This is a genomic window from Brevibacillus sp. SAFN-007a, from assembly GCF_051967035.1.
Taxonomy (GTDB): domain Bacteria; phylum Bacillota; class Bacilli; order Brevibacillales; family Brevibacillaceae; genus Brevibacillus.
This window is the reverse complement of record NZ_JBQCKK010000024.1, coordinates 1-44,091: the sequence shown is the minus strand read 5'-3', so window position 1 is coordinate 44,091 and position 44,091 is coordinate 1. Positions and strand designations below refer to the sequence as shown.

Genomic DNA, 44,091 nt, shown 5'->3' with positions numbered 1-44,091 from the left:
AATCCCCCTCTGTTCTTCTGATACCAGATTAACAAGATAAGGGGTGATAACTCAAATCCAATTTTGGGGCTTTAGAGGAACCAGAGCGGGACGTTTCTTCATTCCTTCCAAATCGGAAAAAGGAAAGGGAAGTAGGACGATGCTCCCTTGTTCATAGGTCATTATATACATCGTCCTCCTTACTATTCCATTCAGCAAGTGAAGATTCACTCAGCTTCAGGAATCCCATCTCTTCCAATTCAGAGTATAACCGAAAAAATAATTCCCTTTTTTCGGTTTCGGTCAATTCCATAATGGACTTTAAGATGGATTCGATTTTTGTCATACAGACCACCTCAAAGCCATTATACTTTGAAATCTCCACAAGCAACACCTCCTATTGTCGTCCATCCTGATTGGTAAACGGACGATTTACCGCAAGTGTAAAGGTCGTGACGGCTACCCCGTTTTACGTAAAACGCATTTCTGTGTCTCTCGTCAAACGACCAATTCAACTTATTCAACTTACATGATTCATTTTCTCGGCCCGTGCTATTGGTACGCCCGCACGAGAGCAAAAATAAAAAAGACTTCCTTCCTTAAGCGGTAGAAAAGTCTTGGTTTCCTGTGCCCGATAAAAAACTCATGACAGGCTGTATTTCCTTACAAACTCCTCCGGGGTTAAAAACTCAATCTTTTGGATGAGTCTTTTCCCCTCTTCATGAGTGACGTATTCATGCAGGGTGGTTAAACTGTGGTCATTGGAGACGGCCGCTTGTGCACCACCATCAATTGCGCACTCAATAAACATGGAGTCATCCGGATCGTAGCATCAGGAATACACGGTTGCAGTGCGTACCCGATTGGCCCGAAGCAAGTAAGTTGCCGCTACTCTCAATGGTGGTTTCGGGTTTTGCCCTTTCTTTTCTGCGACGATGACAATCGTGGCAGCAAGCTCTTTCGCCATCTCATCCGTCAGTAGTACCTGATGTTCCCGAATGGACAACGAAAGAGCCCTTTGAGCCATCCTATTTTGTTCCAACGTCGCGCGAATGATTGTGCTGGTGTCGATTACCACGTTCATTGTTCCACCACCTTACGGATGGATCTGCGAACGTCTTTAATGATCGCATCCAGTTCCTCATCGCTTAATGGCTTCGTGTTTGCAGCCTCTTTCCAGCACTCTTCCAGTTCTTTTTCAAGAGTGTCCATGTCATCCCTCTCCTTTTGCATGTGTATTCCACCTCCTTAGATACAACGTCTTTCTACCCATTGTATCTCAGAGGAGATGTCCTGAAAACGCAAAAAGGCGTAGTACCTCTTTTTGCACGAAACAATCCTGCAAAAAGCGTACTACGCCTATGCTTCCATCGAGAACATTCTTGTGGCAAGTTCTACAGTCATGCACAACACGTCTGCAGCTTGCGACCGTTACGAGTCCGTGCCTAGCTCTCTCGTAACCACCATATCGCCTTGTCTCTGCCAGGTAACGACAAGCACGATATCTTTTCCGCCCATGTTGTCCAATCTGCTTCCCTTCGCAGGATTGGAAGAGGCGCACCATGGGTCAAAGCCTCACACATTCCATCAAGTTCTGCGCTCAACGCAGATCATTAACCTCATAGGGAACAGGTATTGCCAACTACCCAACGGTATGAGGTATCCCGTTTCTTCGCAATCTCCCATGCTCAACATGGTTGATTGTATACGAACCCCTATCCGCTCCACGGAAAAAGCCTCTGATGATTCGTATATTGGACTTGATTTGCCCATATTTTACCTAAGATTTTATCCCTTCGTCAAGAGGGAGAGAGGTACGGGCGTCCAATTGTGTTCCCACTTCATCACCATTCCCTTTTCCCATACGTCCAGGGTTGCGGCAAAGTGTCCCGGCTGAACAACCGATCGAAACTCGTCCCAATTTCCTCCGAACCATAAGACCCGCTCCCGTTCGGGAGGGTGGACATCCCCATACAAAATCCGAATGTCCACCAGTTCGTCTCCAATCCGGATCGTGCCCCCGCTTGGGTTTGTCTGAATATCAATGGGCTCCACGTAGTCCAGCCAGTGATCCAAGACTCGCTCCAGGATCAGTTTTTTTACGGCCGCGTCTCCGGCAAGAGGTTCGATAGCGTAAACGGTGAGCTTTTGGTTATCCTCGGATTGGGCTTGGCCGCGCATAATGATGCCAGCGGATAAAAGCTGCTTGATCGTTTCCCGTGTTTCCCTCTTGGTGGCATGAAACCAGTCTGCGGAAGTGGCCGTGATGATCCCGATGGTTCTCACCCATTCCAGCAGCGGTGAATGGACCTCAAGAGATGAGGTTTGTGTAGGTTCCCAGTTGAATGTCCATGATTTCCCGAACATGTTTTCTCACCCGATTACGCGGGTAATTTCGCCGCTCAACCGACGCTCTTTGTTGTTGATCCGCTGCAGCTGGATGAACACTACTTGTCCCTCTTTGAGCAAGCCTTTGTGCAGGCTTCGCTTCGGATGCAGGCAATACACATCCAATCCAGGAACCAGTTCGACCCAATACCCAGCGTCGAATTGGCGTTTAATCACGCCTTTGTACACACCACGGAGATTGAACTTTGTGCCAATCAAATCCCATTTATCCTGGAGAACAGGTACCACGACAAGCCGAATGGACGAAGCAGGCACTTTCTCGCCTTGATCTTCCCCGGCTGCCGCTTCACTCTGTTGTAAAGCTTGCCCATCCCTGACGATCTCCTTGACTTCAACGGTGATTGTATGGCCTACCTGATACACGTCTCGCAAATCCTTAAATGGCAATTTCAAGTCGGAATTGGTAAACGTAAATGAAAACCCGGAGGTTTCTGCCACGATACGGTTCTGCGATACTTTTGTCACCGTAGCCGTGTATTGATCCCCTACCTTCACCCGCCGTAAGGCAATTTCCTGCATCAGTTCGATGGCACGGATACGGCTGCACAGCACTTGTTCGGCGTCCTGGTCAATGTGCAGGATCATGACCGGAATGGTCTGCCCCAGGAATTCATTCATCTCGGACGATTTCTCCACGCCTGTTTCCATTCGCGGAACGATGCCTTTCACAGTCCCAGTTGGCTCTACTTCCAATACCCAGCAGCGAACCGATTCTCCGTTCAATTTGTGTGTTTCCAAGCCGACAACATTGGCCTGAATGGCCATGTTGTTTTGTTTGGCGGCGAACAGCTCCGCCCAGAAGTTTTTCTGATCCCCTTTGCGCTCGAAAATGTTTGCCAACATGAGTAATTCCTCCTCTTTTGAATTTGAGAAAATAAAAATAGCCCTCTTCCTTATGGGAGAGTAGCGTATTGATCATATCTTCCAATATCTTTCTTCTCGCTCGTCCAGAATGAATGCTCCCGTTTTTATGTCCACTCGGAGAAATGGAACGAACGGAACCTCCTCGCTGACTTTTGTTGATCTCTGCTTCCGGGTTGTTGTCTTCTTGGTTGCCACCATCCGTTGCTCGTTGACAGCCGCTTGTCTTGCCATGTCATACTCCACCTTTACCAAATATGCTGGAAGCCCCCGCTAGGAGAACGCTTCCCAAAGGGTTAAACCCGATCCTATCGTGATTCCTGCCAAAACCAGGGACCAAAATCGCCATTTCATTCTTTGGACACCCCACTTCACTTAAGGGAAGCCATGTTATCCCGTTTTTCGTTTGGCTTTTCGTAACGTAAACCATTTCACTTCCCCGGAAACATTGGACTGTTCTGGAAACACAATCGTGATCTTCTTTTTCGGCTGATCCCCCCCCTCTTGTGAGACTGCTGCTTTTTCCTCCTCTGATTCACTCGGAACATCTGTCGAGATCATCTCCTCCTTTCGTTTTCTTTTCACTGTTTCTAACCACGCGAATGGCTTCCGTTTTTCTTCTTCCTCCTTCCCTTCTGGTATTCGAACCAGTTCCCCCTTCACGAGTTTGGGTACCTGCAGCTGCCCGTTCTTTACGAGCCTGGCGACAAAGTGATAGGCAGGCAATTCCATGAGCTGTGTCGGAGTAAACCGCGGTACTTCCTTTTCCGTCTGCGTGACTTTGTCCGCCGTAAATGCTTTCATTCCCATATGGGTGTCGTACATTTTCGTCTGATTGACGCGTTTTTCCGTCCCGAATAAGGCGCTGAACTTCTTCGCATCCGCTTCGTGTTCGCAGGCGAAAATCAATTTGTTCCGGCAGTTGGTCATAATGGTATCCTCCAAGCCGGGATATCCGTCTACCTTCAGCTGGGAAATATTCTGGATGGCGATTGTACACGCGTTTCGATATTTCCGCCCCAACGTCAATAGTCGGCGAAAATCGGGATTGAGGTATTCGGGTAGTTCGTCAATGAAGGTGTAATGCGGGCGCCTCGTCCATTGGTTCCCCGGCCGCCGGAACACGGCGTTTTGAAAGGTCATGATGGCAAACTGACCGAAAATGCTGCTGAGATTCCCCAACTCTCCCAACGCGGAGTTAATGAGAACCACCCCTCCGTTTGCCAAATGATCCTCAAACCGGACACTCTCGTCCTTCTTTTTCGTCAGCAGTTTCAACACCCGCTCGTTCCCAACCAAGTCTTCCAGCTGCATCCGAAGGCCCGTAGAGATTTTGGTGAAGTTTTCACTGTCGAAAACCTCAACCTGAAAAAACTCCACAAGGTCATCTCTCCTGTATTTTCGTTCATAATCCGTGATGTGTTCCTTCAGCGTTTTGAGATTTCGGAGCGCGCGGACAATATGCAGCAGATCGGCATCGTCTCCGTACAGACGCTTCAAAAGCAAGACCGCATTTCGTGCAGCCATTTCCTGCACCAATGCAAAAAAGGCTTCTTGTTTGCCAAAAAGCCTTTTCAATACGGTCCTCGTCATTTCCGCGACGACTTGAGGTTCGCCGAGCAGCGGGTTTAAACCATCGCTTCCGTCCCACGTTGGATCGATTCGCCAAACCGGGATACCGTAGGCAAGGCACCCTTGGTAAATATCCTCCACAAAGTCGCCGCTTGGCTCCAAAATCAGCATCCCGACACGGTTTCCACGCTTATACGACTCCAAGATTTGCATGGCCATGGGAGAGAGCAAGTAACTTGTTTTCCCGCTCCCGGTTGGTCCCACAACCAAGGTGTGCAAAAACGCATCCAATCCGCCATAGGTGACGATCATGTGATCCCTCCTTTCCCCATCAAAGTTCCATCGGATCACCGGACTGCCACTGCACATAGCGAATCACCCGGTTTCGTGCCGCTGCTCGGTAAATCTCCGCCTGCTTTTTCCTCTTTTGAGGTGACCGATCTTCCAAGAGCTCATCCGGTTCATCCAACACATCTACATACACAGGAGGACTTCGCTCCGGCAGAACAAAATCCGGCTGATACCCCAACCATTCCTCTGACGGCTCAATCGGACGAAGGATCGTATGCTTTCGTTCCCGCAACAGCATGAGCAATTCCCGCTCAGCGCCACTGTGCAGCCACCAGCCCTCTTCCGTGATATGCCATCCCACAGCTGGAGCAATAGAACGTGGTTCCTGATGGTCGAAATTGACGCGGAGCACTACCAGCTTGCCATCCACTCGGTAGCGGGGGATATGGTTTTCGGGAACAAGAACACGGATCAAACACGACTTCATGCCCTCAATCCCCCACCGCTCTCCCCCGATCACTTCTTCCCGCTCCCGCAGCCAGCCTAGCACCACCTTTCGCCGTTTTGGGAGCCGAAAACGCTCGTTTGGGACGTACCCAAACCAATAAAAATCTTCCGTCCCAATCCAGATCCGGTGATGGGACATGCAATGCCACATGTGGTACAGGACGGAAGCTGGAGTCATCTTCTTGCCCATTCCCTGGAGTTGCTCGACAGCCAGCTTGTACCAGTCGAAGACGAATGAAGGAAACAAGCGATGACGATGCGTTTGTTCTTCCGTTTTAACCCCGGTTCGATTCCCCGTCTCCCGGCTTTTCCCGGTTTGTGTCCCTGTTTCCGGGAACAGCTTGATATGGACGACCAAGCGATCGCCAACCTTTTCGACTGCTCGCCTCTCCCCTGTTCGGGACCGTTCAACCTCCCCGTAGTAAGGACAAGCAAGTGTATGTTTGTCGGAGTGTTCAGGATTGTTGACCAACGTATAGCGGCCGTAGGGCGTTTTTCGCACGTGCATCTCCGCTCGCATGGCATATGCCTGACACGCGCATTGTATCCGCGGCTTTTTTTCATGCCATTGTTTCAAAACGGTTTGATCGTAATCTGTACCGGAGCGATACACATCTTCGGTTATCAACTGACCGTTTACAAAAATCACCTTCCCGACACCGCCTCGTCCAGTCTTTCAGATACGCGCATCAACTGCCCTACTATATCATGGACGCGTTCCCGCACCACGGCGTCCATCAGGTTATCAAAAAACGGGAGGAGATCTTGTTCCAGTCGTTCAATCAGCTTTTCCGCCTTGTCTAGTTTTTTGATCAACAAGCGGCGCCGCAAGTTTCGGGCACTGGATGCTTCCAACGTGGGGGCAACGGCATCAATCGCCGTCTTGGGGATCTCCTTCTCCAGTTCGGTGTGCCATTCCCTGTCCTCTTCCGGCAACTCATTCTTCAGTCCACCATCAGCTGCATCTTGCTCCTCCATTTCTGCCAATACGTCTTCTTTCATGTCCAGCAAATCCAATTGTTCTTCCTGCAGATCCACCTGCTGCGACCGGCGCTCCCGGAGATATTCCAGTTCGCTGCGTATGGCCTGGATTTCTTGGGATCGTACCTCTTTGACATTGGAACGGGTAATGGCCTCGTACAGCTGGCGTTGCTCTTTTTCCGACAAGGCAGCCAGTTCGTTCCCAGCCACCACGCCGATAACGCCACGGGAAACCAGCTCTTGTAGTTCTGGAATCAAATCCAAGAGTCTGAGCAATCGTCTTGCTGTTCTTTCTCCCTCCCCTACTAGATTTGCTACGTCATGTCTTGTTTTTCTCGCATTGTGGTCATCGTGTCCCTTTTTGGGCCTCCCCACCGTGATTCCCCAATAGTCGTACAAGACCTTAATCTTGCGGGCTTTACGCATTGGATCTTTCTCATCCCCGCGGCGTGCATCATTGGCCATGACAAGCAGGTACAGCATTTCTTCTTCCGTGACAGATTCCACGACTCGTACCGGTACCTCTCCCATTCCCTTCTGTTTTGCAATCTTCCACCGCTCATGACCGGAGATTATGACGTTTTCCCCCGTTACCCATAAAGGCTCCTGAATCCCCATTTCGTCGATGCTGTTCTCAAGCAGAGCAGCCTCCATGGAACCCAATGGGGAATTGAGCATCCGATTGAGTGGATGTTCCCTTAACTCTTCCACCCTCCGATACTCCACTTCTTCCCGAATAAGCATGATTCTCCCCCCCTTTATTCCCCACCTGGACGGAATGGTTCGCTTGTAATCTCGCTTGTACGATCGACCCCCAGCTGGAATTCGATGAGCTCCCAATCTTGGCCCATGGCCTTCTTTACCGAGCGGGTCAACGTCCCCATGGACGACGTTACCCATTTGGGAAGGGCAACCGCAAAGCGGTGACACATCTTGATGCCGACCACGGCATATAAGACGGTCACCGCTAACGTAATCAACAACCAGTTCATTGCCCCATCCCCGTTCCAATACCCCAAGGCTACCTGGTACAAGACGTGACGGACTTCATCTCCCTTCCATCCCATGAGAATCCAATAGGCTGCCCCCATCCACCAGCCGGAATACGTCTCCTGTTTCTTCCAAATCCACAGTGTTACCAACAATATCCACATAATCCCAAACCAGAGCAAGAGAGGAATCCAGGTCATGGGGAGGGCATTCGCAAGAATGAAACCCGCTACCACGATGACGAGAAACGACATTCTTCCTTCTCCCATCACAAGGCCCCCTCCGCTTTCCAGACGTTCCCCCCTGCTTTTCTCATGGTTGCTTCCCATCCTGCTCCAAGGCTTAAAATGGCAATTCCTTCATCGTAGGGAAGAACGTACTCCCAATAATCAGGAAGGCCCCACTGTTCCATGCACCACCCATTTCGGCTGAGAACGATTACGCCGTCTACAACGCCTCGCACCCGACGGGATTCTTCTTTCGCCCGGTAGATCGGCAATCTCCCTCCCTGCGGTTCGATCACGAACAAGGCATACTTTTGCTCTTCCCAAATAAGGATGCCGCCAATACGAGATTGCTCTCGATCTTGGCGGCCCCAACCGACAAATTCATACTTCGGTATCCACACCCATCCTGCTTTTTCGCACGCTACCGCGACGTTCATAATCCATAGGCGGTTCCATTGCGCTACTTTGCTGTCATTTCGCCATTCTTCCCATCGGCGAATCTCAATCTCCAATCGTTCCAGGCTCCACCCTTCTACATCAGCCAACACTTCCAGTCCTTTTTTCAGTAGATACCAGCAGTATCCCCTCGGCCACTCCCGGTTGTAGATTGCTCGTTTGGCAATGTATCCGCGCTCTTGTAACGTTGCGATTCGTGTATACCCGTATCTTCGGCCATCGAAAATCCGTTCTCGTAACACATCTGAGGTGCAACCACGATAGGCCCATATCATCCGAAACAGCGCAATGTCATTTGACGTGATCTCTGGTGTTCTCACAAGTGTTCCCCCTTTTTCGTTGCTGTACGGCTCGCAACCGTCGAGTGCTGGGCACTCTCTCACTTGCTCGCCCGTTTCCGTTTACCAATCAACTTTCAGACAACCAACATTCCCTCTATCCACCCCCGTGGAATTGCAGTTCTTCCCCCGGCATTTTGACCTCTCCCGGCTGCTGGTCACATGGCCAGATTAGGGGCTTCAGCCTCCGGCCTTAGCCCCTAATCCCACCGGAATTGCCCTTTGATTGCACAACCCCGACCCCCAATCTCCAAACCCCTTAGACGGACATGGGATAAGATCACTTTTTTCATATGGAATCTGTCTTTTTACTCCTTCCCTGTAGTTAACCCCCGAAAGACAGATATGGAACCAAAGAAACTTCACAACACCCGGCATCTGAATTTTGCTTTCCTAAATAGCACCGTTTAAACATAGGGAATCAAATAAATCTGACGAACCCCTGTTTTCACCCTCTGTATCGTATGGATTCTAATTTGAATCCATACGATAGCCGCTAACGTCATGTGGAAATTTCTGTCGATTTTTTTGATTCAATACGAAAGAGCGCTTTGATTCCATACGTATGCCACCGCTGTTTTTCGGGTTTTACACCGCCAAGAAATCCATTAATTTTCGTCTGGGCAGCACGTACATTTCCGTGTGGGGGTGATCGACGTTTGGTTCATAGTCAAACAAAAGAGACACCCGACTTTTGTTGTCGTCGGGGATGAAATAGGCGTTTACCAACGCATCGATCATCCACTTGTACACGTGGTTGTCCAGGTCAATGAGAAGATTGGCGGGATAATGGTTCCGAATCCAGACCGCCACGGGCTCCTGGAAGTAGTAACTTCCCACTCCATCCCTCGTATTAAAACCATCCCAAGCCTTCCTGCGGTCCGGCTGCCAGTATGCTCGCAAGGCTTCTTCTGTTCCTACCAACCACTCCTGCTTGATCTGCTCTCGCAACCCTGGTGCGTGGTTCTTCAATCGACTGAACACAGGAGCCAATTCCGGATAGACCAACCGAAAACAATGGTCTTCCAATGGTTCCAACACCGGTTGAAAAGAGCATGGATTTTCCACAGGATTCCTTTCTTTCATCCATTCCTTTAGCTGATACTGCGCTTGCAGGAGAAGTTCATAGGCTTGTTCCACCCCTGTACGTTCCCACATAAAACCACCTTCTCAATAAATTGGGCAGAGAATACCGTCACCATCCGTTGGGATACTATCGGCATACATACCGTTCACCCTAAAATGCTGTATTCTCGGCTCTCTGTTGCAATTGGTATAGGATACCGACAGTATCCGTAGGGATACCGTTGAATGCTATTACTGGTTTTCATGCAGACGAATCTTCCGCAGCGCATCGAAACGGTTTCCTGGTCGTTGGCCAAAGCGGTTCGGCTGCTCCTCTTTCTTCTCCTTCTGATTCTCATCGTCTTTGGTGACGGCTGACTGTGATCGACTGAACACTGACTGAAATCCTCCCCCAAAACCACCCCCTCCGAATTTGTTCGTTTTCGGCTGATAGGGGTTGAACGTTGACTGTTTCACATTTTTGATAGCGGCAGACACATCAACATCCAGTTCCGATTCTTGTTGAACCTGCTCTTGTTTTTCCTTGATCTGTTGAAGTTCTGTCGCCAGCTCGGCGAAACGGCTTGGCATCCCCATCCCGGCAAAAAAAGTGTAGATGACCGCGTAATTTTCATTCCAGATCGGGTCGCCAAACTTACCTCTCATTTGCGTAATCGGATTGTAGTCACTGATCACTTTCTTGATCGTCCGTTCCGTGATGACATCCTTGAAAAAGTCCGCATTGGACGGTCGCAAAATAAAACCGCCATACATCGTCGCCGTTTGGTACTGGTGCCCGCAAGCAAAGTATCCCTTCTCGATACTCGATCTCATCTTTGCTTCCAGTTTTTCGATGGTAAAATGCGGTTCCAACCGCGCTTTCGCCATCGTAAGAAGCTTGCCGGAGAGCTGCATCAGCTTGATGAAGTCTGAAGGGTCATAGGTTACGTTGTCGCTCCCAAAGTTGGCAGGGATGAGATTGGCTTCGTGGATGGTACTAATGACCGCATTATTCCCCTCGTCTTTCCAGGACAGGTTCGTATGTTGGAGTGTCCGCGATCCCTTCTTCAATTCAAAATCATGGTAAATCTTTTTGTTGTCGGTTAAAATCACGCTGGCTAACGGCTTTGTGTCAGAGTATTCAAATAACTCTTCCTGTATCTTGAGAAAATCCTGAATCTCCTTTAACAGCAGCAAGGCATTTGCGATTTCATCAGGATCGTCAATCGGCAGCGAAATGAGTAAGGTGATCGGAACAGGAAAGAATCCTTCCTTGATCAAATTGAGGGTTAAAGAGCCCCAACCGGTTCCCACGCCACCCCCGGCGCCAAGTGAAATGATCAGATGCTCCACATTTGCAAATTTCTTTTCCATGGCAGCAGCCAACTGGCTTCTCAATTCATTCGCCTTGGGATTCAACGTCGGATCGAATAACTCGACCACAAGAGAAGGAGTCCGAGCAGCTCCTTTCATTCCGTCAAAGTGAATGCGATCCTTTTCCGGGATGTTTTTCAGGTGAATCATATCCGCCTGGGCAAAGTTGATTGCCAACGTTTGGTAACATTGTGTCCCATCCGCAAAGCGATAACCAGCAAAGATATCCGCATCCTTGTTCCCCTTTTGACCGGCGCCTATCACACCAAATCGCAAGGACACATCTTGGATGAGGCCGTTGCTTGTCATGAACTCCAATTCCTTACTGTTCATCAGGCTCATAGTATCCCCCCTCGTTTGAAGTCAGCAACAAATAATCTACAAACGCTTGTCCTTCCTCGGAGAGTGAGTAGAGCGTTTCTCGTCTTGGTGTCCTCAACTTGAGAAGTCCTGAAAAATACAACGCTTCAACACAAGCATGGACGACTGTTTTGCTGTATCTGCTCGTGTCAATGATCGATTGTTTATTGATCTCTCCACTCTCTCCGATAATGCAAAGAACTTCCTTCATGGGTTCAGTCAAACGGGCAGAGAACAAGGCATAGTGTTTCGACTCGTACAATCGGGTCATAGTTTCACCATTCCTTTATCTGTCCCCATTTCTTTTAGAAGCCAAAATGGTAACTCTCGCTTGTACATAATGTTTAGCTTTCTCAGCACGGTCTGGCTATGTTTTTCCGCTGTATAAGGAGAAACCTCCAAATGAACCGCAACTTGCGGGATGGAGTATCCTTGCAACAGCATGGCCAGCACTTTTGATTCTTGGGGAGTTAGGGCATATTTTTCGGAAACTCCGTTCATCAATTTGTCTAGCAACTGGTTTTCTGTCATCGTCAACACCTCCTTAATCCAGAATGCACATCGGCTTGTAAGAATTGTTCAAACTGATCAGCCGGCAGCGGTTTACTGAACAAAAAGCCCTGCATGACAAAACAATCTTTCTGCATGAGATAATTCTTCTGTTCTTCCGATTCAACTCCCTCGGCTACAAGCTGCAGATTCAATTCGTGAGCGAGACGAATGATGGCTGAAGTAATCGGAACTTCCTGCTGGCTGTTTTCCACATCTTGCACAAATACTTGGTCGATTTTCAATGTGTCAACTGGAAACATGCGCAGGTAATTTAGCGAAGAGTATCCTGTACCAAAATCGTCAATTGCGATCTTTATTCCAATCCCTTTCAACCTGGCGAATGTCGAAAAGATATGTTCTTGTCGAAGCGCAATGTTCTCCGTCAGTTCAATCTCCAAACACTCTGGGGGCAACCGAGTTTCTTGCAAAACATTCAAGATAACCGCAACAAAGTCGGCATGTTGGAAGGAAAGCGGGGAAATGTTGATAGCGATTCGTATTGGCCCATAAGTATTTAGCCACCTCTTCGCCTGTCTGCAAGCAACTGTTAATACGAATCGGTCCAATTCGGCAACCAGACCATTCGATTCAGCTAGGGGAACAAAAATACGTGGCGAAATCTCCCCCAACAATGGGTGTACCCATCGTGTGAGAGCTTCCGCTCCAATAACCTGACCTGTCCCAACGTGAACAAATGGTTGGTAAAAAATCTCAATCCCTCCCTGCTTTCCCGCTGCCAACGCTTTTCGTAATTCTTGTTCGCATATTTCTTTGGCGTGCTGGATTACCGGCAGATCCATCGACACCTCCTCCTTATTACCCCACCGAAATCGTCGGCAGAAGGATCATGAATGAAAACGTGATAAACGGTGCAAACGGTACATGAACTTGATTCATCACTTTAGAAAAAACGAGCCCCGACAAAAAAGACAATAAGATCACCCCATTTACGAGCGGGAACCCAAGTGCAAATCCCAAGAAGGTAAGGAGTTTCATATCCCCTCCCCCTATACCGTCTTGTACGAAAAATGAAAGTCCCAGCAGCATGGATAACACAAAAAGACCACCAAATATGGAATGCCCCAATTGGTCATGAAAGTAATGGAACAGGAGCGAAACCACCATAGACGGATACGTCAACCAATCCGGGATGATCCGCCATTTCCAATCCGTGAAAGTGGCGATCAACAGAACAATGAGAGAGAACCCCATGAGTATCACGTCCTCACCTCATCCAGACTTGTGATGTAAACGTGGCAGATGCCCGTAAGGGAACTTGAGCCGTGATTCCGATGATCTTCAAAGACTGAAATGTGTAGGTGGACGAAACGGCAATCACGCCTTCCTCCCCTTTTGCTAATGGACCAGCTGTAACCGTCAAATCCCATTCAGCAGGGTCCAGTCCGGCATCAGCAAACCGCTGTTGCAAATAGGGGATAGTACCATCCAACAGCCCGCCATGCTCCCCCATCTTTTGAGCCGTGTCATTGATACAAACCTGAGCATTGAGCCATTTTCCTCCCCATTGAACAAAATCACCCATAAGGATGAAGAACGGAAAAATCAGGGAGAAGATAATCAAATACTCAATACTGATAAACCCATTTTGATTTCGTAGTTTTTTCATTGGAGGATCACGCTCCGAAATTCATGTACTTTCCCGGCATGTCGTACACTGGTGGTATAGTCGGAAAAATACGAGTTGATCCAAGGTAAAGCCATGGAGGCCAAACCAAAGATCATCACTGCAGAGACCACCAAAATCACTTTCTTTTCCATCAAGACCGTACCCGATTCATCAAGGCACCACTGGCGAAGAAACCTTCGCATTCGCAAACTCTCCTTTCGGAATTGATTTCATAAATAGAAAAACCGGGCATTTCTGCCCGGCCTCCTTTTACCAGCTTACTTCTTCGTTGATTTGGCTGTTGTTTTTGATGTTGTCGGATGTTTGGCTCCAATAGTCTTTTAAGAACGTATAGCCAAGGGAACTGAATCCAAAAACACCTACGACAATGACGACCAACAGAATTTTCTTTTCCATCAGCACTGTACCACGATCGTTGCGGAGCGGTTTAAACAGGACTTTTCCTTTTTGAATCATTTTTTTCCACATCGTAATCCTCTCCTACATATTTTTTGGCTTGATTTCTTAGAGATTGCATCTACTCCATAGGGGGATCTCTCAAACTGCTCGCCCCCCTTAAAAGGCCGGTCCTTTGGACAGCATACTCACCAAATACAACGCCATCAGGGTGGCAATAAACAGGATACCGTCCAAGGCAATGATCATATTCATCGTTTTTACCTTGGCAGGACGTACTTGCTTTTCGCGCTCCATGAGTTTTTTGTCCAACTCCCGAAACGTCGATTCCATTTGCCCCAAGATTTCCTGACCATCTTTACCGGGCCCTACTGTCATGTATTGAGAAAGAGCTGTACTGAATTCAATCAATTCCGGCACCTTTGTACTTCTGGCAAATTTTTGAACTGCCTCCTGCGGTGACAGAAACTCCAAGTCTTGTTTGAGTACTTCCGCATACGCACTCAGCCCACTACCTGTTCCGTGTTCGCAAGCAATTCGCAGCGCATCTGCTGGGGTCTTTTGCCCCTTGAGCAAGAGTCTGACCGTCAATGCAAAGTTGGGCGTTTCCTTTCGTATCTCTTCCCGCAATTTCTTCGCTTTGTTTTTTAGCTCTCTCCTCGGCTCGAAGAAAAAGTATACGGCTAAAAGGATACCCAGACCGAGTATGAACCAAGATTTCACGAACAAGTGAACAATCAGAAACAGCAACAACACACCGACCATGTACACAAATTGTTCAACGCCAATCTGCTCAGGTGTCTTCCTCGAATCAGCATCCAGTAGTTCTTGCTCAATCGCAGCTCTGGTTCGCAGCAAGTACTTGTTGGTCAGAGGAAAAAGAAACCCGAATGACCGGTGCCATGTTTGATCGGGTTTGACTTCCTCTAAAAGGATTGATGCCCGATAGGTTGACGAGGGCTGAAACAGGTAAAACAGGATTAGAAAAGGGAGGAAGGCCAGTAACCCTCCCCCAAAAACGAGAAAGATCAACGATCACACCTCTTTTCGGATAATGAAATAACTCACGACGGGGACAAAAAGAGCAATCCCCAGATACACGGTTAACAAGCATTGGCCTACCAAACTATTTGTGTACACTGCAAATATTTCTGGCTGAAAGAACCGGAAAAATGCCACTGCAGCAATGAACAAATAGGACAGCCAACGATTCTCTCGAACAGCACTTAGCATAGCATTGGCCAGCTCCATTCTTGCCAATCGCTTGGTTTGAAAGAAGGCACCCGCAACCAATACGCCTTCGGCTGCGCTGTCGCCAACCGATTGACTGATCTCGGCCATCTTCACAAACAAGTTCATTTCGGGTACTTTGAGCCGTTCCATCATCTCCTGTAGGGCTTCCCCAATCAAAACATCGCTGCTGTGGAGCTGGTACACACGCATGAACTCGCTTTTCAACGGCTCGTCCAGGCTCGGAATCGTGGTCTCCAACGCACGTTTCCAGTTTTTTTGAATGCGAAAAGCGGCGCCCAAATTTTGAAGCGCCGGTCCCAACTGCTCTTTCGCCATATCCCGAATATGGCGTTCTTTATTTAAGTAAAACATCTTGATTGAGAAGTAATTGGCGACCAAAACGAGTATTGGAATAAATGGGTTGAGAAAAAGAAAAGACAAGCCAACTCCGATTCCGAAAGCAAGTCCCCACCATATGACTTGTTTCTGAACCGAAACCCCCAGCCTTTCTCCCTCGGCAAAAAAACTATTGCGCTCTCTTTTTGCTGGCTTGTGCAGTTCAATCCACTTGATCGTCTCTCTTTTCCCGGACTCAAACCATAGCAAGAGAAGGAAGCAAAATAACGTGGCTCCTACAGCTAACAAAATCGCCATGCTCATTGTTGCCACCTCATCCAGCGGGTTGGAGATACTTTTCGTATCTCGTTCTTGGAATTTCTGCATGTTGGAACATTTTGACCAGACGTTCAGAAATGGGGTTGCTGCGAACAAACTTTTTATGATCCCAGTCATACTCGAAGATCGGGTTGAGGATCAATTCTCCGTCTTTGTCAACGCCAACAATCTCCACGATTTCAAACACGCGGCGGCGGTCATCTTCAGCAAAATGCTTCTGCATCATGATAATGTTAAGCGACTTGGATAACAGCCGATTGGCGTCCTGTTTGGTCATAAACCGTGCCAAAAGCATACTAATCCGTTCTGCCAATTCTGAAGCACTGAGGCCATGCATGGTAAACCACAACGGGTGCCCAATCAAGGCAGCCTCAATCGCCGCCAAGAGATCCTTCTCTTTGCGAATCTCCCCGATGATCAACCGCTTTGGTGTCTGACGCAAACTGGTAACGACCAACTTTTGGATTACAATGTCCAACGACTCATCTTCCATGATCCGACACTCTTCCGAAATAAAGTGATAGCCTTCCTCATAGGGATACAGCTTTTCCAATCGCATTTCGGCGGTGTCTTCAATGACAACGACTCGTTCGCCTTTTTTGATGAAGCCTGCCATCAGCTTAAAGGTTGTGGTTTTTCCGGACCCGGTACTCCCGCCCATGCAAATGGAGCAGCCCCCTTGAACAATTAGTTTGATAAACTCAAACATCTCGGGCGACGCTGTTCCTTTTTCCAAAAATTCCGTTTCCGTCAACGTGATCGGAGGAAACTTTCGGATGGTCAAGATGGGCCCTTTCATTTGACTGATGGGTTGCCATACCACATTTACCCTGCATTCACCGATCCGTGCATCCACAATCGGATTCTTATCCGATACTGACTTCCCGCATGAATTCAGGATTTTGGTGACAATGATGGTCTCCAGGTGCTTCTGATTGTCAAATTGAATCAGATCCCCTGCTGGGCGGTCTTTTCCGTTTTGCTTTACCCACGGCTGATCGTACCCGTTAATCATGATCTCCGTGATGGAGTTGTCCTCCAACGCATCATCCAGCGGCCCCAATGAAAAAATGTCTTTCCAAATTCGGAGAACGACATCATCGATGCTCATGCCAGCCACAAACTTTCGTTCGATCTGCAGGTAGTTGCGGATAGTCCGCTCTACCTCCGGCTTTCGTTTCTTATTGAACAGCGCATCCTGGACAAGTTTGTTATGTTCGTTCATGAGAAAGTTTCGCACTTCATTTCGCACCAATTCGTAGTCGGAACTGGTGTGTTCCACACTTTGTTCTTCGTCTGGCCGAGAAGACTTCGTAGCAGCCTGCTGGCTTTGCAGTTGTTGCAGGTTTACACGTCCTCTATTTAACAGGATTTTTTCATTTTGCATCGCTGACCCTCCTCACACGGTTTTTTCTCGAAACAGGGAAAATTGTGAAAGAAGGCTGACACGCCCTGTCTTTTTTGAACCGGCTTCCCGTCTTTTCGTTTCCTTCTCTAGCCCCAATAACCCTTCAGCGATTTCACCGATGGCTGACTCAAACGACTTTCCACCAAGCAAGTTTAATTTGTGAACCTCGGTGATCATCTGCGGATCATACGGAACAGTATAGGTGACGCTGCGCTGCAGGAACTCCTCGAATACGTCAATGTCCATCTTTTCAGGAAGCTTGTTGAGAATCACCTGTGCACCGTCCGTTGGAACACCGGTGTTCTCCAGCAGTTTGATTCGTTGCGGGAACAACCGCACAGCAGACGGACTGGTATCCATAACAAAGACACGTTGATCGCAAGCCCTGAGTATAGCCAAGTGTAACGGCTCATCCGGGTCGCTTCCCATGGAAAAAATGATGTTTTCAAAGAATGGTTTGGCACCTTCCACGATTTTTTTCATGTAGTCGGTAATCTCGTTGAGGTCCGTCCCCAAGGTTGGAAAATACTCGAACCCAAGGTCTGCCGACGGAGACAGCACGTACAACAAATCCGGCAGCTTCTTGAAGTGTTCCGCCAGTTGTTTGGAGACTTGCCCCATCTTGGACTTATGCAAAAAGTAGGGTTCCATATTGGGCCGTTCCTTGCTTTGAAGTGCCTCCAACAGTCCTTCCAATGTGTATCGCGAATCTTTATACCCGATCAGATACGGAGCCTTGGGAAATCGGATGTCCATGTCGATGTACAGCGTTTTCTTCCCATTCATGGCCGAATAAAAAGACAAGGCCCGGGCAATCGAACCAGCTCCTACCCCCGGTTGGATGCCAAAAAACCCGACCGTTCGCTTCACGTTCAAATGGGCAATGTGCTGCTTCTGCTCTTGGGTTTGATTGGAAGACTGAATCCAGGCGTCAATTTGCTCCCACCTTACTTCCTCCCCCTTCATAATGGAGATAGAGGGAGACAAATTGACGGGAGGATCGTACGCCAAATAAAGAACAGGAACCCCCTGGCTCGCCAACGTATTCGCCACTTCACCGGTCGGGTCGGTTGTATCTGACAAAATGACAGGTGATTGTGCATCTCCAAGATCATACCGTTCTTCGCACACGATTCCAGAAGAACGCGCGAGCTTCGTAATCTGCTCATAGCTGCTTGCGTTTATAATCATTGGGCATCCCCCTTTGTAGATTCGAGAACTTGAAATGTTTTACTCAATTCTGCCGTCATCCATTCCCGCATCCTCTTGACTGACCAAAGCCCGTTATCCGTAGCTGAAGTTGTTTTGCCATAGTCCTTGTAACTCACTCCCACTACTTGAATGGTTCCGAGTTTTTCAGCCAGTTGGATCAAAGCGATCTGCTCATTATTGACCGCGAGAAGTATCGTTTGTGGCACGACATTTGCCCCGATGGTCACCGGCTGCTGCTCATCGCTGCTGTTTTTGGTAACGGTATCTGTCGTTGGCCGTGACTTTTGAGAACTGGTTGCATATGTCCCGATCACCCTCACTTTGTCCAGGAACGGGCCAATCACTGGCTTTTTATCCTCTTTGGCCACCGCTGACAGCCACAGGTCGATGTAACTCCCTTCCGTAATCTGGGCCGCTAAGGAAGAGCGCAAATTGGTGTTGATCGCAATCATCTTCTCCCCTTCGTTGAGGAGCATTGCCGCGCCATCTTTCATTTCCTCCGCCGTCAATACCTTGCCGACGTACAAATAGCTGTTCGGAGGCACCGTATAGTTGGTGGCTGTAAACTTGTTCAGGACGTCTTCCGGTTTTCGGAACACATTTGGCGGAACAATCTTCGCTGGGTGCATACTCACCTTGATCACCCCATCGTCAAACATCTTTTGGGTAATCATGGTGCGGGGAGGAATCTCTTGTGAGACAGTCAATACCGGAACCAATGCATTTTGTCGTTTTTCATACTCTGTATATCCGAAGTAAACACCCCCTCCAACCAAAGCAGTAAGCATAAGAAGGATGACAATCCTCACTGTTCTTTGCATAAGAAAAAGGCGCTTGTCGCGCGCCCATTCACCACCTTTTATTCGTAATTTTTCATGTCATACTTCGATTCAATGCTCTCCGTCGTCTGAACCGGGACGTTTACCAAAATATTGTTCTCCTTCAGCAGTTTGAGAAGGGAGCTGCTATAGTCAGCATCTATGGCAAGAGAAAGAAGCGCGGGCGACGTTTGTGTACTCATCCGCACATGTAATTCCTTTGTGCCTACGTTCAGGTTGTTTTGGAGTACCCGGCTTATGGTATCCTCCAACCCCTCCTTCATCAGATAAGGAGGATCACCTACTCGAAGAGCGGCCCAGTCCTGATGTTTGATAATGGCCTGCCGTGCCGCCGCAATCGCCGCACTTCGAAAGTCTTCCTTACCGAATACAACGATGGTTACGTCTTGAAAGTACGCAATCACAAAAGCCAAGCAAATAAAAAAGGCTACCATCTTGGGTATCCCTGTCAAAGTGATCACCTCCCGGCCTCTTGTGGATAGACGGAGAATTCCGTAACATCAAGCCCGCTGGAATCGTCCTTTCCATTGCTGTTGTACCAGGGAGCCAGTTCATCAAAGTACCATTCGTATCCTTTCCAATCCCATCCGGGCTGAATATTGTGGGGATATGGATTGTTTGGATCAACTCGTCGATAAATGTAATCATCATGCGGGCTCCCAAGGATATTGTATTGCTCGTCGATGCATGTAGAAAGACGTGGTGAGACAGGCGTTGCCGTCGTATTGCCTTCAATATCCGTATGAGTAGTAAAGGTCACTCCAGCCCCTTCCCCCTTCACCGCAAACGGATACGTGCCATCCTTTTGATAAAAGCTGGTGTAATACTTGTTTTGCCCATCTACGTGCTGACTTTCATCGACTGCCAAAGGATCAAGTGTGTAAACGTATTCGATGGCCTCTATGTCCTTCTGTCCCCGTTCAATCTTGGCCCGTGGAAATTGCCAGATGTTCGATGATTCGGGTGGTGGGTTTTGAGGAACCAACTCGACTGCCGGCAGGATAACCGTATCCCCCTGATGCTCCTCTGAATCGAATTCCGCCATGATCCGAGAGAAATCATGTTTTCTTCCATTGTGCGGATTGGAGTTGTGGTACTCGGTTTTCAGCTTGTAGGCAAAACCCATCCCTGCTTTTACGGTCGCCGTTTGGTACTCCGGTGTCACGACAATGGACTCATAATACTTCCCGATGCAAATGCTGCAACCAACAGGTGTACAATTGCAATAATATTCATAGGTCCCGGAAACCGCTGTCGTCTGGTTTTCTTCCTTCCGACAAACTGCCCCGACCACTTCTTCAGGTAGCAAAACCACATTGGCTGACCTGATATTGTCCTCGTACGTTATTTCGTCAAATTTTCGCGGCTTGGGGTGAATCTCAGCCTCCAGTTTGTATGTTGCTCTTTCAGATTTTCCGGTTACAGGCGTCTTCCACTCGAAAGGAACCTCCCGTTCTTCACCCGGATTTAAATGAACGGATTGTCGGCCAACTTCTTTTCCATCAAAACGCAGAACGAGATCAACGGCTTCAGGCATGACGCTATCGGGTATGTTTCCAACCTGCACGATTGTCGTCACATTTTCACCCTTACGATAAACCCCGCCTTTGACTGATTTGACGTACAGATTCAAACGGCTGGAAAAATCAAACTTACTTTCCTTATAGTTGTTCTTCCATTCGTTTTCTTGAGCAGGAGCATTGCCCTGAGGATTTATATGTCCATACGTTGCTTCATTTCTTGGCATGGTCACCGTAAAGGTTTTTCTTTCACCAACTGCCAATAAAATACCTGTGTGCACACCAATCCTTTGCGCTTCTCCAATTCCGTATTCAAGAGACGTAACCAATGTCTCCGTTCTTCCAGGAAGATCAAGCTGTTCGAACGAATATTCAATCGTCATCTCGTCTTCCGTAAAAGACACTAACCTCGGCCCGTCGATGCTTAAATCCGGAAAATCGTACTGGACTGGGACAGCAATATGATTATTATCATAATTTTGTTCCAAAGGGTCATGATCGGGATTTAGCACAAACTCAATTGTCCTTTTGGTTTGCTCCTGCATATCCAAAGAGATCGGAAAGGTTATTGTGACTTTACCGAGATTCTGGTACATTCCAGGCAAAGTAACACTCTGCTCATCTCGTAAGACCGATTCCCCTTCCCACCGCCAGCCGACCGTTGTTGTTTTGGAACTGGGCGTGTTGTTAGAAAGAGTAACCGTAACGTTCTTCGTTTCTTTGTCTTCTTTTATCAGAATGGGATTGGGGTCAGCACTTCTGATTGCAAGATCCGTATCTGCCCCAACAATTACGGTTACTGAATACGGTTCAGCAGCCTGACCAATTTCATCGACCGCATACAACGTAACTAGATAGGAACCTTTTTGTAATTCCATCGTGCCGGTGTTTGACTTGTTTTCCAACCACTGATCCTTGAAGATTGTTGTCAATTCATTCGTTTCCGTATTTTCGACGGTTAACGTAACCAAAGCCTTTTGATTCGCAGAGTAGCTGGATACGATCAATGCATAGCTTACCTGACCAATATCTGCGTAGACGGTTGGTGCGTTTTGCCCATTAATTGATAACAGGTTAATGATTGGTGGTTGGTTTGAAGAAGATGCCCATTGGATAGGTACCGCTGCAATAGAAAGAACCAGCACCACCAATACATTCAGCCATATTCGTAGTTTTTTCATCACATTCCTCCCCCTATTGACCAGTGTGAAAATTCACCAACATCTGTACTGCTTTTTTCAGATCATCAGGGATTGTATACGTAGCCGGAAATCCGTCCACTTTCTCAGTTACTTTACTCCAAAATCCGTTTTGAACATAGGGAGAAAGGAACCGTAATGTTACGTCGCCACGAACACCCGGCACTTTCACTTGGCTTTTTCCAGGGATCGTATACGTTTTGCCATTCTCTTCAACGTACACCGCAAGTGGATCGCTGGATTGATTTTTTATGTCAACTCCATCCACCCTTTTGTAAACCATAAACTCCCACTCCCTAAGAACAATGGCATACTGACCGTCTGCCTCCTTAATCGGAGTATTCAATGTCCCTGTTTCATCGAATCCAATGTACTCAGCTGCTGTACAATTATTTGCGTTGTACGTTACAACCCAGGAAAGAAATCCTCCCGAACCCACAGCACTTTGTCCATTCGGACCCTCTCCAAAACTAATTGGGTAAACAGCATCTTTTTTCTTCAACAACGGAGGCTGACAACCAGAAACGCCACCGTAGGTAAAATCGATAACTTTTTGGGAATATCGCTCAAAACTATCTGAAACAGAAATAAGCAAGGTATTCTTTCCTTGCTTTAAGTACTGTTTGTAATTGGTCAAATCACGGTAAAAAGAATACTTGAAGCCAAACTCTCCGTCTTTGCCTAGAGATTGAGGTACCGCAAAGGGTATCCTATAGGGATTCGAATCATTTGAGACTGGGATTGGCTGACCATTCAGATACAAATAGGCATTTGCACCGGTTTCCCAGCCGCTGTATGCAACAAATGAAACTTGGACACCAAAAGGGATGTTGCTCATGACATTGCTTGTGGTATTCCCATTTTGCTGGATACTCGTTCCGGTGAATTTAGGGAAATCCGTAATGATCCTCATAGCCCGACCAACGTTTGGTACTTCGGGGGCTGGAAAACCCTTGGCGGTGATTTGCTCAGTGGTCCCACAAGGTTTTCCAATGAATTCGACACAACGATCCCCAAACCTATCTAATGAGTCTGTACCTCCAACCAGATAAGCAAAGTGACCAGCTGACAGCCAATTGTACGTTTTAAACGTCCCACTCTCATCATATCCATATGTTTGGTAAATCGGATCTGGGAGGGTCCCTTTCTGAATTTGCTCGATGTACTCTTCTACTTTTCTTGAAACAAATTCTGGATTTCCTCGATATTTCGTGGCCATCGTCTTGATCTTATTGGTTCGTTCATTTGGATCGTCTGGCAAGTAGATCATGGAGTATCCCGTAAATCCTTTAAAATCCTCCCCGGCATTTTCTTTCAAGTCAAAGGATGTGATCGCAGTTTGTTCGACTGTCTGCTTGGTTTTGTCATCGTAGACGTGATATTCCCACTGTAGTACATCAGCTTTGTGTATCTCTTGACGGGCCGAAGGAGAAGGAGAAAAGTCTCCATAAAATTCCACTTCATCACCGAGCTTGTGTGGAAACGTAACATCAGCAATTGCAGCTCCATAATCAGTTGTAAAACAAAAACAAACAGCCATAATAATGGCTGTAAGAAATTTTACTTTATTCACTTGCAGTCCCTACCTTCCTCCAATGATTTCCATGGAGGGATATTCGATCCCAACCAAGCCAAAGGCAGTTCCATTTTGTCCATGCAATTCAATAACACCTTTGGTGTCATTAATCTTGAGTTCAAAGGGGGTTCCAGGTTTCAAATACTGAGTTTTGACAATTGGAACATTTGGGTTCTCCCCATTAAACTCAATCAGCATGTATCCTTTTATGTCGTTTGGTACAACGCCCTTCAATACCCCATCCTCAACTTTGAATGTCTGGACGGCTCTCTTCATCGCTTCCACATTTTCAGCTTGTCCTTCGCGAATGGGTGGCTTAAAAGGGGTTCCTGATCCGCCTGTACCAGTCGATGGGTTGGTTCCAGTGCTAGGAGTTGGATTGGTGCCTGTACCGATTCCATTCGATGGTTTTGTACCATTTGTAGGATTGGTGAAGTTATTCGTACCTGTCGTGATGTTCACAAGTCGTTCCGAAGCCAACCATTCAACTTTTGCACCATATGTTTCGCTTATGAAACGCAGCGGAACAAACGTACGATTGTTTTGCAGCGTCGCAGCTGCATCAAAAGTGATCTCTTGACCGGCCACGACTGCCTTCTTTTCCCCGATCTTGAGCGAGATTTGCTTTCCGTCCTTGTTCATAATGACGGTTTGTTTTGCTCCATCCCAGTCTACTGAGGCGCCCAGTTTTTCACTGACAAAGCGAACCGGGATCATCGTCCGACTGGTAGATGGATCAATGAAAGGCTTTGCGTCTGGGAAATGGACAGAGACATTGTCCACCTTTACCTGAATGTCCTTACTGTCCGCGCGAACTGTGACCGGACTGATGGCAGCGGTCATAAGAACTGCTCCAAGGAGAAATTTTACAAAACGATTTCCTTTCATAATAAAATCACCTCAATTTTTCTTGTTTTCTCCCGGTTTCTTCCTAGCGTTATATTATTTCATACTTTTCCCTCCTCTGGAAGTTGCGAAAACTCTTTCTATAAAAATGAAAAGCCCCTGGCGTTTTGCCAGAGGCTGGTACTCAAAATCTCAATCCATGGTATAATCTTCATTGTACAATAGCATGGCTCCTCAAGGGTGGTTGGCTCATCCCCTCATGAAAGGGGGTGAGGCTGATGGAGGTTTATCAAGCATTGACGCTGATGTTCATGTTCGGCATGTTCATCCTCGCTTTGCTGACTTACCTCAAAAAGAAATAGACCGCCCTTGAGCCTAGCAAGCTGGGTGATCTATTTCCGATCAAACATATTGCACTGAGCCGCCCCCTTGTGGGGAACGTCTATTGTGCAAGACCGGCAGCGTTGCAGCGCTGTTGGTCTTTTTTAGTGTGTACAATTACTGTTGTAATTAGCATATCATAACTCGTGCACAATTAGAAGGTGTTGCCCTTTGGACCTTGACAAACCGAGTGACCTGCTTATGCGATCAATGCTGTTACTACTGAGAGCATTCCTCATCGAGAATACAAACAAAACTGAAATCATAATTTACGCACTTGCTTATTGTCAATACTTACATTACCATATCCCGCCAAGTTCAGCAACCATTTTTTATTTCATACGGCATTCAAAAAAAGAATGCCCTTGCCGTTTTCTGACAAGGGCCGCTGTCCATTACTTCTTCAGCTCAGAATGGGTGAGAACTTCAATCTGCAAATGATCGCCGCTCTTCGATATGTTTATCACTTCAGGAGCTGTCCGGTTCGGAGTTGCTACTTGTCGCTCACTCCTGTAGGTATACGTGCCGTTGCTTATTTCGAAGTATACCGTATAGGTTGTGTTGTCCTCCAAGTTGTCAAATCGAACCTTTGTGCCAGCGATATTTTTCGATACCCCCTCGACAATTGCTACAACTGTATACGAGCTTTGTGGCGCTTCTATCTCAATCCATGCCTTTCCGGAGTTAATTTCCCCATCGGACGTGAAGATAAATTGCCCCACAAGCTGCTCTGCGGCCCGATTGAATATTTGTTCCTCAGTCATTTCTGTCGAGAATCGGATTTGGGTTTCTTTCGATCTGGTTCCGTCACTAACCGTTATCTGGAGGACGTATTCCTTGCCAATTTTCAGACCATCAAAACGAACGGGTGAAGAACCCAGTGTTTGGGTGATCCCGTTAACATTTCCTGTCACTTGAAGTCCTTCGGCATTCTTCACCCATGCATCCACCCAGGCTTGTTGAGCCACCGTGCCAACCTGGTATTGGATCGCTGCCAACACACTATCGGCTTTCTTGTTGAATTCTTCTTCTGGAGTTGGCCCGGGCGGAACAGCTGGCGGAACAACATAGTCACCCGGGCGGAAAGTTTGGGTGACCCATTCTGAATACTCGTTATTCTGGGACTTCACACGGACTTGATACGTGTATTCCACGTCACCTTCTACTCCACTGTCTTCCACTACCGTACCGGTTACCTTTGGAGTGCCCCCTGCACGAATCACCTCTACCACAACATCTTCGGGGTTCCCGTTCAGGTTGACATCAAACTTCAACGTGCCATCTGCGTATCTTTTGGGCACTAATGACGGATTGGCCGGCTTTGTCCATAAGGTGATCGTGTTCTTTACACTCTTTAACCCGCCGCCTTCGGCCCAGAATTCGTACAGGTATGGACTTGCCGGGTGCACTTCATAGTCAACAAATTCCAAACCAGCAAATGTGCCTTCGTTTGCTAAATCGCTCCGTTGCACCTTATACGTTTGCGCACCATCGACCGGATTGACGGTTATCCGGATACTATTGGTGGTACTGTCTTGAGAAGCCAATGTAGGCATATCCAATCCTAGAACCACCGGATATTTCATTTGGTCAAACCAGAAGGATTCACCCGGTATACGGATTCCCAAAGTAGCCTCGTATTTCGACCCAGTTAATCCAGGCACGTCAATGATGTTTGTGGTGCTGCTCTCGTTCACTTGGAAATCATCATCAACCAGGTTTGTCGTTTTCACGTGATAACGTTGTCCGGTTTTTGCCTCCACGTTAAACGTCACTTTGTATCCGCCCTCGCGGGGTTCAATGCTAAAGTATTGATCATTGAGTGACAGGATTTCATACGGAACTTCCTTGACGTTTCCCACGACATCGGAGATTCGAACAAACCCTTTCTTGAATTTGTTATCACGCGGTAATGCTCCGGTAACTTCATTCCCCGTCAGAGATTGCCACGGTTGTTCGTCCACTTGGTACCAGATGCCGTAGCTGAGATCAAGGTTATCGGAATAGGTCATCCCAAACTTCGGATTGTCTTCCTTTGAAATCTTATCGTAGGCGATACTCAACTGAGGCGCGATCCAGTCAGCCAGATACCACTTAGTTACATTCCCCGCATCATTTCCAAATTGGTTTTTGAAGTTGATGCTTAGTTTGTACAATCCTGGCGTGTCCACAGGGAACTTCTGCTCGATTTTGTTGTCCGAAACAGATTTCCATTCGGACCACGGGCCGTCATTAATGCTATATTTCCACTCCACAATATTTTTGAGGTCATGGAGCGAGAGTGGCAGCTCACTGCCTTTTACAAGAATGACGGTTTTTCCATTATGCGTGATTGTCTTCCCGTCCTGTGTAGTGGGATCAAAGGCTCCGTCCGCTGGTTCGCGAGGAATTTCCACAAACTCACCGAGCGCTTTCAGTGTTTTCATACTTCCCAGCTTGGTAACAACCGTTTCGATGCCATCTCCATTCCTTGCAAGTGCTTCGTACTCGTTTTCCGACTCATTTGTGAGAGGGTTATTGTCCCATGTTACATCCGACGACCAGTCTCTCACTTCCCCTGTCGTCTTGTTGATGATCTTGTACATGGTTCCCGGCGGATTGTTAGCCAACAAGGTTATCTTGATATTGGTATAACCTGGTTCATACTGAGCCGTGATAATCGGATTGGCGAGTGTGTACTTGGCTGGGCTGGTAATGGCAGTCGTTTCTACGCCATCTTTGTTCCGAGCCGTGATCGCATATTGCTGCTGCGTGTTGGGGGTAAGATCAAGAATCTGAGCCTCGCTTCCCGTTATCCAGCCCGAGTCATACGTGTCTCCTTTTACGCTTTGAATCCGAACCTCTGTATCTGCAGGATTGCCATTGAGATCAAAGCTTACTTTTACTTCATTCGGACCCACAACCGTCAGGTCGGGAGAAGATACGGGATTGGCGAGCGAGTAAATTTCTTTTGTTACCGGCTCCGTAACATTCAGCATCTTGTCCTGGGCTCGTATCGTGATGACATGCTTCTCGTTCGGATTTGGTGCGCTCAGTTCGAATGTGGTGTTGGTATCGCTAAAGGCAAGCACTTCACCCGTAGCACTATCGGAAATCTCGTACTTCGTCCCCGCGGCGTTCTTACCGGTTAAAAAGCTACCCTTGATCTTACCTTGTTCAGCAGTCAAAGTAATGTCTTCCGCACGAATCGGATACGCTTTCGTTGTGACCGTTCCAAGTGGAATCGGGGAAGATTCGCTGTTAATTCCGAGTGCTTGACCCACTACCGTGTACGTTCTGTTTCCTTCTGGAAGTCCGGTGAATGTATAAGAAAGCGCCGTACCGTAGGCTGTTTTATCGGTTACACCCTCGATCCAAAAACGGTATTTCGTAGTGGCAGAGTTCCCATTCGGATCAATTGTGACGGTGAATGAGTCTTCGGTAATATCGCTAAAGACTGCACCTGTCGGTGGATCGACTTTTGTGGTAGCTTCTGTTTGGATATATTTCGTTGGCGTTCCATTCGGATCAGTCATGCCGTTAAAGGCTCTCACCCGAATCTCATAAGTGGTATCCTTTTCAACACCATTCTGAATGTATAGTAGACTTGCTCCACTTCCCAACGGGAGCCAAGTTGTCTCGCCTTTCTTTCGATACTCCACTTCATGATAAGTGTACTGGGGGTTCACCTGCTTTAACTTCACAGTAATGGACGTTGCTGTAGTTTCAACCGACTCAAATTCTGGAGTAGCCGCCAGTGTGTATGCAGACTTCGAAGCAGATAGCGGCGATTGGGCAACAGCATTATACGCTCGAACGTTGTAAAATTGCTCCGTGTTGCTTGGGAGCCCCGTATCATCAATCTCCAGTTCTGTTCCATCATGAATTTCCGTTCCGAATCTGTAAAACTTATACCCTGTTGTATCCGGAGTAGGCTTGGTTTTTACATGAAGTGTATCCGTGGAGACAGTAGTGACACTCTCCAATACTGGAATACTGTTTGCTCCAAACGCCTGCCACCCTGTCCAGTCTCCTAATACACCGGTTTCAGATAGAGGTTGAATCCGCCACTCGTAGGTAGTTCCCCATTCAAGCGGACTGCTTGTTGGATGTTGATACTCGTTCGACGTAGAGTCTACGAATCCAGTGTCCAGGCTTAGGGTGGTTTCCCCTACTTTTCTCACTTGCAAGTAAAATCCTTTCTGTCCTTCTCCCTCGTCCTGCGAGTAATTCCACGTGTACTTCGGTGTGACTGTGTTTGCTTGGGAACCACTGATCGGGCTAACCTGCGTAATCTCAGGCTTGTGAGACATCCGGAACATCGTGTCCGGATCTCCATTCACGTAGGAGTAAACAGGTTGGTTATACCCATCTTTTGTTACCAAACGAAGTTTAACCATCCCGTTTACGCCGGCGCCATCCCAATGATAGATCACTTTACTACCGGACAACGTAAAGATTGAATCAGTAATCTTTTTGTCCGTAAACACAGGGTTCCATGTTGAACTTCCTTCTTGCTGCCATTCCAAACTCACGAGTAATTCGTTTTGTGGCGTATAATCGTCTGATGGTTTGCTAAATGTTATTGTCCCTCCGTCAGAAAGATCTTGCGGAGCAGTGAGTGTAGGAGCTTGCGGTGCGTAATCTTTGAAGTCATATTGAATGACAGTATTGTACACATAAGTTGCTGTCCGATAACCAATCGTTGCGGAATAGTCCCATCGACTTTCATAGTTGTATACGTCTGCTGTCTTTGTCGTTGTGATGGGCTTGCTGCATGTTATTGAACCGAAAGTGCCTGTTGCATGACCTGGACCTTGTGTAACGGTGAATGACTCACTCTTTAGATTACAATTGCTATCATACGAGTAAAAAATATAAGTATATGAGCAATTATTTTTTTCATCACATCCGTTCAAGGATGCATAAGTAGCATAATGAGAGTAGTTTTGATACTCCGTTGTCGTAATCGTTTGCGTATATGGTGGCACGCGTACCTGATAGGAACTTCCACCCGACCAGTTTGCTGTCAATGTATCACCAGAGACAGTTGTAGAAACCGTTCCGTTCGTGGATGTCTTCGAAGTAACATCATAAAGACCAGCGATCACTTTACTGGCCGTTCCAGAATTGCTTGTGTTCCCATTGTCCGTCAGGGTAACCGTTCCGTTAGTAAATGACGTTGGATTGCCTCCCGATAACGATAACGTCACCTGATTGTTATTTCTTGAGACAGTGACCGTCCCGTTATCGGTTGTCGCGGTTGCGTTAATTACCTCCACTGCAGGAAGTGTCACGTTTTTGGTTTGCGAAGCGTAAATCCCTGTTGCGTCTACCGTCATGGAATCACTTCGGATCACGAAACCTTCAGCCGCTTTCGCTGGGGCAGGAAAAGTGACTCCTATTTGCGTGAGCAAGATTGCAAGCGCAAGAAGTGTCGGCCAGAAACGTTTTCTTTGCTTACCCACGTGTTTCACTCCTCTCTTCCTTGACCATCCCTTTTAGTTGTAACAGCCTTAAAACCATCGTTGCGGCCTGGGCTCTTGTCGTATTGTTAAAGGGGCGGAAAGTACCGTCCGGATACCCTTTGATCAGCCCAGCTCCCGATACCTTGTTGACTTCCTCTGGGTATAACATTTTCGATACATCAGCAAAGACGGGGAGTTTTTCTCTGGGCGGCTGTTCCACCTCCTTGGCCATCCAGACGGCAACCTCTTCTCGGTAGATCGGGTGATTTGCATATAGCTTTCGTTGAGGATACATTTTTGACGGAACGATGTTGCCGCGCCCCTCCAAGTATTGAACGTAGGAGTAAAACCAATCTCTTGGCGTCACATCTTGAAGGGAAACGGGTTGATCGTACTTGTCCTTTTCGGAGAGCTGAATAGCCCTCGAAAGTAAGGCAGCAAACTCTGCTTTGCTAATCGACTTCTCCGGTTTGAATGTTCCGTCAGGATAACCCTTGAGTAAACCCAGCGCCGCCATAAACTGAATGTCATCCCTCGCCCAATGATCCACAATGTCTTTGAAGACGGGCATAGTGACTTTGATCGAATCTGAACCCAAACCTCCTGTGCTGCCACTGCCTGCTTTATCGCCTCCACTATCCTTCTCACCCCCTTTCTTATTGAGAGGAATCTTGATGACTTCGGGATCTTTTGGCACATCGGGAACCGTTACCACCACGATGATTTCTTCGGGTTGGTACGTAAACTGCAACTTGACACTATTCCCCTCCTTATCCACGATTTCATAACTGCTTGCGTCTCCAGGGATGGTCACCGTCGCCTTTTTTTCCGCAAACGCAAAAGAATGGGCGCTTCCCACTAAGGAAAGCGCCAAAATTACTGCGAAACACTTCTTCATGATTTTTTCCCTCCAAACAACCTTGCAAAAAACCCACGTTTCTCCTTGACCGCAAATCCGGATACGAGCGACTCCATAACTGCGATGAGGGCAACAGAAAAGGGATGAGATTTATCTTCTTGCACCAGCACCTTCCCCTCATTGTGAATCGCCCGCATACCGGCCGCCTCCGGCAGAAACCCGATGATGGACAACCCGTTGAGGTAGGCTTTGCATTTTTCCCTCGTAAGAGTATTCCGGTCTTTCTTCATCGGCTCAAAGTTGACCAACACACTGACTTTTTCCAGGGATAGTTGCCGTCTGCTCCAGAGATCCAGATATTCCTGTGAATCCTTAATGGTTGCCAAATCGTAGTCAACGACCAACAGGGTCCTGTTCGCCATCGACATGGCCACACTGAGAAGATCTTGCCGCTCTGGCCCGATATCAATCACCACGTAGTCAAAAGTGCGGCTAAGTTGAGTCAAAATGTAGCCGACAAGTTCGGGAGAGCAAGATTGGCCCACATTCACACCTGGCAGTACATACAGGCCGTTAGGGTGCTTGACCACCAGTTTGGTGAGAACTACTTGATCCGTTACAAGCGCGTTGTTTTCGAAGTACGGCTCCCACGTTTTCAGATTCACCTCCGTTTTGATCCGCATTCGGGTTGCCACATTACCGTGTGGATGCATCAAGTCAACTAGAATGACCCGACCGTTTGCATGGTCATGCAACAGCCGGGCCACGTTCATGGCGATGGTGGTTTTTCCGATCCCCCCCTTTGTTGAGGTGACCACAAACATTTGTCGTCCTCCGATGGGTCGGATGTGAAGTTCATCCAGACGTGTAAAGTTGACGGATACAGTCTCAGGTTGCTTATCAATGGGAGAATGGAACTCTGGTTTTTCTTCCTTCCTTTGCTGCTCTTCATGGTCAATCGGTTCCGAAAACATTGACAGTTCTCTGCTCCGGGGAACCGAAGAAGATGGTCTTGTTCTTGGTACCAAGCGAATGACGTGTTCAACAGGCTTTGTATCCGTTTCTGTTTTCTTTGTTTCATGTAAAGCGGTGGAAATGTGATCAATACGATCAAGAAAGTCATGGGCACCATTCCGCAATGCTTCCTTCATTTCTTCGACGTATTGTTCGCTCTTAAGATTCCCAAGGACATACACCGTTGCATGATCCCTCAGAAGGGGCAATAGAACCTTATCTTCTGGCCAGAGAAGATACACGATGGCATTTGGAGTTTCTTGCACATGGGCCAGCAGTTGATTGGGTGAAACAACCGTTGCGTCTTGATTCTTCAGGGGAACTGTAGAAAAAATGCGTTGTGCTTGAGTCGCGAGCATAATTACCTTCCTTTCGTTTGTTGTCTCAAGGATTTTCAACACGAACAATTAACGTGCGCCACTCCTCTTTCGCCGGTGCTCGTATCTTTTGATCGCCGCCATACATCTTCCGTAGTACACCTCTCCACTCTCTTTTTGTCATCGGAGCCGATTGGTCATGAATGCTTGGAGCTATCTCATAATCAAGACCTAGTCGTTTGGCTTCCTTCATGGCTATAACCGTTAACGTTGGATGGGTCGTTCCGACGAACACCACCCTTTTTTTCGGATACGTTTTGGCAAAGTCGTACAACCGTTGCAAATCACGGGTGTACTGCCTCAATATCCGAACAGGTGTACTTTTTCGCTTTTCAACTGGTTCCATCAAATGAATTTCAAACCAAATTTCGTCGTCGGACTCGTTGTAGGGGATCACAAATGTTCTCTCCAGGCCCATCCGCTTGGCTTCTCGATAGTATCCTTGCTTGATCACGTTCCGTTTGCCTACCCCGTAAAAAACAAGAACGATGGCTCCAACATACAGAGGTGCAGCCAGGAATAAAAGAAACTTCCCTATATAAAAGTGAGAAAGAAAACAGATGACAGCGGTTGCCATCATCCCGTAGAACAAACGATAGTCCCGTTTCTGCCATACACGCATGTCGTGCATTCTCATCCGATACCACTTCTCATGTACTGATGGAGTGGGTCCATTTGAACGATCTTGACCAATCGATCGCATAGTGCTTCATCTGAAAACGCTCGAGGGATGCCGTTTGCAATGTCCCGATAGGCCTCACGATCATAGGGGAGCGTCAACGCAAGGAGAAGAGGAATCATGTCTTGGGGGTGACAAGCTTCCTCATAGGCCATATTCCAAATCAAGCCGGCAGGTTGGATTCCATCCAGCGACTTACTGATGATCACTTGCCGGGCGTAATCAGAGTCTACGATTACGTACACAACAGCCCCTGGTGGGATATCATCCTTTTTGGCTGTTTCCACAATCAGTACGCCAATCTTGGCAGAAGGTTTAGCATCCCTCCCTGCAACCGTAAGGGGGATGTCGGATAGCGTAAACGGAAACGTTGGCGCGTTAAACCAAAGTTTCGTCTTGCATGTCGTCGTACAATCCTTGTACAGAACGGGAACACGCAATCTTTTGGCTGCGGCAATGGCCGTATTCACGCCAACATACGTTTTTCCAGTCGATTCGGGTGAATACAGCACGATGACCTTTTCTGGAGTCGCTTCCGGTTCTTTCTTGCGAACCTCTATAACCGATTTCTGGACCACAGTTGTTGTTTCGGGAACTGGTTTGTTTTCCATCCCACGGGCTTCCCATTTCTCTCGCAGCTTTTCTCTTACGTCCGTCACGGACTTGGCAATCCGGAATACCCGTTGGCCAATTGGCGGTTGAGAACCCTCCTGCTTTTCCTCTTCAGTTGCTACCAGCTTAATCTCTTTTGCCCGGTAGGTATCCTCTGAGGTAAGCTCCTCTTCCTGACGAAGAAGGTGTTTCACTTGCTTGCGAGTTCCGGGGTGGTGAAGGGCGGCAATCACCTGATCCACCTTGATGGTATCCCCTATGATCAAATCATAGATTCCCAATCCAATCAGTCTTTCCAAAAAGGGATGACCTGGCGGGCGTTCATTAAGGATCATTACAACACGAATCCCTTCCTCGACAATCGACTCCATTATTTTGAGAATGTTTGCCTCCGCCCCCACATGTCCCGCTTTCTGATCAAAACGGGAAGTCGGAATGGTTTCCGAAAACAATACGACGTCCGGTTTCAATGAAGGAACCATGGTGACAAGCTGTTCCGCATACAATGCCCTGCCGACTTCCAAAATGCCATCCTTTTTGCTCACATAATCATCCAGCGCTTCATCCCCTGTGGCAAAAACAATTTTCAAGACCATCACCTCACTGGAGGAATTCAACGAATTTGCGTAATAATGGGACGCCATGGATTGTTAAAAACAACCCTAGTGCGACAAAGGCTAAAAAGGCCCAAATCCATGCCAGTATTTTTTTTAGTCCTAAAAAAAACAGCAGCACCGATCCAAAAATGAGAAACGGTCCCGCCATTAAGAGAAACTTCACCGATAGTTTCAAAGATAGTTCTGTTAGCCATGATCGAATCACTTCCGTTTTTTTCTCCAACCAATCAAGGAACGCATCGTTTTCCAAAGAGGACGACTCCTTAATGATAAACGTCCCTTTTTGACTTTCCTCCAATCCAGATAAAATGCGATTGGCCACGTCGTTTTGGGGTTGTTGCTCTTGTTCGGCATAAGCGACCGAACTAAACAACAACCAAACAATAATGAGACACCATCCCCACTTTTTCATACGTCCCTCCTAGTGTTTAATGATCCAGACCCGACGTTTTTGTCTTCCAAACTGCAAGGCATCTTCTAGCTCGGGCATATAGATATCGATTCGATTTCCTTTGATGTCACTACCCGCATCTTCGACCACGTAATAGGGCGCCAATCCCTCGATCTTCACAATGCTACCCGCTGGCATAACCGTCCAATCGGCAGCGATCGTATGATCGGGACGCACCGGTTTCCCAGAAGCTGTGATCCCATACCCGGGGTCTCCAGGCTCCTTTCCGGTTGATTCTTTGCCGGCCGTGTAAGCAGTGATCTCAAACTCGCCCATATACTCCATCTTTTCTGTATCCGGATTGGAAATCTCGCCCCCCTCGAAACTGGGTTGTTCCCCGTAAACATCCAGAAGACCGTCTGCTTTCATGAAGTCTATCCACTTGAGTGGGTCCCGACGTTTTCCTCCAATGGTGACATCCATATGTAGGTGAGCGCCGGTACTTCTCCCTGTACTGCCAACATACCCAATCACTTCCCCCTGCTGCACTCTCTGCCCAGGAGATACCACGTAATTACTAAGGTGCAGATAACGAACAACAATGTCCTGTGTACGATTATTTTCATGGACTTGTGTATCCAGTTTTAATGCTACATAATTTCCGGCCGAGACCGAGTTTCTCGCAATCTGCACGATCCCTGAGTTAATCGCCAGGACTGGAACATGTTCGGGAACCCCCCAATCAACCCCATCGTGGAATTCTCGTTTGCCATCTAGTTCTCGGTAACAAAAACAGCTGGTAATGGGCCATGTGCTGCCATCCCAAAACGTCTTTCCCTTCACTTCGAAGTTTGGTGTCTCAATTTGAAAGTCTGGGTTGAGAATATAGATGGGGATCGATTGATAATAAACCGTGAATGCACTGCTCAGAGCAGCTTGAGCTTTGACCAACTTCTCCTCGTCTGTATCTTCTCCACCCATGAAGAGATAGACGACTTCCTCTTTTTTGGTTCGATTGGTGATGTCGTCTAACCAGGAAGTGAGGAGATCATAGGACAAGAATAAAAACTTGGCCACCTCATCGACAAAACGATCTGTTAGGATGTCATCATTGATGTTATCTGAGAATTCCTCCACAACGGCGTAACCGTACCTCGGAATATACACTTTCATGCCGAGTTGAAGACCGTAAGGGTTATCTTTGGAAACCGCTATTGTTCCGAACCGTGTTTCGCTTCCTCTTCGGGGCAGTGTACCAAGTGGTGTCCTGCCCTTATTGATACGCCACGAATTGTCGTACACTTGAACCTTCACATTCAAGGATTCAATATAATCCTTTGGCGTTCGTTCCGGCAGGAGAGCGTACAAGTCGATTTCTCCCAACTCATTTCTGGGGGCAGAACCAATCGGCGATCGGGCAATCACTTGTTGCATTTCCGGTGGCAGCAGGTACTTCACGCGGGGATCTTTCAAGTCCCGATCAAACCCATAGGCTTGAAAAATAACGATGTCAACATTCTGGTTATCTTCCAAGCCATAGTGTCGAAGTGCCTGTTTCAGTTTTTCATATGTGAAGTCCGTGTCTACACGTGCCAACACGTCACGACATTTTTGAGTGCCGTCCGGCTGCTTTTCGTAAACGGTTTGGTAATGATACTGATAGGTCCCGATATAGGTATGAGCAAAATCAAGCAGGATTCGGCCTTCGCAAGCCTTTCGAAAACGAAATTCCGGCTTAACCAGTTCGTAGGTTTGGTTCAGATACTTTTCCATTTGCGAAAGATCATCGAAGTTGTAGGCCAGTTTGTCGATCGCAGCCAGAATGCCCCATGAAAGCTGATGGTCATGCTGGTAGATTTGGGCGATCTCTTCTTCTGTCAATCCTTCTTTCCATGTGGCTGCTTTCTTCACGTACGCCGCTTTTATTTCCTGACCGATTTTGGGATCAAAGTCATCTCTTCCGGTGAAGTTCAGCATCCCTCCTGTGAGATTGAACATCGAATCTAGGGTTAACGTCACGAGCAGCACAATGACAATCAGGGGGATCATGCTCAAAATGAGAGAGAACACCATTCGTTTGACATAACGAAAAAGAAGGCGGGCCATGAGCAGGCCCACCTTTTTCAATCGTTCCATCATTCGCTACGGAATCTCCTTTGGAGTTCCAATCCCTCTTCACCTTTTTTGAAACTGCTGATAATCAAGTGTGCCTCCCCCTTGTTCTTTACTGTACTTGCTGGAACCCCCAATTTTTCTAGTGTGTAGGCTTGTTTTTCGGTAACCGGATCAGCGAACCATGCGGGTTCAACGGGTTCAAACGTTTGTTGAAAGGTCGGCCGAAATACCGTACCCGATGAACTTTGGGCTGAACGTTTCCCTTGAGATACGGACCGGAGAGCGGCTTGCTGCGGCGCTGGGGTAAATACCGGTTCAATGCGGTACTTCCTCACAGGAACGGATGGTCCGGAAGACGGCAAAGGAATCACCTTCCCGGTAACTTTTTCAAGATGCATTTTCTGCCCCTCCACGTTCATCCTTCCAGCCAAAGCTTGTTGATAATTTTCCGTTGCGCCTTGATAGGTCCGCTCCAGTTCCTCGTAACGTGCACCTGCATGAGATTCTGCTCGCTGTACTCTCTGTGCAGCCTGGTTCACTTGATAACCTACTTCCAAATATTGCGCAAGGGAAGAACCCGGGCGATATCCCGCTTTTGTGAGTGCTTGAACATCTTGACTACGATACACAGGATTCACGGCCTGTTTCGCTTGCTGTAACTGCTTGTAGGCTTGTTCCACCTGCTGGCGGGCCATGTTCTTTTCCGGTGTATTTGGTTTGATGGCTTGGTAATCAGCCAACGCCCTTTCATACGTTCGCTTGGCATCCTGAACGGTCTGGTTTGCATGAATCAGCTGCGGCCGTGAACGATGATACGCCTCTTCATGCTGCTGTAACAGGTTTCTTGCTTTTACACGTTCTTCCGGCTCCATTTGTTGATACACGGTATCGAGGTTACGTTTGGCCTGCAGGTGATCTTGCTTCGCTGCAAAAACTGGGCTAATCTGGCTGTCCACCTGACGGAGAGCAAATGCCGCTTCTTCTTCACGCTGACGGGCTTCTGCCCACTTTTGTGGTAATTCCACCATCTGCTGGTAGGCTGCTGCCTTTTGGCGATGATGATCATGGTCCAAAAACGGAAGCCGAGATGCTACGCTGTGGAGACCCTTACGTACTTCAGGTGATGACGCTGCCGCGGTGATTTGGTTGGCTGCATACCCGGAAACTCTGGTACCCACTTTTGTACCCGCTAACATACCGGGCGCACCGGCCAATGCCATTCCCGCTAATCCTCCAAAAGCGCCTGCACTAAACTGGAATCCACGCCGCAGGGTATTTCCAATGGATTGCCTTAGACTTTCACCGGGTTGAGCCAAGCCGCTTTGTTGATAAGCGTCACGCATCCCGTGAAAGCTTTGCATGGCTAACTTCCCTGTGTTCATGACACCCGCAATTCCAAGACCCGAAAGCGTCAGATAGGCCATCTTCCGCATCCAGCCTGCTCCCTCTTGAGCAAATCCACCACCTTGAAATACTTCCCGCACAAAAGCCCCAGCTGGAATGATCGCAAGCAATAATACTACTGAATAGGCAATCTTCTCCACATCAGGAGCATCCTGCATGAGGTTGAAGGCAAAACAGTACAGCAAAGCATGAACCGGCTGCGTGAACAGGTTGGTCAGCATTTCCCGATTCCACAAACCAAACAGGTGACGTTTGGAGGGGAAATTTTGCAGCATCGCAATGATCGGGAACAACACCAATAACCCCATGATGACAACCTTCTGCATGAAGTAAATAAAAAAGATCATCCCGTGCTGAGCGAGGGAGATCAATTTCAGCATGGCTTCTGTTAATTTGTCATCAATGGTGTAATTCAGTAACCCCTGCACGACAATTTCCGGATCGACCAAATTGGCGAACAGGGCGACAAATAGCATGGCGATATCGGAATAGATCCCCACGAGAAAGGGGATAAACAGGATCGCCAATGCTGAAAGGATCATGGTGGAGATAATACTTCGGGCAGTAATGCGATCCTGAACCCCGCTTGGGAACATCAGGTAGTTGGCCTGATACCCTACGATAATGACAGCACCCGCCCAAAAGATTCCCATCATGTAATAGTAGATGTACTTAATGGTTTGCCATGTATTTTCATCAAACCGGTAGTAGGCAAACCGGTCTTTGTCCTTAAATCGTACCTCTTCCGCCCCGTCTTCCGACTTCACTATCTCAAAGTTAAAAATTTGCTGCTCTGGCGGCGGAATCAATAGTTCTAACCATGCTGCTACCCTCTGAACCACAAACCCAACACTACTCCCCAGGAAGTTGGCGTCATTAAAGGCAATATCATACGCTGAAACACCAATACCGGTGAGGATCGCTCCCCATTTTGCCTTGTCATAAACCTTCTTCGCTTTTTCCCCCACTTTCGTTGCCTTATCTGAAATTTTTCCAAACCAACCGTCTTTGAAAAGATTTCCGATCCAACTTCCTACCGCCCCACCCTTGCCAGCATCTGCTTGATACACACCGAATGTCGTCAGGCCAACACCGGTAAACATGACGATGGCCACGGTTAGGATTACGACCCGTCTCCACAATGTTTGCTCACCCCCCATGCTCTGGGAAGAAAATCTCTTGTTCCCAGGGAGAAAACTGCGTCACTACGCGAACACTGTATTTGGGCTGCTTAATGATGGCATGATGAGCGAGTCCCATGCTTAAAAACTCCAGTTCTCCTTCGGTGAGCTTGAACAATTCGGCACATTTTTGCAGGTCGCCTTCGTGCTGGGCAAAAATGATTTTGGTATCACTGTTCTGGATCACGGCTCTGCCATGCTCATTCTCATAAAACTTTTGAAAGTTTTGCGTGGCCGCAATCGGGCCGCCTTTTCTCTTGCGGAACCGCCGAAAATACGTTTCAAGCGCCTTGGCAGAGTAAAGGTTTTTGAACAGTTCCTGGCACTCATCCGCATCAACTCGAAACAGGGAACCATCGTCCAAGTCACGCTTTTTTAAGAAACGGTTTTCCAAGTAGGATAGTACAACGATATTGGCAATGGGCAGTAACTCCGAATTATGCAAATCCCTGAGTCCGAATCCGGCACAGGGAGCATCCCCAAGTTCCACATTGGTTTGACAATCAAAGATGCCAAGCGTTCCCTTTTCGGTAAAGCGTTCCAGGGTAAGAACAGTCCCTTGCAAATCATTGATCCCCTCGGCAAGCAAGCAAAACTCATGATAAAAGGTGCTAAACTGCGGTGGTGTCTTTTTTTTCCTTGTTACGAATTGCCCAGATTCCGGGTCAAAATAGGCATCGTGATATAAACTTCTTGGATCTTCGCTAATTCCACATGATTCGTAAGCTTTTCTCCAAGCCCGGTCAATATAGGCCGCAATGACTTTGTGTTCCGCACTGTCTGTCAGTCCCGCCATCGCCGCCGACAGATTGACCATATCCTCGACCTTGCCCTGCAAATCAACAATCAAACCGCGCTCTTTGTGATGTTCCAGTTCAATGTCTGCCGGGTTAAACCGCAAATCGGAGTAACGGCTAATTGGCAAATAAATGCCTCCCAAGGTTTCAATGGTTTTTTTCAGGTCTCCTTCCTGGTCAATCACCGCATGGTAAACGCCATACGGAACCTCTCCGGCAATGATCTTTTGAAGCATGGCGGTTTTCCCTGTTCCCGAAACACCAATTAGTGAGATCCCAAAGTTATTCACGTGCTCTTTGTTAAACCCGTCGAAAAGGACTGGGGAACCAACGTCGTAATTTAGTCCCAGGATCGGGCCATCCTCATGCGGCCAATCCGATACGGTAAAGGGATACAGGTTGGTTCCCGCAGCCAAATTCATCTCCTTCCACGCTTCTTTTCGCTTGATGGCCAGAGGACTGACTGCTTTGAACATCAGGTCATGCTCATGGTCTGCTGGCTTCAGGCAATCCTTGGTCCCGCCAAACTTTGACATGAGGCGGTCTGCCTTTTTTTCGAGGTCCTCCTGGTTGTTGGCCGCCAGAATAATAAAGTTATCGAAGTAGATAATGCGATCTCGATTGTTATCAATATCAGACCGTAATTGCTGGAGCATGGCCAACTCCTCCTGCTTGGAGAGTACACCACGGCTGGACGCTTGCTTGGCACGATCAATGAGTTTAGATTCAATTCCTTCAATACGGGTCGTTAGCCAGGACAAAATCCTGTCTTTGTCAACAGGGGCGATATATTGGATGAAATCAATATCCCCAGGGAAACTCACAAGTGGGTGCAGATATCCAAAGTCAATTTCAGACGGCCACCCGTCTACAAAAAACGATTGGATATACCTCTCTCCTACCTGAATGTACGTAGCAGGTGAGAGATCAGCAAAGTTTGGAGCCAACACTTCAATAAAATCATGGATCGGACGATATTCATCATCCTTCTCCTTCTTGGCCGACCAAGTGAACTTGACTTTTGTTTTAAAGTTAAGCAAACGCGGGCACCCCTCTCACAAACAAGCTGTGAAATCCCTTTTCGTAGAGATCAACACCCGAGATGTACTTGGACTGTTTCTTATTGCACCAGGCATGGAGAATGTCGTATACATCCGGAGTCTCCAGACGTTTGTACCGTCGAACAAATCGTTGGATACGCCCCAAAGACTCCTCGATGCGATCACTGAGAAAGTCATTGGCTTTTTCCGGAGAGCGAGTTGGGTCATCTAACGGAAACACAAGAAAATTACGGCGAACCGGTAGGTTCCTCGATGCAAGTAACTCCCGATTGAATTGTTCTTGCTCCATCAAAAACGCCTCTGTTGTTGTACCGGAAGCGTTATAAGCACGGACAAAATTGATTCGATTTTCCCTTTGTCTTTTCATCACTTCTTCCAGATCAACCTGGCGACTTTGGATATACAAAGCAATCTCAATCTCCAATGTCCGTAAGAAATCCTGCCAACCCAAGTAGACATTCCGCAGTTCTTTTTCCGAGCAATGCGTTAAGGGTATCGGGAAAATCTCCAAATACTTTCGGTAACGGCCGTTTGTAAGAACCGCAAGGCCATCCTGGACATCTTCTAGTTCCAGATACTCCGGCCAACTAATGCTCTTTCTGGAGTCCAATGTATCCTCTCCTTTCCCTTCGAAACACCTTTTTCGGTCTCAACCTGAACAAGAAGCGCCGCCACCACACCGTCCATGGAGATTCCCCTTTGATTTTCCGAAACATGAGATATCCCCCCGCGATGGGAAACAAGGGGGCAATTTCGTAGAATCCAATGGAAACGGAGGCAAGCAATCCGGTAAACGACACAATGCAAATGATCCATTGTGTGTTAGACAAAACAAAGAGGGGGATGTCATTCTTTATCCCTTTCGGTACTCGGGCACGCATGACTCACACCGTCCTTATTATGTCAAAAGCATGTTGTAGATCACCTTGGCTAACGTAACCAGGCTTGCAATCAACAGCAGTCCAATGATAATGCCAAACCCCCATGTTTTGGCCGTCTGTCTGGCGTTTTGCCCGAAGGCAATGAAATTTAGAAAAAACCCCAGCAATGCACCGGAAATGACGGATGCAGACAATGATATCCCAATCACCCAGTTGAAGATTTTGTTGATCAACTGGCTAAAATCATTTTCGGGATTTCCTTCGGCAAGTCCAAATGGGTCAAAATTTGGCTTGCTGTTTACATTTGCGTACGCTACTTGAGACTGTGTAATCGGGACAAACAGTGACGAGAACAAAATGGCAACGAGCATCAGGATCTTAACTGCTCGGATAGTTCGGCTCATCCTAAATCTCCTTTCCTTTTTCAGCAATTGGGAAAACGTCGAGGCCAGCTGCGCAAAATCTCCTCCCTCCCTTCAAGCATGTATTGCTAAGCCTCTCACTAATAGAAAAAGCCCGGTACCGTTTGGATACCAGGCATTCAAAATGTAGCGCTCCTAACCAGGGAGATATGACTGAATAATAATCCACGCTGTGTAGACAGTGGCCCCCCATTGGACAAGCAGCCGTTCAGCGGTTGAACCTGTTTGAAAAAGCGTTACTCCGAAGCGCCTTGAGCTCAACGGAGAAAACAACGCGATCTTCTCAGATATAAAATCCAAGGCAAGATGGGAACCGTACCCAATGAGGGCCGGCATCCACAAGTTCGGTTGATACAACCATGCACATGCTACGACAACTCCGATCCCCACAAAGCCATGTGTAGGGCTTTCCCGGTTTTTTACAAGCACCAGCAAAAGCAGAACAACCCCAATAGCCATGAATAACGGTTCTCGATTCACCCATCCGTAATAGACCAGCATCCCTCCTAAAACCAAAAACACAATCGGACGGAGCCAGGAAGGAATGAAGGGCATCAACATCCCACCCATTCGACTTCTTGGCTCCGTTATATCAGGTAGTAACGACGAAAAAATCGCTGTTCCCAGTCCCATGGCCCACAGCGGCAATTCATCCCATTGACGCGGTAGATTGTACGTACAGTACGCAGCAACCGCAACAGTCATATGTGTGCGTCCTAGCATGGAAGGCTCTCCTTCAGGTTGAGTAACTGTTTATTGATGTCATCTAACTTTTCTCGTAGAATCGCCACTCGTTCGGGAGGACATGTACGCAACTCTCGTTTCAACTTGGCTCGCTCCGAAAGCAATCGTTGCACATGGTTGTTGATTTCAAACAGAACTCCCAACCAATTTAATCCTCCTTTCACAAAACGTGCCCAAAACAAAAAGCCCTTTGCAACAGGGCCTCTTACTTCAATGCTAGTAACCGACCAAATACGGTATCGAACATGTCAATTTTGGATTCTGCCGCTTTTCTTGCTTCCTCAAGTGATGTGAATTCCTTTCCGTCATCCAATGAACGATACTTTTTTGGAGATTCAATCTCAAAAACGTAAGCTTGGGTATCACGGCGAAATGTAACCTTTCCTCGATACCCCTTTTTCTTGAACGTCCACTCCACCGGCTGTAGATACGGAAAGTCACGTAAGGTAACGGGTATTAATTTCAACCACAAAACCCCCAATCATCATACAAAAATGGGTATTTTAAGCGACGAAAGGAATAAAAATATCGCTTTTCCAAGCGATTCGGAATGTGCGTATAATTCAAGCACTTTCATATTGTCAATACATAGCAT

General features: G+C 47.6%; 43 protein-coding genes and 1 pseudogene. 1 reads left to right on the top strand and 43 read right to left on the bottom strand.

Going from position 1 to position 44,091, the window contains the following annotated elements; all coding sequences use genetic code 11:
• Positions 1 to 151: 151 nt before the first annotated feature.
• From ACTHO6_RS18910 to ACTHO6_RS18765, 30 genes and pseudogenes are all read right to left on the bottom strand, one after another.
• A complete protein-coding gene (locus ACTHO6_RS18910) occupies positions 152 to 364 on the bottom strand; it encodes a hypothetical protein (protein ID WP_310769223.1) in 213 nt (70 codons plus the stop codon).
• A gap of 15 nt (positions 365 to 379) precedes the next feature.
• A pseudogene (locus ACTHO6_RS18905) lies at positions 380 to 463 on the bottom strand (single-stranded DNA-binding protein); the annotation flags it as partial.
• A 348-nt stretch (positions 464 to 811) separates the two neighbouring features.
• Positions 812 to 1,063 carry a hypothetical protein gene (locus tag ACTHO6_RS18900; protein ID WP_440243221.1) on the bottom strand — a complete coding sequence of 84 codons (252 nt, stop codon included), beginning with the start codon at positions 1,061 to 1,063 and terminating at the stop codon, positions 812 to 814.
• Positions 1,060 to 1,191 (bottom strand): hypothetical protein, encoded by a 132-nt coding sequence (locus ACTHO6_RS18895; protein ID WP_281274232.1) that lies wholly within the window; start codon positions 1,189 to 1,191, stop codon positions 1,060 to 1,062. The genes ACTHO6_RS18900 and ACTHO6_RS18895 overlap by 4 nt, the downstream gene beginning before the upstream one ends.
• A 576-nt stretch (positions 1,192 to 1,767) precedes the next feature.
• Positions 1,768 to 2,346 carry a hypothetical protein gene (locus ACTHO6_RS18890; protein WP_440243220.1) on the bottom strand — a complete coding sequence of 193 codons (579 nt, stop codon included), beginning with the start codon at positions 2,344 to 2,346 and terminating at the stop codon, positions 1,768 to 1,770.
• 6 nt (positions 2,347 to 2,352) lie between these two features.
• Entirely contained in the window at positions 2,353 to 3,231 is an 879-nt protein-coding gene (locus ACTHO6_RS18885) for a hypothetical protein (protein WP_122905046.1), read from the bottom strand.
• A gap of 72 nt (positions 3,232 to 3,303) precedes the next feature.
• A complete protein-coding gene (locus tag ACTHO6_RS18880; protein WP_440243219.1) occupies positions 3,304 to 3,483 on the bottom strand; it encodes a hypothetical protein in 180 nt (59 codons plus the stop codon).
• A gap of 156 nt (positions 3,484 to 3,639) precedes the next feature.
• Positions 3,640 to 5,133 carry a type IV secretory system conjugative DNA transfer family protein gene (locus tag ACTHO6_RS18875; RefSeq protein WP_440243218.1) on the bottom strand — a complete coding sequence of 498 codons (1,494 nt, stop codon included), beginning with the start codon at positions 5,131 to 5,133 and terminating at the stop codon, positions 3,640 to 3,642.
• 19 nt (positions 5,134 to 5,152) lie between these two features.
• Entirely contained in the window at positions 5,153 to 6,268 is a 1,116-nt protein-coding gene (locus ACTHO6_RS18870) for a hypothetical protein (protein WP_440243217.1), read from the bottom strand.
• Positions 6,265 to 7,344: a ParB/RepB/Spo0J family partition protein gene (locus tag ACTHO6_RS18865; protein WP_440243216.1), complete on the bottom strand. Its 1,080-nt coding sequence runs from the start codon at positions 7,342 to 7,344 to the stop codon at positions 6,265 to 6,267. The genes ACTHO6_RS18870 and ACTHO6_RS18865 overlap by 4 nt, the downstream gene beginning before the upstream one ends.
• Positions 7,345 to 7,358: 14 nt before the next feature.
• Positions 7,359 to 7,859 (bottom strand): hypothetical protein, encoded by a 501-nt coding sequence (locus tag ACTHO6_RS18860; protein WP_440243215.1) that lies wholly within the window; start codon positions 7,857 to 7,859, stop codon positions 7,359 to 7,361.
• A complete protein-coding gene (locus tag ACTHO6_RS18855; protein ID WP_440243214.1) occupies positions 7,859 to 8,593 on the bottom strand; it encodes a hypothetical protein in 735 nt (244 codons plus the stop codon). Before ACTHO6_RS18855 ends, ACTHO6_RS18860 begins: the two co-directional genes overlap by 1 nt.
• 606 nt (positions 8,594 to 9,199) lie before the next feature.
• Entirely contained in the window at positions 9,200 to 9,769 is a 570-nt protein-coding gene (locus tag ACTHO6_RS18850) for a hypothetical protein (protein WP_342405587.1), read from the bottom strand.
• A gap of 159 nt (positions 9,770 to 9,928) precedes the next feature.
• A complete protein-coding gene (locus ACTHO6_RS18845) occupies positions 9,929 to 11,392 on the bottom strand; it encodes a cell division protein FtsZ (protein WP_429787630.1) in 1,464 nt (487 codons plus the stop codon).
• Positions 11,373 to 11,681, bottom strand: a complete 309-nt coding sequence (locus ACTHO6_RS18840) for a winged helix DNA-binding protein (RefSeq protein ID WP_412847291.1) — start codon at positions 11,679 to 11,681, stop codon at positions 11,373 to 11,375. The genes ACTHO6_RS18845 and ACTHO6_RS18840 overlap by 20 nt, the downstream gene beginning before the upstream one ends.
• A complete protein-coding gene (locus tag ACTHO6_RS18835) occupies positions 11,678 to 11,941 on the bottom strand; it encodes a helix-turn-helix transcriptional regulator (protein ID WP_429781808.1) in 264 nt (87 codons plus the stop codon). Before ACTHO6_RS18835 ends, ACTHO6_RS18840 begins: the two co-directional genes overlap by 4 nt.
• 2 nt (positions 11,942 to 11,943) lie before the next feature.
• Entirely contained in the window at positions 11,944 to 12,762 is an 819-nt protein-coding gene (locus tag ACTHO6_RS18830; RefSeq protein WP_429787629.1) for a putative bifunctional diguanylate cyclase/phosphodiesterase, read from the bottom strand.
• 16 nt (positions 12,763 to 12,778) lie between these two features.
• Positions 12,779 to 13,174 (bottom strand): prepilin peptidase, encoded by a 396-nt coding sequence (locus ACTHO6_RS18825; protein ID WP_429787628.1) that lies wholly within the window; start codon positions 13,172 to 13,174, stop codon positions 12,779 to 12,781.
• 13 nt (positions 13,175 to 13,187) lie between these two features.
• A complete protein-coding gene (locus ACTHO6_RS18820; RefSeq protein ID WP_310769189.1) occupies positions 13,188 to 13,589 on the bottom strand; it encodes a hypothetical protein in 402 nt (133 codons plus the stop codon).
• Entirely contained in the window at positions 13,586 to 13,792 is a 207-nt protein-coding gene (locus ACTHO6_RS18815) for a hypothetical protein (RefSeq protein WP_024984542.1), read from the bottom strand. Before ACTHO6_RS18815 ends, ACTHO6_RS18820 begins: the two co-directional genes overlap by 4 nt.
• 67 nt (positions 13,793 to 13,859) lie before the next feature.
• Positions 13,860 to 14,078: a hypothetical protein gene (locus ACTHO6_RS18810; RefSeq protein ID WP_024984543.1), complete on the bottom strand. Its 219-nt coding sequence runs from the start codon at positions 14,076 to 14,078 to the stop codon at positions 13,860 to 13,862.
• 87 nt (positions 14,079 to 14,165) lie between these two features.
• On the bottom strand, positions 14,166 to 15,038 hold the full coding sequence (locus ACTHO6_RS18805; RefSeq protein ID WP_440243210.1) for a hypothetical protein: 873 nt from the start codon (positions 15,036 to 15,038) through the stop codon (positions 14,166 to 14,168).
• A gap of 3 nt (positions 15,039 to 15,041) precedes the next feature.
• Positions 15,042 to 15,899 carry a type II secretion system F family protein gene (locus tag ACTHO6_RS18800; protein ID WP_429781814.1) on the bottom strand — a complete coding sequence of 286 codons (858 nt, stop codon included), beginning with the start codon at positions 15,897 to 15,899 and terminating at the stop codon, positions 15,042 to 15,044.
• A gap of 10 nt (positions 15,900 to 15,909) precedes the next feature.
• Positions 15,910 to 17,301, bottom strand: coding sequence for a CpaF family protein (locus tag ACTHO6_RS18795; RefSeq protein ID WP_310769181.1), 1,392 nt, complete (start codon positions 17,299 to 17,301; stop codon positions 15,910 to 15,912).
• A 12-nt stretch (positions 17,302 to 17,313) separates the two neighbouring features.
• Complete coding sequence (locus tag ACTHO6_RS18790; protein WP_440243208.1) at positions 17,314 to 18,513, bottom strand: AAA family ATPase; 1,200 nt, start codon at positions 18,511 to 18,513, stop codon at positions 17,314 to 17,316.
• Entirely contained in the window at positions 18,510 to 19,322 is an 813-nt protein-coding gene (locus tag ACTHO6_RS18785) for an RcpC/CpaB family pilus assembly protein (RefSeq protein ID WP_310769177.1), read from the bottom strand. The genes ACTHO6_RS18790 and ACTHO6_RS18785 overlap by 4 nt, the downstream gene beginning before the upstream one ends.
• 71 nt (positions 19,323 to 19,393) lie before the next feature.
• A complete protein-coding gene (locus tag ACTHO6_RS18780) occupies positions 19,394 to 19,834 on the bottom strand; it encodes a hypothetical protein (RefSeq protein WP_310769175.1) in 441 nt (146 codons plus the stop codon).
• Entirely contained in the window at positions 19,831 to 22,074 is a 2,244-nt protein-coding gene (locus tag ACTHO6_RS18775) for a hypothetical protein (RefSeq protein WP_310769173.1), read from the bottom strand. The genes ACTHO6_RS18780 and ACTHO6_RS18775 overlap by 4 nt, the downstream gene beginning before the upstream one ends.
• A 13-nt stretch (positions 22,075 to 22,087) precedes the next feature.
• Positions 22,088 to 23,665 (bottom strand): hypothetical protein, encoded by a 1,578-nt coding sequence (locus ACTHO6_RS18770; RefSeq protein ID WP_310769171.1) that lies wholly within the window; start codon positions 23,663 to 23,665, stop codon positions 22,088 to 22,090.
• 9 nt (positions 23,666 to 23,674) lie between these two features.
• On the bottom strand, positions 23,675 to 24,556 hold the full coding sequence (locus ACTHO6_RS18765) for a stalk domain-containing protein (protein WP_310769169.1): 882 nt from the start codon (positions 24,554 to 24,556) through the stop codon (positions 23,675 to 23,677).
• 236 nt (positions 24,557 to 24,792) lie between these two features.
• Here ACTHO6_RS18765 and ACTHO6_RS18760 point away from each other — a divergent pair, with 236 nt between their 5' ends.
• Positions 24,793 to 24,876: a putative holin-like toxin gene (locus ACTHO6_RS18760; RefSeq protein ID WP_016738816.1), complete on the top strand. Its 84-nt coding sequence runs from the start codon at positions 24,793 to 24,795 to the stop codon at positions 24,874 to 24,876.
• A gap of 414 nt (positions 24,877 to 25,290) precedes the next feature.
• Here the strand turns inward: ACTHO6_RS18760 and ACTHO6_RS18755 are convergent, their stop codons facing one another.
• The 13 genes from ACTHO6_RS18755 to ACTHO6_RS18695 all read right to left on the bottom strand — a co-directional run bounded on the left by ACTHO6_RS18755 (position 25,291) and on the right by ACTHO6_RS18695 (position 43,962).
• The gene (locus ACTHO6_RS18755) at positions 25,291 to 30,342 is read right to left on the bottom strand and encodes a hypothetical protein (RefSeq protein WP_440243205.1); all 5,052 of its coding nucleotides are present in this window, start codon (positions 30,340 to 30,342) and stop codon (positions 25,291 to 25,293) included.
• Positions 30,335 to 31,240, bottom strand: a complete 906-nt coding sequence (locus tag ACTHO6_RS18750) for an S-layer homology domain-containing protein (protein WP_310769165.1) — start codon at positions 31,238 to 31,240, stop codon at positions 30,335 to 30,337. Before ACTHO6_RS18750 ends, ACTHO6_RS18755 begins: the two co-directional genes overlap by 8 nt.
• The gene (locus ACTHO6_RS18745; RefSeq protein ID WP_310769164.1) at positions 31,237 to 32,574 is read right to left on the bottom strand and encodes an AAA family ATPase; all 1,338 of its coding nucleotides are present in this window, start codon (positions 32,572 to 32,574) and stop codon (positions 31,237 to 31,239) included. Before ACTHO6_RS18745 ends, ACTHO6_RS18750 begins: the two co-directional genes overlap by 4 nt.
• Before the next feature lie 25 nt (positions 32,575 to 32,599).
• Positions 32,600 to 33,214, bottom strand: a complete 615-nt coding sequence (locus ACTHO6_RS18740; protein ID WP_310769162.1) for a hypothetical protein — start codon at positions 33,212 to 33,214, stop codon at positions 32,600 to 32,602.
• A gap of 11 nt (positions 33,215 to 33,225) precedes the next feature.
• Entirely contained in the window at positions 33,226 to 34,473 is a 1,248-nt protein-coding gene (locus ACTHO6_RS18735) for a hypothetical protein (protein WP_310769160.1), read from the bottom strand.
• 10 nt (positions 34,474 to 34,483) lie between these two features.
• Positions 34,484 to 34,912 (bottom strand): hypothetical protein, encoded by a 429-nt coding sequence (locus tag ACTHO6_RS18730; RefSeq protein WP_310769158.1) that lies wholly within the window; start codon positions 34,910 to 34,912, stop codon positions 34,484 to 34,486.
• Positions 34,913 to 34,921: 9 nt separating this feature from the next.
• Positions 34,922 to 37,030, bottom strand: coding sequence for a peptidoglycan DD-metalloendopeptidase family protein (locus ACTHO6_RS18725; RefSeq protein ID WP_310769156.1), 2,109 nt, complete (start codon positions 37,028 to 37,030; stop codon positions 34,922 to 34,924).
• Complete coding sequence (locus ACTHO6_RS18720; protein ID WP_310769154.1) at positions 37,027 to 39,525, bottom strand: hypothetical protein; 2,499 nt, start codon at positions 39,523 to 39,525, stop codon at positions 37,027 to 37,029. The genes ACTHO6_RS18725 and ACTHO6_RS18720 overlap by 4 nt, the downstream gene beginning before the upstream one ends.
• Before the next feature lie 34 nt (positions 39,526 to 39,559).
• Positions 39,560 to 41,428, bottom strand: a complete 1,869-nt coding sequence (locus tag ACTHO6_RS18715) for a VirB4 family type IV secretion system protein (protein WP_310769152.1) — start codon at positions 41,426 to 41,428, stop codon at positions 39,560 to 39,562.
• The gene (locus ACTHO6_RS18710) at positions 41,421 to 42,059 is read right to left on the bottom strand and encodes a hypothetical protein (RefSeq protein WP_310769150.1); all 639 of its coding nucleotides are present in this window, start codon (positions 42,057 to 42,059) and stop codon (positions 41,421 to 41,423) included. The genes ACTHO6_RS18715 and ACTHO6_RS18710 overlap by 8 nt, the downstream gene beginning before the upstream one ends.
• Before the next feature lie 288 nt (positions 42,060 to 42,347).
• Positions 42,348 to 42,734 (bottom strand): hypothetical protein, encoded by a 387-nt coding sequence (locus ACTHO6_RS18705; RefSeq protein WP_310769148.1) that lies wholly within the window; start codon positions 42,732 to 42,734, stop codon positions 42,348 to 42,350.
• 153 nt (positions 42,735 to 42,887) lie between these two features.
• Positions 42,888 to 43,475: a metal-dependent hydrolase gene (locus ACTHO6_RS18700; RefSeq protein ID WP_310769141.1), complete on the bottom strand. Its 588-nt coding sequence runs from the start codon at positions 43,473 to 43,475 to the stop codon at positions 42,888 to 42,890.
• Positions 43,476 to 43,701: 226 nt separating this feature from the next.
• Complete coding sequence (locus tag ACTHO6_RS18695; protein WP_024983286.1) at positions 43,702 to 43,962, bottom strand: AP2 domain-containing protein; 261 nt, start codon at positions 43,960 to 43,962, stop codon at positions 43,702 to 43,704.
• Positions 43,963 to 44,091 lie beyond the last annotated feature (129 nt).

Coding starts and splice junctions, on each gene's coding strand:
- ACTHO6_RS18745 (WP_310769164.1), bottom strand. CDS start 32,574: ATGCTCGCGACTCAAGCACAACGCATTTTTTCTACAGTTCCCCTGAAG.
- ACTHO6_RS18895 (WP_281274232.1), bottom strand. CDS start 1,191: ATGGACACTCTTGAAAAAGAACTGGAAGAGTGCTGGAAAGAGGCTGCA.
- ACTHO6_RS18790 (WP_440243208.1), bottom strand. CDS start 18,513: ATGATTATAAACGCAAGCAGCTATGAGCAGATTACGAAGCTCGCGCGT.
- ACTHO6_RS18845 (WP_429787630.1), bottom strand. CDS start 11,392: ATGAGCCTGATGAACAGTAAGGAATTGGAGTTCATGACAAGCAACGGC.
- ACTHO6_RS18825 (WP_429787628.1), bottom strand. CDS start 13,174: ATGGGGTTCTCTCTCATTGTTCTGTTGATCGCCACTTTCACGGATTGG.
- ACTHO6_RS18700 (WP_310769141.1), bottom strand. CDS start 43,475: ATGCTAGGACGCACACATATGACTGTTGCGGTTGCTGCGTACTGTACG.
- ACTHO6_RS18800 (WP_429781814.1), bottom strand. CDS start 15,899: ATGAGCATGGCGATTTTGTTAGCTGTAGGAGCCACGTTATTTTGCTTC.
- ACTHO6_RS18730 (WP_310769158.1), bottom strand. CDS start 34,912: ATGAAAAAGTGGGGATGGTGTCTCATTATTGTTTGGTTGTTGTTTAGT.
- ACTHO6_RS18880 (WP_440243219.1), bottom strand. CDS start 3,483: ATGGCAAGACAAGCGGCTGTCAACGAGCAACGGATGGTGGCAACCAAG.
- ACTHO6_RS18750 (WP_310769165.1), bottom strand. CDS start 31,240: ATGAAGAAGTGTTTCGCAGTAATTTTGGCGCTTTCCTTAGTGGGAAGC.
- ACTHO6_RS18835 (WP_429781808.1), bottom strand. CDS start 11,941: ATGACAGAAAACCAGTTGCTAGACAAATTGATGAACGGAGTTTCCGAA.
- ACTHO6_RS18760 (WP_016738816.1), top strand. CDS start 24,793: ATGGAGGTTTATCAAGCATTGACGCTGATGTTCATGTTCGGCATGTTC.
- ACTHO6_RS18860 (WP_440243215.1), bottom strand. CDS start 7,859: ATGGGAGAAGGAAGAATGTCGTTTCTCGTCATCGTGGTAGCGGGTTTC.
- ACTHO6_RS18785 (WP_310769177.1), bottom strand. CDS start 19,322: ATGCTTACTGCTTTGGTTGGAGGGGGTGTTTACTTCGGATATACAGAG.
- ACTHO6_RS18900 (WP_440243221.1), bottom strand. CDS start 1,063: ATGAACGTGGTAATCGACACCAGCACAATCATTCGCGCGACGTTGGAA.
- ACTHO6_RS18830 (WP_429787629.1), bottom strand. CDS start 12,762: ATGGATCTGCCGGTAATCCAGCACGCCAAAGAAATATGCGAACAAGAA.
- ACTHO6_RS18850 (WP_342405587.1), bottom strand. CDS start 9,769: ATGTGGGAACGTACAGGGGTGGAACAAGCCTATGAACTTCTCCTGCAA.
- ACTHO6_RS18890 (WP_440243220.1), bottom strand. CDS start 2,346: ATGTTCGGGAAATCATGGACATTCAACTGGGAACCTACACAAACCTCA.
- ACTHO6_RS18705 (WP_310769148.1), bottom strand. CDS start 42,734: ATGAGCCGAACTATCCGAGCAGTTAAGATCCTGATGCTCGTTGCCATT.
- ACTHO6_RS18795 (WP_310769181.1), bottom strand. CDS start 17,301: ATGCAAAATGAAAAAATCCTGTTAAATAGAGGACGTGTAAACCTGCAA.
- ACTHO6_RS18840 (WP_412847291.1), bottom strand. CDS start 11,681: ATGACCCGATTGTACGAGTCGAAACACTATGCCTTGTTCTCTGCCCGT.
- ACTHO6_RS18810 (WP_024984543.1), bottom strand. CDS start 14,078: ATGTGGAAAAAAATGATTCAAAAAGGAAAAGTCCTGTTTAAACCGCTC.
- ACTHO6_RS18865 (WP_440243216.1), bottom strand. CDS start 7,344: ATGCTTATTCGGGAAGAAGTGGAGTATCGGAGGGTGGAAGAGTTAAGG.
- ACTHO6_RS18725 (WP_310769156.1), bottom strand. CDS start 37,030: ATGATGGAACGATTGAAAAAGGTGGGCCTGCTCATGGCCCGCCTTCTT.
- ACTHO6_RS18740 (WP_310769162.1), bottom strand. CDS start 33,214: ATGCGTGTATGGCAGAAACGGGACTATCGTTTGTTCTACGGGATGATG.
- ACTHO6_RS18820 (WP_310769189.1), bottom strand. CDS start 13,589: ATGAAAAAACTACGAAATCAAAATGGGTTTATCAGTATTGAGTATTTG.
- ACTHO6_RS18875 (WP_440243218.1), bottom strand. CDS start 5,133: ATGATCGTCACCTATGGCGGATTGGATGCGTTTTTGCACACCTTGGTT.
- ACTHO6_RS18885 (WP_122905046.1), bottom strand. CDS start 3,231: ATGTTGGCAAACATTTTCGAGCGCAAAGGGGATCAGAAAAACTTCTGG.
- ACTHO6_RS18765 (WP_310769169.1), bottom strand. CDS start 24,556: ATGAAAGGAAATCGTTTTGTAAAATTTCTCCTTGGAGCAGTTCTTATG.
- ACTHO6_RS18775 (WP_310769173.1), bottom strand. CDS start 22,074: ATGAAAAAACTACGAATATGGCTGAATGTATTGGTGGTGCTGGTTCTT.
- ACTHO6_RS18815 (WP_024984542.1), bottom strand. CDS start 13,792: ATGCGAAGGTTTCTTCGCCAGTGGTGCCTTGATGAATCGGGTACGGTC.